Consider the following 57,671-nt stretch of genomic DNA (forward strand, 5'->3'; position numbering starts at 1 on the left):
AGTTTCTTTACGCAAGTGAATACCTTCACGAATGCGCTTTGACGCATTTTCAACGCTGACTTTCATCGGCATTGGAAAGTCGTTTTTATCCGTTAAAGGCGTTGTGACAAACCCTGGAAAGACCATCGAAACGTCAATGCCATTTTGTTTCATTGGTAACGCGAGGCTTCTCGCCAAATAATTAATGGCTGCTTTTGAGGCACCATAAGCTTCTGCTCTTGGCAGTGCCACCTCACTCGCGATGGAGCCCACGATAACAAGCTGGTCACCCTCAATCATTTGAGATTGAGACGCTTCAATGCAATTCACAACACCCATTACATTGACGTTTAATACTCGTTGAAACAGCTTTGCGTCTATTTTTCCCTCATCAATGTACTCACAGCTGCCAGCGTTCATTATCCAAATAGAAGGTTTGGGGATAAGATCGGACAACGCAGCTTTTGCTTGTTCAAGATCCGTAACATCGAATTGCAACGTTTGAATGTTGTTAGAAAAGGCTTCTAATTCAGCGAGACTTTGATGATTTCGACCACAAGCCCAGACGTTAAAACCACTAGATGCGTAATCTTTGGCAAGCTGACGCCCTATTCCAGATGTCGCCCCAGTTAACAACACCACTTGCTGACTCATTGCCCTAGCCCAGCCTTTATTTTTCTAACAACAGCACCTAGCACGGGAATCTGCTCATAAAGCATGGAACCGAGGTCAAAATAGTCTCGATGATAAACCACTTTGTTGTCTTCAAAAGAAATCTGGCTAACCCCATCCACCTCGACTGGATTTGAACGATTAAGCTTTGGGTGCCTTAGCAACATAGTCCAAACGATAAAACCAGTACTGCCCGCTTGATGATGGTTGTGAATCTGAAATTCACATTGATCCACATTTTCAAACAGGTTTTCAAAATAATCGTAAAGCGCTTCATTGCCCTCTAAACGATGCGCCGGATCTTCGAACACGACGTTTGGGTGGTATAGCTCTCTTACCGATGCCAAATTATGTTTATTTAACGAACGGTAAAAATCCGCCACTTGACCAATATCCATCTTTACCCCACCAATGAAACCAGTTTCGTTGTACAAAATATTTTTCTGTACACACTTAATATAGCTGCAAAAGTTGTACAAATATATTTTTGTATCACTTTATACAATCAGGGTTGTTTACGATGAAAAAATGAGAATGGATCACAAACAAAAAAGGTCCAGTAAGAACTGGACCTTTTCGTTATATATTCAATAGCTTCTAGAGCCTTTAGTCATTGAACTTTAACTTTGGCGTAATGCGTCAATGCGCTGATCTAGTGGTGGGTGGCTCATCATCAATTGTGAGATAGAGCTCTTACCATTAATACCAAATGCCATCATTGAACCTTCTAATTTTGATTCATGACTCACTTTTAACCGTTCCAATGCGGCTATCATCTTATGTTTTCCGACAAGTTGCGCTGCCCCCGCATCCGCGTAAAACTCTCGACGGCGGCTATACCACATTGTGATAAAGCTTGCCAAAAAGCCAAACACCAAATCCAACACCATAGAGACAACAAAATACGTCATGGTGCTCGACCCGCCTTCTCCTTCCTCGTCATTATTCGAAGACACGATATTGGCAATAAAACGGGATAAGAAGATAACAAACGTATTCACTACACCTTGCATCAGAGTCATGGTGACCATGTCACCGTTTGCAATATGGCTGACTTCATGCGCTAAAACCGCTTCTGCTTCATCACGAGTCATACTATGAAGGAGCCCTGTTGAAACGGCGACGAGCGAATCATTACGCTTTGCGCCAGTAGCAAACGCATTGATGTCTGAGGAATCATAAATCGCAACTTGAGGCATACCAATACCCGCTTGTTGCGATTGGCGTTGAACCGTTTCCAACAACCAATGCTCAGTTTCATTACGTGGACTCTCAATGATCTGACCACCCACTGAACGCAGGGCAATTTTTTTAGACATAAGCAGTGAAATAAAGGAACCACCAAAGCCAAATATGGCTGCCATGACAAGCAGACCAGACAAGCTACCGGGTGCAACTCCAGTGACAGCATAAACAATGTTCAATACAATACTCAGCACCAATATTACCGCTAAATTGGTTGCCAAGAACAACATGACTCGCTTCATTTGTTTTCTCCAATAGGAAGCTTAATTTTTCTAACTCTTCGGTTAGTCATACCGTATGACATTATGGTTATGTTTGAGAACCAACCCAACTCACCATCCCACCTCAGAATATAACCCTATACATATAGTCTTAAATTTTAAAAACAAGGTTAAGAGCAAAATTGCAACATTTAGTGTCTAAAAGGGTTCATATGTGAATAACCGATTATCTTCTGAAACATCAAGTTGTTAAAGCACATTTTCAGCTCTCTTGAACAGTATTAGACCATAGTCTTATTGCTGTAAGATGCCACAAGTTCTAAAGTGTTGGGGTCGGAAAAGCGGTTCCCAAAATACATAATATCCACGGAGAATGGAAACATGAATGACAACGGAAATTTTCAGATGGCTATTGATATGCTTTGCTGCCACTTAGGCTTGACTGAAGATGAAGCAAGAGAGCAATTAGGTTTGAAATCTGATACTCAGCTTCAACAGCAAATTACTGATACTCAGCAAGCGTTAATGGGTCTATCTGCTGAAAAGTAGTAATGTATTTTAAAAGAAACGGCTGCGAAATTCGCAGCCGTTTTTTTATTCAATTAAAGGTGATATATCAATGTACTTACCTATGTTTCTTCGCTTAGGTCTAGGAATATAGGGGATTTCTCCGAGCTTTGGTGCTGGTAGTTTGTCTTCCAGCATCTTAATGATGTCAGCGTAATGCTCAGTGCCTGGGTTAATGCGATTGGCAACCCAACCCACCAACTCTAAGCCATCATGCTTGATGACTTCTGCGGTAAGCATGGCATGGCTTAAACAGCCAAGCTTGATACCAACAACCAAAACAACGGGCAGCTTTTCCTGCTGAACCCAAGTAGACAAGCAATCGGAATCCGATACGGGTACACGCCACCCGCCCGCCCCTTCGACCAAAACAACCTCAGCATTTTCTTTATGCTGATTCAGTTTCTGGCTCAGAACACAATAATCAATCTCTATGTTGTCGTGCTTAGCCGCAATATGTGGCGACGCGGGTATATACATTGCGAAAGGATTCACATCGTCATAATCAACACTAACGCTGCAGGCTTCCTGTAAATGCAATGCATCCGAGTTTCTTTTTCCATGTTCGGTAATGTCACAACCAGAAGCGATAGGCTTATAACCGATCGTTGATAATCCTTTCTCATTTAAAGCTTGGAGAATGGCTTTGGAAGCAACCGTTTTTCCCACTTCGGTGTCCGTACCGGCGATAAAAAATGCATTCAGCATGCTGAAATCTCTCCTAAACAAACTTGATACGTTGCAGGTAATTGACCTTGAAGGGCATAGGCGTGTCGGTATGCTTTATCTACACGAATCAGTTTAGATTTAGTGACCAACTCAGCGGAGCGACCTTCTACATGGCTCGCACCTATCCCCTTTAAGTCTTTCATCAGCTCCAGAGCGGAGCGGTATCTCAAAGTGATAGGAAAGGAGTCTATTTGATGAGTACTGCATCCCGCTTGCGCTAACGCAAGTTTTACTTGTTTGCTTGCCAGGAATTCATTGACGTGTTGATATGCATCAACTTTAGACCAGGCGTTCTTTAACTCAAACAACGAACCCTCTAATAAAGTAGAAAAATATGCTTTGCCTCCTCGATTTAACACGCGATGGATTTCTCGAAATGGCAAAGACAAATCATTACACCATTGAAGCGCGAGACTTGAAAAAACGAACTCAAAGCTGGCATCCGCAAACGGCAATGCATCTGCATCCACAAGCTCACATTCAACATCCAATTGTTCACAACGCGATGCGGTCACTCGCAGCATAGCGTCAGACAGATCGGCGGCGATAACTTTTGCTCCTCGCAACGCAAGAAGCTTGGCAAAATACCCCGTCCCGCACCCTAAATCCAGAACCCTCGCTCCGGTAAGATCCAATGGCATTCTTTCTAGAAGATGCCGACCAACCTGACGTTGAAACTCAGCATGTTGATCGTATGTACCAGCAGCACGACTAAACGATTCCGAAATCGCCTTTTTGTCGGCTTGAGAATGAGAGATGAATACTGCTTGCTCTGTCATGTTCGACTCGCTACTACCTGTTTCACTTTACTTGCCATTTCTACTACATCTTTTTTACTGTGATTTGCCGTTAACGTAATTCGAAGTCTTGCTTGCCCGTTAGGAACCGTGGGTGGACGAATTGCCGTTAACCAATAACCCTGTTTTCTAAGCGAATCAGCACATTCAACAGCAGTATTAGAATCACCACAAATCAAAGGCTTGATAGGTGTCTCGGTATGAATAAAGCCAGGAACCTCGGAAAGCACCTCGTCATAAGCGACGGATAGTTCATCCAATTTATCTCTCCGCCATTGCTGTTTTCGCATCATATCGATAGAGTGTATTAAGGCATGCGCTTGAGAAGGTGGCATGGCTGTCGAGTAGACGTGATGCCGTGCAAACTGGGTCAGGTAATCCCCTAACTCGTGATCACACAATACGGCTGCACCCGATAGACCGGCTCCTTTGCCAAACGTCACTACCAAAACATCGGGTTGAACGCCAGCGGCATGACAACTTCCTTGCCCTTCAGCGCCCAAAACTCCGATACCATGAGCATCATCCACCATCAAAGCGTTGTTAGAAGCCGACGCAATCTGGCTCAGTTGAGTAAGTGGAGACGTGTCACCATCCATGCTGAATACGCCTTCCGTCACTATTAATGCGTTCTCTTTGTTCACTAATAAACGTTTGAGATCACCTACATCATTGTGTCTAAAGCGCTTCATTAACGCAGGGCTGTGCATCCCTGCTTCAATCAACGATGCGTGGTTCAACTTGTCTTGAAACAACCAATCGCCTTTCTCAAGCAAAGAATACAAAACGGCTTGGTTGGCACTGAATCCAGAGCTAAACAGTATGGCTCTATCAAAGTTTAACCAACAGCACAATGATTCTTCTAAACAACGATGAGCACGAGAATGCCCCGTCACAAGTGGCGATGCTGCACTCCCCGCACCATAGTGATCCAAGCCGTCTTGCCACGCTTTAATCAGCGATTTATCGGTGGCTAAGCCTAGGTAGTCGTTACTGGAAAAATTGACGTAAGTGTGACCGCCAAGCTGAAACCGAACACGGTTACCACCCGATAACGTCGAGAGGCGGCGAGTTAAGCCATTCTCCTCTCTTTGTTTTAGCTGGTTTCGTATTCTTTGCCTAAACGCTTGCATCATAGAATAAATCGTCTTTAGCGGGCCGAGCAGCAACACGCTCAACAACTCTGTCTAATAATTCATTCTCTTCGATTTCATCGGGTTTCTGACTAACGGTCTGGCTATTGATACCCAATTTCTTAAACAACATCATGTCTTTGTCTTCAGAAGGGTTAGGTGTAGTGAGAAGCTTGCACCCGTAAAAGACAGAATTGGCTCCCGCCATAAAGCAAAGTGCTTGCATCTGTTCGTTCATATTTTCACGACCAGCCGATAAGCGAACAGCGGACTTTGGCATCATAATACGGGCAATCGCAATGAGGCGAATGAAGTCAAATGGATCAACGTCGTCCACACTTTCTAGTGGCGTTCCTTTCACTTTAACCAACATGTTGATCGGAACGCTTTCAGGGTGAACAGGCAAGTTCGCTAATTCTACGAACAAACCCGCTCGATCATTGACGCTTTCCCCCATACCGATGATACCGCCTGAGCAGATCTTCATGCCTGCATCACGAACGTGAGAAAGCGTATCTAAGCGATCTTGGTAGGTACGCGTCGTAATAATATTGCCGTAAAACTCTGGAGACGTATCGAGATTGTGGTTGTAATAATCCAGCCCTGCGGTTGCCAGCTCGCCTGCTTGATCGGGCGTTAGCATCCCCAGTGTCATACAGGTTTCCAGACCCATGTCTTTCACGCCTTTGATCATTTCTGTCAGATGAGGCATGTCACGATCTTTTGGGTTTTTCCATGCCGCCCCCATACAGAACCGTGTAGAACCTGCATTTTTTGCTTTCTTCGCCGCATCCAATACTCGCTCAACCTCCATCAAACGCTCTTTTTCAACGTCCGTTGTGTATCGAGCACTCTGTGGGCAGTATTTACAATCTTCAGGGCACGCACCTGTTTTTATGGAGAGCAATGTACTGACTTGGACATGGTTGTGCTGTTGGTAATGTCTATGAACCACCTGGGCATCAAACAGCAGGTCCATAAAAGGCTTATCCATAAGGGCTCTGACTTCAGCATGAGTCCAGTTATGACGAACTTCCACGTGCGTATCCTTAATTTTGATTATTGTTAATTGCTACTTGGCTAGTGTACTGACAACCGATAGACTGTCAACATTGCAAAATCACCCATGGTTTACAATTGGTTATTTATTAACCAAAAGGAGCTAAAGAGAACATCATGGATTTAACCTTCGACCGAGAGCACATCTGGCATCCCTACACTTCAACCCTTACACCTCTGACCTGCTATCCCGTGGTATCAGCCTGTGGAGTTAAGATTTACTTAGAAAATGGTCGCGAGCTTATTGATGGGATGTCTTCGTGGTGGTCGGCTATTCATGGGTACAACCACCCTACTCTGAATGAAGCCGCTAAATCGCAAATTGATAAGATGTCTCATGTTATGTTTGGTGGTATGACTCATGAGCCCGCAATAAACCTTTGTAAAAAATTACTGAATCTAGCCCCAAGCAACATGGAGCATGTGTTCTTGGCGGATTCGGGATCGGTTGCGGTCGAGGTGAGCCTAAAAATGGCGTTGCAATACTGGCACGCCAAAGGTCAAAATCGACCCAAGTTTCTGACCCTTCGAAATGGTTACCATGGCGACACCTTTGCTGCGATGTCAGTCACCGATCCCGATAACTCCATGCACAGCTTATATAAAGGGTTCTTGCCTGAGCATTTGTTCGCCGACAACCCAAAAACAGGCTTTTTTGAACCTTGGGACGCCACAGATATCAATGACTTTGAACGGCAACTCAAAACTCATCACAAAGATATTGCAGCGGTTATCCTTGAACCGATAGTGCAAGGAGCGGGAGGAATGAATATTTATCACCCTCGGTTCTTATCGGAGGTGCGTAAACTTTGCGACCAATATGATGTGCTCCTGATTCTAGATGAAATCGCCACGGGGTTTGGCCGGACAGGGAAAATGTTTGCCTGTGAACACGCCGATGTTCTTCCGGATATTCTATGCGTCGGTAAAGCCCTAACAGGGGGCTACATGACCTTGTCTGCCACCCTTACCTCTAAACACGTCGCAGATACAGTTTGTGGTGGGGAAGCCGGTTGCTTTATGCATGGTCCAACCTTTATGGCGAACCCACTCGCTTGTGCGGTTGCAGACGCAAGTTTAGGGCTGCTAGAAGACGGGAGCTGGTCGCGACAGGTTTCGGCGATTGAAGCCCTGTTTTCCGAAAAACTGCCCACTTTAAAACATCACACACGCGTCAAAAATGTTCGATGGTTGGGTGCCATAGGCGTCGTTGAAACTCACGAGAATGTGGACATGGAATCGATTCAAAAACATTTTGTTGACCACGATGTTTGGATCCGCCCTTTTATGAACAGAATCTACCTAATGCCTCCGTACATTAGTGAACCAGAACATATAGAAAAACTGATAGGCGCTATTGCAAGCGCGCTCGATATTGATGCTTGCTTTCAATAATTTGAAAAATAGCCGCGACTCTGAATGATAAGTACAAAAAAGCTGACACAAAGTCAGCTTTTTCACTTTTATACTAGGGTCTTGCTAACTCGCCAATCAACCGATGTGCGTTGCGCCGTTCATGTACTTTTGAAGCACAGTAGGGATGGCAATACGACCATCTGATTGTTGGTTGTTTTCCAAAATAGCAACCATGGTACGACCGACTGCCAAACCTGAACCATTCAATGTATGCACAAGTTCCGGTTTTTTCTCGCCTTTACGACGGAAGCGCGCTTGCATGCGACGCGCTTGGAAATCAGCAGTATTCGAACATGATGAAATCTCGCGGTACGTTTCTTGAGCCGGAACCCACACTTCTAAATCGTAAGTTTTACGAGCACCAAAACCCATGTCTCCTGTACATAGAATCACTTTACGATATGGAAGCTCAAGCAGCTGAAGTACTTTTTCTGCGTGACCTGTCAGCTCTTCTAACGCTGTCATTGAATCTTCTGGCTTGGTGATTTGAACCAACTCAACTTTGTCAAATTGGTGCATACGAATGAGACCACGAGTATCTCTGCCGTAAGAACCGGCTTCTGAACGGAAACACGGCGTGTGCGCCGTCATCTTAATAGGCAAGTCTGCTTCATCTGTAATGGTATCGCGAACCATGTTTGTGACAGGTACTTCTGCCGTAGGGATAAGAGACAATTTGCGAGGCTCTTCATCGTTGACTTTTTCAGTTAACGGTTCGGTATGAAATAGATCTTCACCAAACTTAGGAAGCTGACCAGTACCATATAGGCTGTCGGCGTTCACAAGGTATGGGACGTACATTTCAGAGTAACCATGCTCATCGGTATGAAGATCAAGCATGAATTGCGCAATGGCGCGGTGAAGGCGAGCAAACTGCCCCTTCATCACAATAAAACGTGCACCCGTGATTTTGGTCGCACTCGCGAAGTCTAGACCGCCACTCAACTCACCGAGGTCAACGTGATCTTTTACTTCAAAATCGTAAGTTTTTGGTTCACCCCAGCGAGAAATTTCTACGTTGTCGTTTTCATCTTTCCCATCAGGCACAGAATCATCTGGCAAGTTAGGCACTGAAAGCGTGATGTCTTCCAGTTTAGATTGAACGTCAGCCAGCTCAACTTTCTTAGCATCCAACTCACTACCAAGGTTACCGATCTGTTTTTTAATCTCTTCGGCACCTTCTTTGTCGCCAGCCGCCATTTTCTGACCGATTTGTTTGGAGATGGAATTGCGTGAGGATTGTAAATTTTCGACTTCTACTTGAATGGACTTGCGTTGCTCTTCAAGTTGACGGATTGTTTCTACGTCCAGCTTGAAGCCGCGACGTGCTAATTTTGCAGCTGTTTCATCCAGCTCAGTTCGAAGTAATTTAGAATCCAGCATTGCTAATCCTATGCCTTTTGGTTTGTTTTGAAGACGTAGCAGGCTGTCCTGCTACTGAGAAAATTATCTCGCTAAAGATATCCAAAAAGCGCTACTTTTCATAGCGCTTTTGTGGGCTTTTTGCGTCCAAAGAGGAGAGATAATCTAACTTTTCGCCGATTTTGGTCTCTAAGCCTCGATTTGTTGGAAAATAGTAACGAGTCTCTGCCATTTCAGGAGGGAAATACTGCTCACCTGCCGCGTAAGCACCCGGCTCATTATGTGCGTAACGGTACTCCTCTCCATAACCGAGATCTTTCATCAGACTGGTCGGCGCATTGCGAAGATGGGGTGGGACTTCGTATTCAGGGTGGTTTTGTGCATCTCGCAGAGCTTGTTTCCAAGCGTTATATACCGCGTTGCTTTTAGGCGCACAGGCTAAATACACAATGGCCTGTGCAATGGCTCGCTCACCTTCGGCAGGTCCTACTCTAGAAAAGCAGTCCCAAGCAGATAACGCAACTTGCATTGCTCTTGGGTCGGCATTGCCGATGTCTTCAGAGGCTATGGCAAGTAATCGACGCGCCACATACAGGGGATCGCAGCCTGCATTGATCATCCGTGCTGCCCAATATAATGCGGCATCAGGATTAGAGCCCCGAATGGATTTATGAAGCGCTGAGATCAGGTCATACCAAATATCACCTTTATTATCGAAACGAGCAACCTTTTCCCCTGCCACTTCCGCGAGTAATGGCAAGGTAATTTGCTTTATGTCATCCCTCTCTGTTGCCATATCAAATAACAGCTCAAGATAGTTAAGTGACATTCTGGCATCGCCGTTAACCAGCTCTGATAAACGGTCTAACACGCCCTCTTCGAACTCTGCGGATTCTTTACCTAGCCCTCGTTCTTCATCTGCCAGCGCTTGCTTGAGAACATTAAGAATGTCCTCTTCCTTTAGCGAGGATAATTTGTAAACTCGCGCCCTTGAAAGAAGCGCGTTATTCAGTTCAAAGGAAGGGTTTTCGGTTGTCGCACCGATGAAAGTAACAGTGCCATCTTCAATATGAGGCAAAAATGCATCTTGCTGGCTCTTATTAAAGCGGTGGACTTCATCGACAAACAGAATGGTTTTTCTGCCTGCGACTTTGTTGTCACGGGCTTTCTCAATGGCAATACGGATATCTTTAACGCCAGAGGTCACGGCCGAAACGCGTTCAACTTCCGCATTCGCATAATTAGCTGCGACTTCAGCGAGCGTCGTTTTGCCTGTACCTGGTGGCCCCCATAGGATCATCGAGTGTAAGTGCCCTGCCTCCAAAGCACGACGTAGAGGCTTGCCCTCACCCAAAATATGTTGCTGACCAATGTATTGCTCAACAGTTTCTGGTCGCATACGTGCGGCTAAAGGGCGAAAGTCCTCGTCACCAGAAAAGTCGAGCGAATAGTTACTCATTAATTGCCACGCTCATCATAGACTTCCACACCTTTTGGGGGAGTAAAAGTGAAGCGTTCCTGGGCTGGCGTTTTTATCGTGATCGTATTAAAGGTAAACTGGCTTATTTGCCCATCTTGTTCGACAACCGAAAAGCCTTCTATTTTGCCTTTAGCCGTTACATCGATAATAAATTGCCCTTGCGTGGCATTTTCTGATACTGGCTCAAGCGTAAAGCGGTTATCTTTTTGAGAGACGTGGTAATTATCCCAATCACTTTGTCTATTTCGAGTAAGCAGCACAAATGGGGTTTGCCCTATTGCCTGTTTTTGATTGTAAATGCTCACCTGCTCCAAGAAAGGTTCGTAATACCAAACCACGTCACCATCAGAAATCAATTCAGTTTCATCAGGCTCAATTGTTGACCACCGAAACATACTTGGACGTGCAATGTCTGCTGTACCAGAAACCCGTTGGATCACTTCGCCATCAGGCGCTGTCACAATTTGTGAAAATGAAGCGCTGAATCCTTCTGTTTTACTCAATCGTTCGCTTAGTTCAGATTTAGGTGATGCCGATACCGACATCGATACACTAACCGTCAATAAAATAAGCCATTTCTTCATTTAAAATCTCTTTTGACTGATACCAATAATGAATTGGACAACGTTTTTTTATTTCTGTTTCGTTAATCTTTAATGGGCGGTGGGGCAAGTACCTCTCGGTTGCCATTATGACCAGGAGCGCTCACAATGCCTTGCGCTTCAAGTTGTTCCACAATCCTAGCTGCGCGGTTGTAACCAATCTTGAATCGACGCTGCACCCCCGACACCGAACCACGTCTACTTTCAACCACATGTTCCACCACTTGATCAAACAACGGGTCGACATCTTCATCCGACTCCATGGCTTCACCTGGCAGCAATGTATCTGCCGTCTGCTCACCGTTGGTTATCTCATCAATATACTCCGGTTTACCTCGAGCTTTCCAATCATTCACAACGGCATGAACATCGTCATCGGAAGCAAACGCCCCGTGAACACGAATCGTGTGACTCGACCCCGGAGGAAGGTAAAGCATATCACCCATTCCAAGCAGTGATTCAGCACCACCTTGATCAAGAATGGTTCTTGAGTCCGTTTTCGTTGATACAGTAAAGGCTACACGCGTGGGTATGTTCGCTTTGATTAAGCCGGTGATCACATCAACAGATGGACGCTGAGTGGCTAAAATTAAATGCACACCTGCGGCACGTGCTTTCTGTGCTAGCCGAGCAATCAGTTCTTCAACTTTTTTCCCCACCACCATCATGAGATCCGCAAATTCATCCACAATAACCACGATGTAAGGAAGCTTCTCTAGTAGTGGTGGCAGTTCATCCATGCTGTCACCCGGCTGCCAAAGGGGATCATGGATTGGGTGTCCTGCCTCCGCCGCCATTTTTAGCTTTTCGTTGAACCCTTTGATATTTCTAACACCAAGAGCAGACATGAGCTTGTAACGACGCTCCATTTCCCCCACACACCAGCGCAAAGCATTCGACGCATCTTTCATGTCTGTGACCACTTCCGAAAGCAGGTGCGGAATGCCCTCATAGATCGAAAGCTCCAACATTTTCGGGTCTATCATGATAAATCGAACATCTTCTGGCTTCGATTTATAGAGCATACTTAAAATCATGACATTCACGCCAACAGACTTACCTGAACCTGTTGTACCGGCAACGAGTACATGCGGCATTTTCGCTAAGTCGGCGACAACGGCTTCCCCAGCAATATCCTGACCAAGTACCACTGTTGTTGGAGAAGTGGCATTTTCAAACTGTGGGCTGTTAATCACATCAGACAAATAGACTGTCTGGCGGCTCATATTCGGTAATTCCAATCCAACATAGGGTTTGCCCGGAATCACTTCAACCACGCGTACAGCCATAGCGGAAAGAGAGCGCGCTAAATCCATAGACAAACTGGATATACGGCTTACTTTTACGCCCGGAGCCAAATCCAACTCGAAACGAGTAATAACTGGACCTGGGAAAATATCAACAACCTTTGCCGTAATCTTGTAGTCGGATAGCTTCGATTCAACCAAACGAGCAATCTCTTCCAGAGCGGCTCTATCGATATGATTCTCGCGCTTCTCAGGGTGATACAACAACTCAAGCGTCGGCATGGGAGAAGTAGGCTTGGGTAATGTTTGCTCTTTTTGAACAAGGAATGGGTTTTGGCTTGCAGCAACAGTTTGCTGCGCTTCTGCGACCAGTGATTGAAATGCAGCGATATCAGGGTCACCGTCCATTACTTCTTCAACATCGTCATTAGGAACGGGCTCTAACTCATTCAATTTATCACTAGAATGAAAGGATGCTTCCATTGACGAACGACTTTCTTCCTGTTCAATACGGTTGGATTCGGTGTCAAACTCAGAAATGATTGGGGTACTCTCTTCGATTTCAATATTGTCGAAGTTGATGGTGTCATGTACATCTCGCTCAATCTCTTCGACTTCGGCTGTGTTTTCACTGACATGAATATCGCTTATTGCAACTGCATCAGCACCCTCAGCGTAATCGTTCGCCTGCTCTGCTTGATAAGTCAGTTCTTCGATGGTTGCATTAGGAGAAAGGGTCCGCCCTTCATTTTGTTCATGCACACCCTTCTCGGAGCCAGCAACTGTAGCCATCTGCTCATTGACCGGAAGATCATATGATCCCCCTCTGTGAACCGATTGTGGAAGGTGAATATTGTACCTTGATTCAACGTAACCATCTCCATCGTCCAGCGGTGAGAAAGTCGGTTCACTGTTGTCGACGGGATCTTGGCGCTGACTTTCGGTGTCCAACGTAGGCAATATGGGTTCTGGATGATCGAAATCTTTACGTTCTGGATCTTGTAATGTTGGTTTAATGTGTTCTTCTTTAGATCCACGTAGCAAGTTTATTAGCCAAGCACAGCATGAAATAAACGAGCGACCTATCCATTCCACGATAGATAACCAAGAAATCCCCGTTAGAAGAGTAAAGCCAGCACCCCACAGAAATAGTAAAACCAGCGTTGTGCCAAGAAAGTTAAATGCAGGTAACGCTAGATTAGTGATCACATCACCAATCACACCACCAGATGAGAAATACCAAATATCATCAAAGTTAATATCAGCAAGACCACAACTCGTGATAATAACGATAGTCAGACCAAGGAGACGTGTCCCCCACAACATAAAGTCGATTGGCTCATCTTCTGCCCTTTTGCGAAAGAACACCCAAGTCATCACAGAAATAGCAATTGGAAGGGGATAGGCAATAGAGCCAAAAACAAAGAAAAGACTGTCTGCTACCCAAGCGCCGAATTGACCACCTAGATTTTTTACTTCCCCTCCCCATGCGGTTTGTGACCATGAAGGATCAGCTGGGTCAAAGGAAAGCAAAGCAATAGAAATTAGAATTGCTGTAAGACAACCTAATATGAAGCAGCAATCGCGAAGTCGTTGTAGCCCATTTAATCGATGAGGCAAGGTCTCTTCTTGGGACTTTATGATGGTTTCAACCTTTTCTTTGTTCTCTCTGAACATATACCAACTTTATACTTATTGATTTCAAAAACGCACCGAGCGGCAATAGCCGCTCGGTTTGTTAGATGATTTAACCACATCAAGCCATAAAACCCAATCTCTGTTCGGCTCGCAAACCCGATAAACGGGCAATTTACCAAACAAAATAAGGACAATGGATTAACGTAACTTCTGAAGTTGAATCCAGATCTCAATCGAATTCGCCACTACTCAACAGAAATTACGCTTGCACCTATCGAGTTTTAATAACCAACTGATTGGTCTGCTTAACTTCTTCCATAACCACATATGTGCGGGTATCGTTAACGCCGGGTAAACGCAGAAGCGTGTCACCTAACAATTTACGGTAGGCACTCATGTCTGATACACGGGTTTTTAAAAGATAGTCAAAATCGCCTGAAACTAAGTGACATTCTTGAATGTCATCCAGTTTTTGTACCGCATGATTAAATTGTTCGAACACGTCTGGCGCGCCTCGATTTAACGTAATCTCAACAAATACCAATAGTGATGCATCTAGATACTGAGGATTCAGCAAAGCTGTGTATCCAGTAATGTATCCTTGTCTCTCCAATCGACGCACACGTTCTAGACATGGCGTTGGAGACAACCCCACTCTCTTTGATAACTCAACATTCGAAATACGACCATCTTTCTGAAGTTCGTTAAGAATGTTTCTGTCAATACGATCTAATTCCTTGGACGGCTTCTTGTAGTTATCCACCATTTTTTATCCCACCTTATTACTTCCTTGCAAAAAAATATACTACAACTTTTTAATATTCAGTATCAAATTTTTCAAACACAACTCTATACTAGACATTAATTCGACGGAATTACCCTACACATAGATAATACAACCAAAAATATTGAGGAGTCAGGATGATTATTGGCATACCAAAGGAAATCAAGAACCACGAATACAGAGTGGGAATGATTCCATCTAGTGTGAGAGAACTTATCTCTCACGGTCACCAAGTCATTGTCGAAACGAATGCCGGTAGTGGTATCGGTTTTTCCGATCAAGACTATATTGCCGTAGGTGCATCCATTCTTCCTACTGCTGCTGACGTTTTCGCGAAAGCAGACATGATTGTTAAGGTTAAAGAACCTCAAGCCGTCGAGCGCGCTATGCTGCGTGAGGGGCAAATATTGTTCACATATTTACACCTAGCACCAGATTTTCCACAAACCGAAGAGCTTATCAAGAGCAAAGCTGTCTGCATAGCGTATGAGACTGTAACAGATAATATGGGTCGTCTGCCACTTTTAGCACCAATGTCTGAAGTTGCGGGCCGTATGTCGATTCAGGCAGGCGCTCAAACTCTTGAAAAATCAAAGGGTGGACGCGGTTTACTTTTAGGCGGCGTACCCGGTGTGGAACCAGCAAAAGTCGTGATCGTTGGCGGTGGCGTAGTCGGTTCAAATGCGGCTCGTATGGCGGTAGGTTTGCGTGCAGACGTTACCATTTTGGACCGCAGCATTGACACCCTTCGCGCTCTAGATGAAGAGTTCCAAGGTCGCGCGAAAGTCGTTTATTCTACTGAAGACGCACTTGAAAAGCATGTACTTGAAGCGGATCTCGTGATTGGTGCGGTACTTATTCCGGGTGCAGCAGCACCTAAGTTGATTACGAAAGACCACATCAAACGTATGAAGCCAGGGGCAGCGGTAGTGGATGTGGCCATCGACCAAGGCGGTTGTTTTGAAACATCAAAAGCAACGACACATGCTGAACCAACCTACATCGTTGATGACGTTGTTCACTACTGTGTTGCCAACATGCCTGGTGCCGTAGCGCGAACGTCTACTTTTGCACTAAATAATGCAACATTACCTTATATTATAAAACTGGCGAACAATGGTTACGCGAAAGCACTTCTTGCAGACAAAGGTTTACTTGAAGGGTTGAACGTTATTCACGGTAAAGTCACGTGTAAAGAAGTTGCTGCAAGCTTTGATCTAGAATACATTGAAGCAAAACAAGCAATTGCAATGTTCAACTGAGAACGGTAACTCAACGGCTTTTAAGGGATAAGACTCGCTTACGCGGGTCTTTTTTCGCCTGTATTAATATGTTTCTTGGTGTATCTTCTTCTGAGCAAAACTCACTCACATCTACTGAATACCCGTTTTCTTCGAGGTATAACGCTCGGTCTAAAACCAACCAAAGTTCAAGTGGCCTTTGGAAAACTTGTTGAATCAGACTTAATCTTTCCATCTGCCAAAACCTCTCTTCACCACGCTTATTCCAAAACTTAAAATCTATGGCTCCAAGTTCGAGATTTTTTTTCTTTGCAGCCCATAAACAAAACGCCTCAAAGCCATCCGACAACATCGATTTCTTTATGCTAGGAATGGCTGTATAGGCATTATGACCTTTCTGCGCTTTTAGAAATGAGTCCAACCCAAGCCGAAAACTCATTTCTTCAAATCGATGGCGATGAACTCGCTCACCTCCTGTTACGGTCGCTTGAAGAGGAATTCTTAATTCCATTTTGGTGAGATGCAGATCGCGCTCAATACCTTCCGAAGAAAGAGGAAGGTAACGGTCTGACTGAATAAGGTGGTAGCAGCACGGAGAGATCGAAAGCTCACCTAAACCCACTTCACACCCGCGCTTGATAAGGTTCACATGCAAATCTCCACAGGCATGCAGCGCAACAGCGTGCTGAGTAGGCTTCATTATTCGAGAAGCACTTTTTTCTAGGGCATCGCCTTGGACAAAGCGCATAACCAATCCCTTTTTGTCTGCTAGGGCTTGCCCACTATCACACAACGCTTTCTGCCACTCAAAACTGATGACTGGTGCCTTTGAGCTTGATGTAAGTAACTGCCCTAAAAAGCCTTTACCAGAACACCATTCAAGCCATTCTTCTCCACAGTTGCCTTTAAGGCAAGCATCGCTCATTAGCCGTATCTGGTTTAGCTTTCTTCCCGGTATACCAACTTCAGCCCCCTTCGGGAGTTGTGTGAGTTGAGATGCTGGCAGCCTATTTAGCCTTGAAAGCTTATCTAAGTGAACAACGTCAGGGATAAATGCCGAAATTTCTTGTACCAAGCGAGGAGTATCCGCTTTCAGTTTAATAATTTCTGCTTCAGAAAGAGTATTTAGCCAAGGAGTAAGATTAGGGTACTTTAAATCCCACGGGAAATCAGAGCAATCACTCAGGTGAAATGGTTGAAATCGCCACTCACTATCGTGAGAAGCCAATAATGCACTGATCTTTTGGAAAGTTTGATTCATGATTCCCCCAAGAATCGGGCGATTGTAGGGGGAATCAAAAAAAAGTTAAAGTGGTTTATCTAACAGGCAGCTCGATGTCTTTAAACATCTCTTCAATTTCCAAGTTACTTTTTAGAGAAATGGCTTGTTCGACAACTGGACGAGTCAAATGCGGAGCAAAACGCTCCATGAAGTCATACATGTAAGAACGCAAGAAAGTACCTCGACGGAAACCAATGCTAGTCGTACTCGCACCAAAAATATGGCTCGCGTCAATAGCAACTAAATCTGAGTCAAGCGCTTTGTCAACAGCCATTGAAGCGATGACACCGACACCAATCCCCATGCGAACATAAGTTTTAATCACATCAGCATCTGTCGCAGTAAACACAATGCGAGGTGTGAGACCTGCATTGTTGAACGCCGTATCCAGTTCAGATCGTCCTGTAAACCCAAATACATAGGTAACCAAAGAATACGTAGACAAATCTTCAATGGTGACATGGTCTTTTTTAGCTAGAGGATGACCTTTCGTGACTACAATTGAACGATTCCAATGATAACACGGGAGCATAATGGCATCTTGATACAAGTGCAGCGCCTCAGTCGCAATAGCAAAATTTGCAGTTCCTTTAGCAACCGCTTCCGACATCTGAGAAGGCGTTCCTTGGTGCATATGAAGAGAAACTTTTGGATAACGAGCCGTAAAACCCTTAATGACATCGGGTAAAGCATAACGTGCTTGAGTATGAGTCGTTGAAATATTCAGCGTCCCCATTTCCGGGTGAGTGTGCTCCCCAGCAACAGCTTTGATACTCTCAACCCTTGCCAATATTTCGCTTGAAATACGCACTATATCTTCACCTGCATCAGTAACCTGCGTGAGGTGCTTACCGCTTCGCTCAAATATTTGGATGCCAAGCTCATCTTCTAGCAAACGAACCTGTTTACTAATACCCGGCTGTGAGGTAAACAAGCTTTCTGCCGTCGCTGAAACGTTCAAGTTGTGATTAACAACTTCAACAATGTACTTCAGTTGCTGTAATTTCATTGCTACCCCATATTCCGTCACTCTAAATTCATATACATAAATAACCTCGCATGATTTTAATGTTGAAGTTACTTATGTATATAAGTAATAGTTATAACGCCTTCAGCTAAAAAAAGACAGCAAAAACGCAGATACTTATGTGCGGAGTTTGACTATCAACTATAGTATTAGGTAGGTTTTGCTATAGACCCCGCATAAATTGGGGCGATTTTGATTTTTTCATTAATTTTCCTCGAGGTAAGGATAATAATGAAGTTTGTTGTTATCTCGGGTATAGAAACGTCACAATATCGTGTATCCTCGGGAGTTAACTTTTTGTACGGAACGCAGACTTAAGTTTATGAATATTGGTTTAATAATCGCGCTTGTTGCTATTTTGTTGGTTCTCGTAATTGGTTACAACATAATGCTTCAGTACCGCATGAAAGTAGAGACTGCAAAAAAACAAGAGTCCACGCGGCATCTCGCAGTTATTGATGCGACAGAAGACCTTATTGGGAATGCCCATCATCTCCCATACAGTAAGGAGCTTTTGGTGTGTTTGAACACGCGAATTTTTGACGCGCTTGAAGCTATGTTTGAATTAGATCCCAAAAACAAGCAGCTGAAGTCTCGTGTCGCCAACATGCAATCTCAAATCCAGCAATTAAAAGATAACTATCAAGGTGGTGAAACGGCTTCGTTTAAAGTACCTAGCAGTGACAAGCAAGCCATTATTATGCTGAAGCTTGTAAAACGGTTGCGTGAAACCATTCGAAGTGAGCACAATAAAGGTCGCTTTGAGACTCAGGCTTATGTAGCGGAAAATTCTCGTTTAGAGCAAATCCAGGTTCGCATCAACATCGAAAACGTGATTAAACGGGCGAATGACTCAGTATTGAGAGGGCAAGCTGGTACAGCCAAACAGCTTTTGAAAAAAGGCTTAGATGCGCTCGCATCTAAAAACGATTCGTACTCTAACAAAGCCAAAGAAAAACTTCAGGCGATGCTGGATGATATGGATCAGAAAAGGCAAAGCAAAGAAGCGGAACATGTTAAGGAGCGAGACAAGAAAGAACGTAACGACGACATGGATGCCCTCTTCGGCGAAAAGAAAAAGTGGTAGATGTCCCAAAGACTTGTTTAAATCAGGGGTCGCGATACGCGACCTTTTTTATAATGATGCTACATAATGATTGAAAAAGAAAATATCCAAAAACTCCTTGCCCCTGTCCAATCCTTTCTCCAATGCGAAACACCTCAAGAGTGGGTAGAGGAAGCTAAAAAGCCAAAAAATTTACCAACTGTACTGTTGGACCACTTAATGTGTGAACTTAAAGCCGGTCAGTCAGCGATGTATTTGATTCGGAAATATGCGGTAGATAAAGACAGTGCTCATACTCTTTTAGACTGGTTTAAACCTTATGAGGACTTTGCTTATCGCAAAATAGGCACCATCGAAACACTTCAAGGTAAGAGTAATATATCGAAAGCAATCAAGGCAAAAGCAGACTCACCATACAGCCAAGATCTCATTGATAAAATGGTATTGTTGATAAAAGAAGAACTTCATCACTTCTATCAAGTTCTTGAGATTATGTCAGAACGTGGGATCGCATATCGGAATGAATCGGCTAGCCGCTATGCTAAAGGGCTACTTTCACATATGAAAACTCATGAACCGGAAACGTTGATCGATAAATTGATAATAGGTGCCTACATAGAGGCTCGTTCATGTGAACGATTTGCTAAATTGGCACCACATATGGAAGACGATATCAGCAAGTTTTACGTATCGCTACTACGCTCAGAAGCCCGACACTATCAAGACTACTTATCATTAGCAGAGCAGATAGCGGAAAAAGATATTACAGACAGAGTGATATTTTTTGGCAAAGTAGAAGCCGAATTAATTACAACACCCGATAAAGAGTTTAAGTTTCATAGCGGCATCCCCAATCTCACATAAGCAAGAAGCCCGCCGAATCAGCGGGCTTCTTACTTTTCAACATCAGTATAAACTACTGATTTCGGACTGAGTCTCATATATCCGAATAAGTCTCTCGTTTGAAAACCAAGTGACTGTCTTTGAATCTCGAACCTCAAAGTTGCTTGAATATCACCTTATGCCAAAGATTGATTGATCTCGGCAAGAACGCTCGCTGGGTCAAGCGCTTGAGTAATTGGTCTACCAATAACTAAGTAATCCGATCCTGCGTCAATAGCGTCAACAGGCGTCATTATTCTCTTTTGGTCACCAATGGCGGCACCAGCAGGGCGAATACCAGGGGTCACCAGTTTAAAGTCTTTACCTAACTCAGATTTCAACATTGCGGACTCTTGAGCTGAGCACACCACACCATCTAAACCCGCATTTTTAGTGAGATTAGCCAAGCGAATAACTTGCTCCTGAGGGGTAACATTCAAACCGATTCCTGCCAGATCGGATTGCTCCATACTCGTAAGGACAGTCACACCAATCAGCAATGGACGATTCTTACCGTAAGGCTCCAAGATTTCTCGTGAGGCTATCATCATACGTTCTCCGCCCGCAGCATGGACGTTAACCATCCATACACCCAATTCAGCCGCTGCCCGTACCGCCTTTGAACAAGTGTTTGGGATATCATGGAACTTCAAATCTAGAAATACTGAAAAGCCTCTCTGATGAAGCTCACGAACAAAATTAGGACCAAACAGAGTAAACATCTCTTTGCCGACTTTTAAACGGCACGTACTTGGGTCAATTTTATCAACAAACGCGAATGCATCAGCTTGTTTGTCATAATCAAGTGCTACGATGACTTTCTGGTCGATCACTTTTCTCTCCTACTTATATTTAGTCTGCAAGCAGACAATAAACCATCACTTTCACTCTATGGTCTTCAATTCCGCTATTCACCGTCCAAACCGCGAATCGGTTTAATGGTACCCCAACCTTTGCAAGATGGACAATGCCAATACAAAGAGCGGGTAGAAAAGCCACACTTCCTGCATCGATGATGGGGCTTCACCTTAAGCTGCTCACCAACCATTCCTTGTAATGTTGTTAAGCTGTCTTTTGCCCTTCCATCCTCAGCTTCCTCAAGATGATAATCCATCAATCGATAAAAGCCTTTCATTGTTGGGTTCTTAACAAGCTGCCTCGTTAGTAACGTTTGTGCCGCTGCAACACCGTCATGGTTTGCCACAAGCTGGGCAAGCATAAGCTCTGCAGATACACCGGCTTTTCTCTCAATACAACGTTGCAAAAATGCCAATAATTCGCTTTCTCTATCCAACTTTTGGTAGCACTCAGCAAGCGTAGGCAGAACTTGTCCTACAAAATCGATATCTTGATCGATAACCTGTTCTAGATAGTGGACCGTATTTATATAATCTTCTTGAGCTAGGTATATTTTGCCGAGTGTGATACTCGCCCTAACACAATGCGAGTCTTCTGTGAGTGCTTTCTTGAGGAGGCTAATGGATTTCTTGATATTCCCTCCCCCTTGCTCCTGCATAGCCAATTCACAATAGTAGTGAGCGATATCTTTTTTTATTCGTTTCTTACCCAGCTTAACCAATGCTGAAGCATATTCGATGGCTTTACTCCACTCCCTAGTCTGTTGGAATATGATAACCAATTGATGAAGGGCTGCTTCTCGGTGATCGGGTTCATCCAACAGTTGCATAAATATCTTTTCAGCACGATCAAGAAGGCCTGAAACCATGAAATCCTTCGCAAGCTGCTGTAAAGCGATATTTTTTTGGTCAATGGTCAAACTTGGACGAGAAATGAGATTTTGGTGGATTCGAATAGCTCGATCGACTTCACCGCGCGATCGAAATAGGTTTCCTAAAGCTAAGTGTGTATCAATCGTTTCATCATCGACCTGAAGAAGCTCAATAAAATGGTCTACCGCTTTATCAGATTGATCCGAAAGTAAGAGGTTTAATCCCGTCACGTACTGTCGGGAAATTTGATTAGATTGTTTCTGCTTGTTGAAATTCGCACTACGGTTACCCATGTACCAACCATAGGCAGCGGCAATCGGTAACAACAAGAAGAGAAGTTCAAGCATTCAAGGTTGCCTTAGGCGTTACTTTGTTGCTTCTCTATCGATGGTTGTTTGTTAAGTTGTTTCCTCAACTTACGAATGGTGAGTTTGTACTTTAATTGCAAACTACCAAAGATAAGAGTCGACAGACTAAATCCTAAAACAAACACCAAGCCTAAGAGCAATGAGAGATGAAATTCGCCTTTAGCAAGCAAGTAATTAAATGATACAACCTGCTGATTTTGAGCACCTAATGCTAAGGCGATCAATACAAGAGCAATCACCAAGATTATTTTTATAATTTTCATACATCACTACTCCGGAATAAGCTTAAGGGTTAGATTATGCAGTAAATTGAATTCTCAAACCATCCAGAATCGATGGAATATGAGTAAATTAATTATAAAAAAGCGGCATACGAGATGCATGCCGCTTTTCTATAACACCAAAAGGTGATTAGCCGTGGATATTTACGCGTTCACGTAATTCTTTACCCGGCTTAAAGTGAGGGACATATTTGCCTTCCAGCTCAACTTTTTCACCAGTTTTAGGATTACGCCCCATTCTTGGCTCTCGATAGTGCAGTGAGAAACTACCGAAACCACGGATTTCAATACGATCTCCGCTCTCTAGGGTTGACACCATATGTTCAAGTATATCCTTGACGGCATCTTCTACTTCTTTTGCAGAAAGATGTGTTTGCTGCGCGCAGAGTCTTTCAATTAGTTCAGACTTAGTCATAGTTCCCCTCATTTCAATGGAATCAAAAAGGCACTTATCGAAAAAAAGGGAGCCTAATGGCTCCCCTTAAGCGATGTCTTATTCGCCTTTAGCAGCCTTGAATGCATCAGCCATAGCATTACCGAATCCGCCATCTTCAGGCTTATTCAGTGAAGCCATTGCTTCTTGCTCTTCAGCTTCATCTTTAGCTTTGATAGATAGGTTGATTACGCGGTTCTTACGGTCTACACCTGTGAACTTAGCTTCAACGCTGTCACCAACACTTAAGATTAGAGACGCATCTTCAATACGGTCACGAGACACTTCAGAAGCACGGATGTAACCTTCAACGCCCTCTACAAGTTCAATTGTAGCACCTTTTGCGTCAACTGCAGTTACAGTACCATTTACTAGAGTACCTTTCTTGTTGTCAGCAACGTATGCATTGAACGGGTCATTTTCCATTTGCTTAACGCCAAGAGAAATACGCTCGCGCTCTGCATCTACTGCTAAAACAACTGCAGAGATTTCATCGCCTTTCTTGTATTCACGTACCGCTTCTTCACCTGGAACGTTCCAAGAGATATCAGATAGGTGAACAAGACCATCGATGCCGCCTTCTAGACCGATGAAGATACCAAAGTCAGTGATAGATTTGATCTTACCAGTAACTTTATCGCCTTTAGCTTGAGCTTCAGCGAATGACTGCCATGGATTAGCTTTACATTGCTTAAGACCTAGAGAAATACGACGACGTTCTTCGTCGATCTCAAGAACCATAACCTCAACTTCGTCGCCAACATTAACAACTTTAGATGGGTGGATGTTCTTGTTAGTCCAATCCATTTCAGAAACGTGAACTAGACCTTCAACGCCTTCTTCGATTTCAACGAAGCAACCGTAATCAGTTAGATTAGTCACACGACCAGAAAGCTTGTGACCTTCTGGGTAACGCTTAGCAATTGCTACCCATGGATCTTCGCCTAGTTGCTTAAGACCTAGTGATACACGAGTGCGGTCACGATCAAACTTAAGAACTTTAACTAGGATTTCATCACCAACGTTCACGATCTCAGATGGGTGTTTAACACGTTTCCAAGCCATGTCTGTGATGTGTAGAAGACCGTCAACACCACCAAGATCAACGAATGCACCGTAGTCAGTAAGGTTCTTAACGATACCTTTAACTTCAGTACCTTCTTGAAGAGTCTCAAGAAGCTCGTCACGCTCAACGCTGTTTTCAGATTCGATAACCGCACGACGAGAAACAACAACGTTGTTACGTTTCTGGTCAAGCTTGATTACTTTGAACTCTAGCTCTTTGTTTTCTAGGTGAGCAGTGTCGCGGATAGGACGTACGTCGACCAATGAACCAGGTAGGAAAGCACGGATACCGTTTAGTTCAACAGTGAAACCGCCTTTAACTTTGCCATTGATAATACCAACAACAGTTTCAGCTTCTTCGTATGCTTTTTCAAGTACGATCCAAGCTTCGTGACGCTTCGCTTTCTCACGAGAAAGTTGAGTTTCACCGAAACCATCTTCAACAGCGTCTAGCGCAACATCTACTTCAGTACCTACTTCAACTTCAAGTTCGCCAGCTGCGTTCTTGAATTGCTCAGCAGGGATAGCAGACTCAGACTTAAGACCAGCATCAACAAGAACGAAACCATTCTCGATAGCTACTACAGTACCTTTAACAATGGTACCTTGTTGGAATTCAGTCTCATTTAGAAACTCTTCAAAGAGTTGAGCAAAAGATTCAGTCATTATTTGATCTTCAATAATTAAACGTCCACGGGTATCCTACCTCATGGGGTTGATAAAAATGCCAGTCATCATCCTTGCGACCAACAGTCTTATTGCCTTGATATCGTCATCAAGACAATTTAGATTCAATAAATTCAAGTGCTTGCCCCACCACTTTATCAATAGAAAGCGATGTAGAATCAAGCACTAACGCATCTTCCGCAGGACGCAATGGTGCAACCGCTCGATTACGATCACGGTCGTCTCTGTCTTGGATCTCGCGCAAAAGGTCATCAAATTTAACATCATGCCCCTTTTCTTGCAACTGCTTGTAGCGGCGATTCGCCCTTTCTTCCGCACTTGCGTCTAAAAAGATCTTGGCAATAGCAGACGGAAATACAACTGTGCCTAAATCTCGACCATCACCAACCAAACCAGGTTCTGCCGCGAAAGAACGTTGACGACGCAGCAAAGCTTCTCTGACACGAGGTAAAGCGGCAATTTTTGATGCGGCATCCCCTGTAGTTTCTTTACGAAGTTCTCTTGAAACATCTTCGCCTTCTAGGATGACTTTAACCAGATCACCCTCCGCAATAAACTGCACGTCTAAATGGGTAGCAATAGGAACCAAAGCCTCTTCCGAGCTCGTATCAACACCGTGATGGATCGCTGCGAGAGCCAGTACCCGATATATTGCTCCAGAGTCCAACAAATGAAAGCCTAGTTTTTCCGCCAACAACATACAAAGAGTGCCTTTACCAGCACCGCTTGGACCGTCAACTGTAATGACTGGAGGTTGATGGGACATGTTTTTCTCCGTTTTCGTTTGTAGCAAACACTGTTGTAGAGCATTCACTTTTATCGGCGCGCTATTATACCGAAAGCTATGGTGAATAAAACACAAAAAAGTCCGCTATATTTGGTGTCGGTGTTATACAACTTTCTGTTTACTCAAGAAATTGTAATATCACTGACACCAAACGGACTTCTCTTCTAAACATAAGACCTTGCTAAATTATAGCTCAAAGAATAGGCCTTTGACCTTTCGATACCCACTTCATGATCACGTTATCGACAATGTCTGCACTTGCACCTGTAAGCTTGTCAGATAATTTTCTCTTTTGAACATATTGGATCGCTAAGACTGTCTTATCTTTACACGCTTGCATGACCAAATCGTCGGATGTAGAGATTTCATCTACCAGTCCAAGGTCTTTTGCTTGAGTACCAAACCAATGCTCACCCGTCGCCACTTTCTCTAATTCAAGAGACGGTCTGCGCTCACGAATAAAGTTTTTAAACAAACCATGAGTTTCTTCTAGCTCTTCTTTAAATTTCTCACGAGCTTTATCTGTATTCTCACCAAACATGGTCAAGGTACGTTTATATTCACCAGCAGTCAGCTGCTCATAATCAATATCATGTTTTTTAAGCAACTTATTGAAGTTAGGCAGCTGTGCGATAACACCAATTGATCCCACAACAGCAAATGGTGCAGAAATGATTTTGTCTGCTACACACGCCATCATATACCCGCCACTTGCCGCAACTTTATCGACAGAAATAGTGAGCGGTAGATTCGCTGCTTTTAGTCGGTCGAGCTGAGAAGACGCCAAACCGTAGGCATGCACCATGCCGCCACCAGACTCGAGCTTCACCAACACTTCATCGCCTTCTTGTGCCACTGCGATAATGGCACTGATTTCTTCACGAAGCGCTGTTACTTCTTTCGCGTCAATTGAACCGTTAAAATCGAGTACAAACAAATGCGGTTTTCGATTGGCTTCTAACTCACCCCCCTTTGCCGCTTTTTTAACTTCTTTTTCCCGCGCTTTATCCTTTTCTTTTTGTGTTTTCTTATCCGCTTTATGTTTTGCTTTTAAATAAGCGTCGTCATGCAAATAATGTTCTAACTGTTCAACACTGTGCTCGTATCGTTCAGTAAGGTTGGTCACTTCAAGCTCACCTTTTGAGCCAGCCTGCTTTCCGCTTACTGATTTTACAACCACCAACAAAACCACGGCTGCAGCCAGTAATGTGATGATCTTAGCTAAAAATAATCCGTAATCTAACAAAAATTCCAATGTGATATCCCCAAAAGAATGAATTGGTGTATTGTAACGATCTTGTCACGATTACCAATAGTTAAAACTGAAATACCTTGATGACCTATCCAATGCTTATGAGTCGACAAGGTGGTTAAAGATTCATTAAACAAGGTGAAAATGTGGATTATTCAATCTCAGAGAAAGCCCTAGAAGGAAAAGTAATTTTAGTGACCGGTGCAGGCGCTGGCATAGGGAAGCAAGCCGCATTAAGTTATGCGCAGCATGGTGCTACCGTCATATTACTTGGTCGAACCGTCGCTAAGCTAGAAGAAACATATGATGAAATTGAAGCTTTAGGTGCCCCTCAACCCGCCATTATTCCCCTTGATATGAAAGGCGCTAGCAAACAAAATTATATTGATATGGTCGAAACCATTGAAAGTCAGTTCGGGCGTTTAGATGGGGTTCTACACAATGCCAGTATATTGGGAGTAATCAGTCCATTTGACCAAATTGGTGAAGATACGTATGACGATATTATGCAGGTCAACGTGAAAGCTCAGTTTCTAATGACTCAAGCGGTATTGCCTCTGCTTAAAAAATCTCAGGATGCTCGACTTGTCTTCACCTCTTCAACGGTTGGTCATAATGGACGCGCCTTCTGGGGGACTTACGCCATGTCCAAATTTGCGACTGAAGGAATGATGCAAGTCTTAGCTGATGAGTTAGAAGAAACAAATGTGCGAGTCAATGCTATAAACCCAGGTGCCACTCGAACAGGAATGCGAGCTAAGGCCTACCCAGCCGAAGATACCGAGCGGCTAAAAACACCTTTAGACATTATGCCTTTGTATCTATATTTGATGGCACCAGAAGGTAAAGCGGTAAATGGGCAATGCATCGATGCCCAGCCGAAGAAATAAAGAAAATTTTATAGACAAATTGATACATTCAAAAAGTTCTTAAGTAAAAACCCGGCGACGCCGGGTTTTGTTAAAGAATATCTCTTAGCCTATCTTGAGTGACTTGCACTAATACATCAGGCTGGAATTTAGAAATAAACTTGTTACATCCTACCTTTTCAACCATGGCCTCATTGAAACTTCCGCTCAATGAGGTATTGAGGGTGATGTACAAATCTTTCATTCTAGGATCACTTCTTACTTCATGTGTGAGTTTGTAGCCATCCATCTCAGGCATTTCAGCATCGGTGATCATGAGAAGAAGCTCTCTTGACACATCTTTTCCTTCATCACACCATGACTTTAGAAGAGTCAGTGCTTCTAAGCCGTCGTTACATTCTAAAATCTCCAACCCAAGTTGGCTCAATGTACCTTTTACTTGATTTCTAGCGGTCGACGAATCATCCACAATAAGGATTTTCCTACCTGCCATTTGATGAGATAAATCTTCGTCTAGCACACCTTCCGAAATAGACACATCATAATCAACGATTTCAGCCAGTACCTTTTCAACATCAATAATTTCAACAATACGTTCTTGTTCGTTTTCTACGATATTAGTGATCGCTGTTAAGTAGTTAGCTCGACCTGCTGTTTTTGGTGGGGGCTGAATTTCAGTCCATGCGGTATTAATAATGTTTCTAACCTGACCAACCAAAAAACCTTGAATCGTTCGATTATACTCAGTGATGATCAGGTTTTGCTCTTCTTCATCTTGCATTGGTCTAAAACCAATCGCAGCACGAAGGTCGATGACCGGAAGAGACTCTCCCCGTAATGAAGCAACCCCCGTAATGTAGTGATGAGCGCCAGGTAATTTTGTGAGTGGAGGTAGTTTTAAAACTTCACGGACCTTAAAAACGTTTACAGCAAAAATTTGTGAGCTATTGAGTTGGAACAGTAACAATTCCAAGCGGTTTTCACCAACTAGCTGCGTTCTTTGATCAACGCTACTTAATACTCCAGACATAAGGTTTCTCACTCATTAATCAATAATTACAGAGTACAGCATCAATTACATCTGCGCCATATTATGAACCAACAAATCCAGCTCAATTTTGACCGGATTCGTTTAGCCTTCAACCACTTTCATTAATAGTTGCCCATCGTACATAGCTTGTTTAATCAAGGCTGCACCTGGCATTGTTGCTTCAGTATAGAAACGACTCTCCTCCAATTGTAGATCTTGATGATAAACTGGCAAGGTCTGAGTCTCGATACATTCTTGAATCACGGGATACAAAATCGACCTTGCTTGGTTAATCACACCACCAATTAACACTTTCTCGGGGTTAAATAAGTTGATGACAATAGCAATAGCTGCCCCAAGATAACGCCCTAGCTGCTGTATTTCCTCAATAGCCAACGTGTCACCGGACTCCGCCGCTTCACAAATACTTTCAACGGTGACGTTATCATGAGGAATGGAAGTATGGTCACCTTTTTCAATTCGCGCGGTCACGACTTCTCTCAGCGCTTTTGAGCTTGCTAGAGTTTCAAGGCAACCTGTATTACCACAATGACACCGCTTACCATTCGGATCGATTTGAATATGCCCAAGCTCTCCGATATTGCCATGACGTCCTTGTAAAACTCGACCATCAAGTATGATGCCGGCACCGAGGCCATGGTGAATTGAAATGAGCACGGAATTATCTGCGCTTTGAGAGTTACCAAAGAGTTTTTCAGCGAGCGCCCAAGCACGAGTATCGTTCGCAATAAACACAGGTAGCCCTGTCGCTTTATAGATTTCAGGTCCTAATGCCAAGTTGTTCACGTTGTAGTGTGGCATTTGTAATACCACACCTTTGTCTGAATCGACTAAACCTGGGAGAGTAAGGGCAATGCTCGTCACCCTATCTAATTTGTCAGAGTAGCCTTGGAAAAATTCTTCAATTTCATGGAGAAGCCTTTCCAATACCTCTTCTTGTTCTATTTCCTCGATGGTGATTTTTGTATCAACCAACACAGAGCCGCCATGTTCATGTAACGCTATCGTTAAATAACCGCGTCCTAATCGCATGGACAGAAACTGCCAGCCTTCATTATCGGTTTGAAGACCAACAGCGGGGCGACCGCGGCTTGTGGCTTCTTGAACCGTCGTTTCGTGAATAAGATGAGCATCGATGAGCTCTCTAGTAATTTTAGTAATACTGGCTGGTGCCAGCTCGCTGGTTTTGGATAAGTCTATACGAGAAATAGGACCCTTAAGGTCTATCAATTTATATACACGGCCAGCATTGACCTGTTTGATATGATCAATATGGCCTGGTTGAGCCATGTACATAGAAAACTCCGACGATTGTAAACCTACTAATTTTTTTACTTTGAAAAGTAATTGTGAAGCAGCTTGATCCATCGTCGTGACTCCCATCACGTATCTATCAGATCTTTTTATACAAGTTTGAATTTAGGCATTTTTTAAAGCTTAGAAAAGTGACCATGTCGATATTTTTTTGTGAACGAAAATATCTTTCAATCACTACACTTAGCAAAACGTAAGGAAAATTCGCGATAGAACGGAGAATGATATGACCAAATTACTCAGACGAACAAAAATTGTTGTTACCTTGGGTCCCTCCACAGACAAAGACAATAATTTGGAAGAGATAATCGAAGCTGGCGCTAATGTTGTAAGAATGAATTTTTCTCATGGAAGTTCCGAAGATCACATACGCCGAGCACAAAAAGTCCGGCAAATCGCAGCAAGACTTGGAACACACGTTGCTATTTTAGGTGACTTACAAGGTCCCAAAATTCGAGTCTCAACGTTCAAAGACAATAAGGTTAACTTAGAGGTTGGTGCAAAATTCGTTTTAGATGCTGATCTACCACTAGGAGAAGGGTCAGTCGAATCTGTTGGCGTCGACTACAAAGATCTGCCCAAAGACGTCTCCAAAGGCGATGTTCTACTTTTGGATGATGGTCGCGTTCAGTTGAAGGTCATGTCGGTAGAAAACGCCAGAGTTCACACGACTGTTCTTGTTGGTGGTCCTCTTTCAAATAACAAGGGGATAAACAAAAAAGGGGGCGGGCTATCTGCAGAAGCGCTTACAGATAAAGACAAAGCCGATATTCTTACTGCAGCCAAAATAAAAGTCGATTACCTTGCTGTCTCCTTCCCTCGCAATGGTGAAGATATGAGGTATGCACGAAGGCTCGCTACTGACGCCGGACTAAGTGCTAAATTGGTGGCCAAAGTTGAACGTGCAGAATCCGTTGCAGACGAAGAAAGCATGGATGACATCATTACCGCGTCGGACGCTGTAATGGTTGCTAGGGGCGATCTAGGTGTCGAAATAGGTGACCCAGAACTGGTAGGCGTACAAAAACAACTCATACTTCGGGCTCGAAGGCTCAATCGAACGGTGATCACTGCAACCCAAATGATGGAATCCATGATTGATAACCCTCTCCCCACCCGAGCAGAAGTGATGGATGTCGCCAATGCGGTGCTTGATGGAACGGATGCCGTAATGCTCTCAGGGGAAACCGCCGCGGGTAAATATCCAGTCGAAACCGTTAAATATATGGCTGAAGTGTGTATCGGTGCGGAGAAAATGCCTTCACTCAATGTATCTGGACACCGTTTGGAAACAAAATTTGAGTCGGCATCTGAAACTATCTCAATGGCAACCATGTATGCCGCAAACCACCTCGACGGTGTAAAAGCAATGATCAGTCTCACGGAATCGGGTAAAACTGTGCTCATGATGTCTCGCTTAAGCTCAGGGCTCCCCATCTTCGCTCTATCCCGCAGAGAAGATACTCTTAATCGATGCGCCTTATATCGTGGTGTCACTCCGGTTTACTTTGGTAGCGATGGTGCATCTGGCTTGGATACGGCCTACTCCGCTCTGGAAACTTTAAAAGAAAAAGGGCTATTGGATGTTGGTGATACCGTCATCATTACGCAAGGTGACGTAATGGACCTTATTGGCTCAACCAACTGCATGAGAATCATTGACGTACGATAAAAAATCAACCTCAAGAGAACGATGATTAAACCAAAGTGGGCATTGGGATACTGGCTTAGAAAGAGCAAGTTGGAGAAGTCAGCTAACCTGCCCTTTCTTCTTACTTTGCGGTATTTCCCTGAACAATTACGCAGGGCATGGGTTCAGGTTCGCTTTGGCCTTCAGATATGTATTAATAAAATTATTGCCCGCTTTTAAGCCGATCTCATAATCTGCGAGAAGTGCTTCACGGTCACTGAGTAGTGAGGTGGATTCCAGCGGCGACTCAGGATGGATTTGAAGAATGAAACAGTCATCAGGAGGCGAAGTAAGAAATTGTTGTGTCAACGAATAAGTCTGGTAGTGCACCATCAACATATCCGCTAACCCCGAGTCAAAGGCTTCACCAAGCATATGACTCAAACGATATACATCTCCCGCCCCAAATAGCCATCGTCCACCATTCAAAAGCCTTGTTCGAGAAAGTAATTTGTTTTGCTGAGCGGATTGATTGAATTTTTCAATGAAAAAATCAGACCAGTCGCTCTTCCATTCTTGCACCTTGCTGTCCCACTGGCTTTGCAAAGCATCTACAGACTGCCGAAGCCATATAGGCATACCCTCACTCACCGTAATGGGCACATTATCTTTTGGCATGTCTTGTTCAAACGGTTCGGTTCTGATAACAACGATACAGCGACTTCCCGTACGCCATGCTTCCTGAACAGGAATGGACGCAGACACTCCTCCATCAAGGTACCTAATACCATCTATTATCACCTCACCCTTATACAGCCTAGGTATCGCACATGTCGCTTTGAGTACATTGACCCAATTATCTTCAAGCATGGGAAGATAATGATCCTGCAAATGAACGGCATCCGTTACCGAAGCAAACGCATTTTTCCCTACTAATTGAGTTCTGCCTAGATCGACATCGAGTTTGTACGGGTAATGATTTACTTTGTCCAGCGCCCAATCAATATCAAGCGTTTGCTTGTTGCGGATATAACCAAACAGACTAAAAAATTCTGGCTGAGTAGTCAGGTCTAGCAGAAAAGAGCGACCAAGCCCAGCCTGCCTACAGATATAGGCACATAAATTCAATGCACCAGCTGAAGTGCCATAATAAGTATTGAAGGGATCAAAATCGGAAAGGAGAAATGCATCTAAAACACCGGCCGTAAATATTCCTCGCTGCCCACCGCCTTGGGCAACCAGCGCCGTTTTACCACCCAAGTACTTACGTAAACGCTGAATGTTAACATTAGTGGTAGAGTTGGTTACTGCCCCTGTATTGCTCATATAGGTAAGAGTTTTAAGCCGTTGTAATAGCGATAACCGCAAACACCACAAGAACAGTAAATACAACGATTGTTGTTCCAAGAGCAAATTTAAAATCAAAGTCCATACATCACCTCCAGATCCCAATCCAATATTAACAAGTTAATAACATTGGAAACACATCCATTCAAGAACTCTCGCTATTCCCGTTTTAAGTATGCCGCCAGTATCACATTTGAACTCTTTTATCACATTTCAATAAATTCAGGACACAAACATAGTATTTGCTGTTTTTTCCATCAAATGAACTTTTTCCATTCAAAGGTAAATATATTGACCAATAAATAAATAGAAGACTTATTAATATTAAAATAGACATTTATTCAGAATAATTCACCTTTTTATTGACATTTAATCAAATAAAAGATGGTCGTTCATCATTTTGACACACAATAGAAACTATTGCTTTACCACTAATTAATGGATAGTCTCAACTATACGAATAGCGAAATATTCCAGAAAAAGCACACACACATCGTAAAAATCAGAATCAATCACTAAGTTAAAACACCAAGATAGAGCTTATACCTAATTTATTACCAATCTGCACACGATTCGCATGGTTCATATGACTCCAGTGCAATAACAAAATATAAAAAGGGAAGCGTTTTGTGGCGAAAATTTCGAACTTAGTAAAGTCGTTAGGAGTTATATAATGAAACGAGAACAGTGGGGATCCCGTGCGGGCTTTATTTTAGCCGCAGTGGGTTCTGCAATCGGGTTAGGGAACATTTGGCGCTTTCCTTATATGGCCTATGAGAACGGTGGCGGCGCATTTTTTATTCCATACCTTTTTGCCATGATCACCGCCGGTATTCCATTCATGATCCTAGAGTTCAGCATGGGTCAAAAATATCGCGGCTCTGCACCGAAAACACTTGCAAAAATACATTCAAAATTTGAATGGCTTGGTTGGTTTCAAGTAGGCGTAGCCGCCGTGATTGCGGTGTACTATATTGCGGTTATTGGCTGGGCGATCTCTTATTTTGGCATGTCGTTCACTCAGGAATGGGGAGAAGACACAAACGCATTTTTCTTCAGTGAATATTTGCAGTTAGGTGACAATTCACCAACAAATCTGGGCAATATCCAATGGAAAATCGCCATTGCTATGCTTATTGCTTGGGGCGTTACATACGCGGCAATCGTTGGTGGCGTAAAAGCAGGGATCGAACGCGCATCTAGGATCATGATGCCCGTTTTATTTATTATGGTTATTGCACTTATCGGACGTATGGTGTTCCTTCCAGGCGCTCTGGATGGTGTGAATTACATGTTTGAACCCGATTTCAGCAAGATTTGGGATGTAAAAGTGTGGGCCGCTGCATACGGTCAGATCTTTTTCACCTTAAGTATTGGCTTCGCCATTATGCTCGCGTATTCAAGCTACCTGCCTGAAAAGTCAGACATTACAAACAACGCATTCATGACCGTTTTGATTAACTGTGGGTTCTCTATTCTTGCCGGTATCATGATATTTTCTGTACTGGGATACATGGCTCAGGAACAAGGTAAACAGCTAACTGAAGTCGTGTCGGCAGGCGTTGGTCTGGCTTTCGTAACGCTTCCAGCCGCCATTAACTTACTTCCAGCCCCTTATATTCTTGGTCCGCTGTTCTTCTTTGCCCTTGTGGTTGCGGGTTTGAGCTCTCACATTTCCATTATGGAAGCCGTAACATCAGCCATTATGGACAAATTAAACTGGAGCCGTAAGAAGGCAGCCAATATTGTTATCGGTCTCGGACTTGTTGTTTCGATGGCATTTGCAACCAATGGTGGGTTATTGCTACTTGATTTGGTTGATCATTTCGCGAATAACGTTGGCATCATGCTAGGAGGCTTGATTGAAATCTTGTTGATGGCTTGGCTGTTGAATAAAGTTAGCGATATACGTGAGTACGTGAATTCGACATCAGATTTCTCAATCGGTCAGTGGTTCGACATATGCCTGCGTTTCATCACTCCGGTAATTTTGGCCATCATTTTGGTTACCAAGCTGAACGCGCTATTCACTGAAGGCTACGGTGGCTATGACCTGACGCTAGGTTGGGTTCTCATTGCCGCATTATTTGTATTCGGTCTGGTTATTAACGTAACCAGCAGTAAGGAGAGCAACACATGACAACAAGTGCAATCATCATGATGGTTTTAGGGTTAGGCATTACTTGGGGTGGCGCTGCCATCTGCATTAAGCGTGCAATGAATAAGCAAGACTAAACCTTCTCTACCCAGATAAATGCAAACTCCCCAAATAAATGCAAATACCGGCTGAATTAGCCGGTATTTTTTAATTTTTAATCCGTTCAAAACGCATAACGGATACCTAACGAGCCATCTATACCCAGATTCAAGCCTTTATGCACATTCAACCCAGGTGCTATCTGAGCATAGGCATCCCAGTCTTTAGCAAAATCCCAATCCAGCCCCACGGGCAGTCTTGGACCAAAGCTTTCTTTCCATCCAATCCAACCGCCCACACCAAAGTACCAAGTAAAAGGGACATCGGTAGCGTCAAAGCGACCTTTCTTTAATAAATAATCAGCCGATACGCCATGATTACCGATCGCAAAATTGTAGGTGTCTTGATATTGCGCAACCGCACTTACACCTTGATCGATTGCTATACCAAATTTCCACTCTCCATTTGATAGCGGTTCAGCCATTGCCGCCTGAGAGACGCCCATCATTAGCATGAGTGCGGTTAACGAAGAGGTAATTCGCTTCATTTCCAATCCTTCTAAATTTTCACTGTGTGGATTGTGCGTAAATCTCTCGAAAGGGTAAATAGGAAAGAAGTAAGGTTTCTGTCAAAACATTAAACTCAAGAGCTCATAGATAGAAAGGTACTCGAATACTCACAGCTTTTTTATAGCAGATCTCGCCACCGTTATATGCACTTGAAAAACAAAAAAGACCAGCATGGCTGATCTTTTTCTCTTTCTACGTTTGAGCGAAGAATTAGTCTTGCTCGACTGACTTATGTCCCTCTTGAAGATGCACAACATCAACTAAATCATCACAAGACACTTGGAATGCTTGACCAAACCCCTTAACAAATAACCCTTTAATTGGCATCAGTTTAAAGAGCTTAAAATCTTGGAGCTGACTAAGACCATCAATGATATCGCCAAAACGATCTCTCATTTGATCAATAACTTCTCCCCATAATGCCTCTTCTCTCGCAACCACTGATGCAGTAGCATCAAATGTTAAACGTTTACGGGCAAATAACTGCTTAGATGAATCTTCATCCTCAATCATCATGATCGAAACGTGAGGGTTTTGCCCTAGGTTTCTTGCATGACGAGCAATCTCAGAAATCAAAACGAAAAACCCGTTCTCATTCTGAACAAAAGGAGCATAGCTAGCATTGGGGCGGTTTTCGCTATCAACCGTTGCTAACTGAAGTGTTTTGCGCGCTTCACGAAACTCTCTAATTTCAGGTCCCAACCGCGTTTGCAAACGCTCTTGCTTAACCACTTGATCCATCATTTTCTCCTACCACTCATCTCTCAACCCAACACGCCATTTTGAATTGTTATTTGTAGGCGAAACCCACTTATATTACGTAGCATGTTAGTACAAAAATTAAACGTATTGCTTTTTAAGCGCATTGAATTTCTCTAGCTGATCCGGAAGCAATTCTCTATTTTCGTCTCGCCCGAGGTAAATTTTAAAAATGCTGTCACCTTGCTCCGTAAAGAATCCAAAATAATGGCTTTCTTTACCACGAAATGGCTTGCTGACAAGCGCAATGCTTTTGACAAGATCCAGTTTCAAATGACCATGCATTTCACCTTTGTCTCCCATGAGGTTGTAGTAGCCTCGCGCCATTTTTCCTTTCGGAAATGGCGCTTTCACCTCAAATATCGACCCCATTGAATGAACAATAGTGGTTACGGTCCCCCAACCTACAAGCCCTTCAAGAAGCTCTTGTGCAAATTCGCCCCCAATCATTGTCGCCATACCTTCAGGTAGCGAGCGAACAACGTCATGCTCAGAAACGCCCAACGCCTCAGCGATAGACGCCGGTAACAACGCTGAATCTTGTTCTAGGCTTTGCGCAACTTTCTGTTTTAGTTCTTCTCTTTCCATACGTATTTCCAATTTAAAGCTAAGCCGAACGGCTGCTCTGTCGTTGTGCGGCAACGCTTTTTAATGGCATCTTGCTCGCATGACAAACCCAAAAGAGCCCGTTACCGCCAAGGTCAGATATTCCCCATCGACGTCAACTCGTTCTTTCTCTTGCCAGTTTTCCAACAGCGGGTTGAGACGGCTCATGGCCTCTAGCGTGTGCTGAATGCTTTTTTGAAAGCCATTTTTAATGAATATAGGATAGATGCACTCAATCCAGCTCCGTCCAACATTTGAAGTGCCATCGTCACTTTTACTGATACGATTTGTGCCTCAAAAGGCTTAGATCACTATGTTCGCGATATAGTAATTTTCCCATTATGATAATGCAATTGATAACTAATGTCATTCGTATCAATATGTCACAGCGGATATTTCCTTGAAAAGAAAATGGTATACGACGATACAAACTTAAACCAAATCGTAGAATATTTAACATCATAGATAAGACTCGCCCACTTTCATCAATCATGACACTTACGCTAGCGTCTCCACATCTACTACACACCCCCTTACCGCCAAAAACGTTTTATTCGTATGAGTTCGCTGGTCGCTGAATTGGTTAAAGGGCTGAGTGCGTCCTTACAGCTTATTGCAATCGACGCAAACACGTGGATAAAAGAAAAAGGCGGACTTGTCCTTAGGATTCATGAAAGGCGCCATATTAAGGGCAACTCTTGCGGTGATATTATTTACGAAGGCAGTATTACATATAAGGTGGCTAGAAAGCGTACCGACGATAGCAAGCCTTCTAGTAGGGATCGCCGTCGGTGCGCTGAGTGGGGCTGGGATTGGTCATCTATAACTTCACTGCCAACGATCAAACGTTACACGGTCGCTCGCTGTGGTCAATAAGCTCTCTCGTTGGTGAAACTTGATCAGAAATTGGCTTAGGCAGCGCGGTTCTAACGATTGCTACCTATTGCCTATAGAGGAGAAGCTATGCTGGTAAGCGCTACATTATATTGCTAAGGGAATCTGAAAACACACATATTGGGGGCAATGTTCAGTCATTGAAACGAAGGCGCCTCATAAAGCCCGCTAACCATGCATGAATCTCGTATTTTTATCGCAAAAAAAGATTTCGGAAATTTCTGGTTGTTACTTGAGCAACGTCGTCTAACGACACATTTTTTAATTGGGCAATATATTGAGCAACCTCGACAACATAAGCTGGTTGGTTCTCTTTTCCTCGATGAGGAACAGGGGCTAAATAAGGTGAATCGGTTTCGATTAACAGCCTATCCAGTGGCAGTGCTTTCACGACTTCTTTCAATTCTGTCGCAGCGCGAAATGTGACGATACCTGAAATCGAAATATAAAACCCCAACTCCATCGCCGCTTCAGCAAAGGGGAGATCCTCTGTAAAACAGTGGATAACGCCACCGCATTTTTGAGCGTCTCCCTCTCTGAGATGTTTCAAGGTATCTTCACGTGCATTTCTTGTGTGAATAATAAGCGGTTTATCGACCTCAACAGCCAATGCGATTTGTTGCTCAAATCGTTTCAGCTGTAGCGCTTTCGTCTCTGGCTTATAATGATAATCCAACCCCGTTTCACCGATAGCAATCACCCTTGGATGACGGGCGTAGTCATAGAGCTTATCGAAACAAAATGCACTTTCTACATCTAAAGGATGTACACCACATGAGGCCGATACATTGGTAAAGGGCTCAATCATTTCCATCATTTTAGGAAAGCTTTCAAGGGTAACACCCACAGAAAGCAAGTGTTCAATCTTGGCTTTCTCGGCTTTCGCTACAACGTCAGCCACTCCGCTATGCAGCTCTTCATAATTCAATTTATCTAGATGGCAATGTGAATCAACAAACATTTTTCTTCTCGTGTAAATCTAAAAACCAGTCCGCGACAAGCAGCTCGGCATTTAACCCTGGAAACAATTTCAATCGATGAATAAGCTGGTTAAGTTGTCGAGTTTTTTTATAAGCAAGATCATAGCTAACCCATTTGGTAATGGGCTCTGAGTAGGTGCTTGGTTCTTGAGTAAAAAAGTCTTTCTGGACATGAACGAGCAGAAAGCTCAACCAACCAAGGCGTTCTATCGGCTGATCCTTAATCGTGGACCAAAAGTTATGGTAAGAAGGAATGGCTGAAGATAGCTGAAGTGATAAGCTATTCAATAAAGCATCAAACTGCTTTTCTTGACCATCACGAGTGAACGCCAATGCGGCTAATGGAGCGCCATGGCTCAGTTGAAGTGCCAACTCGCTAACGGGCAGTTCGGCGTGTTGATGAAGCCAAGACATCGCATCATCAAATTCCGGTATTGCGACATCCCATTGCTGGCAACGGCTGACAATAGTAGGAAGTAGTTTGTGCCTATCTGTCGACATCAGTAAAAAAACGCAATTTTCCGCAGGGGACTCCAATGTTTTTAATAAGGCATTGGACGCAGATTCATTCATTGCTTCCGCAGGCCTAATAATAATAAGACGTTTTCCACCAAGCTGGGAAGATTCGAGTGCCCACCGATTGGCTTGGCGAATTTGATCGACAACAATCGATTTACCTTCTTTTTCAGGCACGATTTTGTGTATATCTGGGTGACTACCTGACTTGGACAAATCACAACTGTGGCAAAATCCACACGCTTCGTCCGTTGCGTTACTGCAGACCAACGCTCGCGCAAACTTATCAGCTAGCTGTTCCACACCTAGCCCCTCTGGAGCTTGGCACAACAAAGCGCCCGTCACACGGTCATTACTTAGCAATGACCGCCAATGATCCCATGTGAGCTGTAACCAAGGGTACATGGTATTCATTACTGCTCCAGTGACTCTAGCCAGTCTTGTAAGGCTTGATTTAGGCTTTGCGTCACATCCTCCATCGCTTGCTCAGCGTTAACCATCACAACACTAGGATCAGACTCTGCGATTTCAAGATACCGTTGACGTGTACGCTCAAAAAAACTGATGTCCATTTTTTCAATGCGGTCTAGTTCCCCTCTACCTCGTGCACGCTCTAATCCAACGCGTGGGTCGATATCAAGATATAAGGTCAAATCTGGCTTAAAGTCACCCAAAGACACTTTTCTCAGTGTTTCCATCGTGTCACGTGCGATCTCGCGTCCACCACCTTGATAAGCTTGTGAAGACATATCATGTCTATCACCCACCACCCACGCTCCCGATTTTAAGGCCGGTTTGATCACCGTTTCAACGAGTTGAACTCGAGCAGCGTACATGAGCAACAATTCCGATATATCCTGAAGCTCTTCACCTTCGTGCTCTTCTTTCACCAGCGAACGCATCTTTTCGGCTAATGCCGTGCCGCCCGGCTCTCGAGTGTTGACAATATTCTGCACACCAAAATGCGTGAGTTTTTCTTTTACAGTCTGAATTGCCGTGCTTTTGCCTGCGCCTTCAAGACCCTCGATTACAATAAACTTCGCTGGATTCATTTTTTACTTCTTAATACTTTCAAATATTGTCTTACTGCTCGATTATGATCAGCTAAATTCTTGCTGAACACATGCCCACCATAACCGCTGGCTACAAAATACAGGTAACGACTCTTTTCCGGATTCAGTGCCGCTTCAATGGAAGCTGAACCTGCCATTGCGATAGGTGTTGGGGGAAGTCCCTTAATCACATAGGTATTATACGGTGTTGGTGTGCGCAAATCCTTTTTGCGAATGTTACCATCATAGCTTTCTCCCATACCATAGATCACCGTTGGGTCGGTTTGAAGGCGCATGCCTTTATTTAAACGGTTTATAAATACCGATGATATCCGCTTTCTTTCCTCATCGAGCGCCGTTTCTTTCTCTATAATCGACGCTAAGATCAGGGCTTCATATGCCGATTTAAGTGGTAACTCTTCTTGCTTCCGTTCCCATGCATTGTCTAACACGGTATTCAAATTTCGATGAGCACGTTTGAGAATCTCGAGATCGGAAGTTCCAGCGGTATAGTAATACGTCTCTGCAAGGAATAACCCTTCCAGTTTTTGATTATCTATACCGAGTGCTTTAGCGATTTCCAGTTCTGACTTTCCACGAGTAAGGCGACGAAGATATTCCGTATTATCGAGAATTGCGCGCCACTCTTTAAAGGTTGTCCCTTCAACAAAAGTAATTGCAAATTGATGCTCTTTACCTTCTCCTAAATAAACAAGCGCTTCACTTAGTGTCATTCCCGTCTTCAAGAAAAATGTTCCCGCTTTCACTTGGACAAGCTCGGGATATACATGACGAACAAGCTTTGAGAAAGAGCTGGTATTGACCCAACCCGCATTTTCAAGCTGTGTTAACACGCCTTGAAAACTGGTGCCCGACTTGATAGTCAGTAACTCTGGCTGAGAATTAGTGACAGGCTGATTAACATACTGTTGGACCTGCTGATTAACGTAAAACCCTACAGCAGCCAAAATCACCGCGCAGAGAGCCAGAAAAATCGCAATTTTTTTTATCACGTTACAAATATCTCCTGGAAAGTTTTGGTTAGAGAACCAATTTTAAAGTGAGATTTATCAATACGAGTTATAGGGCAAACTTGCAGCAATGCGTTAGTCATAAAGACTTCCTTCGCATTCAATAGTTCTTCCATAGAAAATGCGCGCTCAATAAGCGTCATTTTCTTCGCTATCGCTTCTTCAATGACTTGTTGACGCATAATGCCTGCCACACCAGAAAAATTAAGCTTCGGTGTACACAGTCGAAACTCCGGATCCACCCAAAATAAGTTAGCGACACTGGTTTCTACAACATTACCTTCAAAATCACAGACGATCGCATCACTCCAGCCATTTTGTTCTATTTCAGCTTTGACCAGTACTTGCTCCAATCGATTGTTGTGCTTAAGGCCGGCAAGCATAGGCTGATGACCTAACCTAGTTTCACAAATGCCTAACGACACCCCTTGGGTAATCCAGTCGTTGTAGTGTCTTGGGTAATCGAACGCTGAAATGGTTACGGTGGGCGCAGATGCACCAGCAATACCGTACCCTCTTCCTCCCGTACCTCGGCTTATATGAATCTTCAACCCCGCTTTTTCTTCATCCAATGCCACTTTATTGCACCAAGCATAAACTTCTTCCCAATTCGGCGCGGGAATTCTGAGGATGGTTAAACAAGATGCAAGACGCTCTTTATGATAATTCCAAGCTTGAATTTGTTTTTTGCAGGTGAGAAGAGTCGAAAAGCAACCGTCTCCGTATTGAAAACTTCGATCAAAAACTGAAAGTAATTCTTGGGGTCGTCCGTTAACGAGAATCATAGCGGCTCCATATAAACAAAAGCGGCTCAATGCTAAGCATCAAGCCGCTTTAAAACAAGCTTAACTATACAACTCTATCAATTCTTTTAGAATCGCATCAGATCTTTTTGAAGATCAATGAACCATTAGTACCACCAAAGCCAAACGAGTTACACAATGCGTACTCTATATCGACTTTACGAGAGGTATGAGGAACGAGGTCAATGCCTTCCGTACCTTCGTCTGGGTCATCAAGGTTTATAGTAGGAGGCACTTCTTGATCGACTAATGCCATCGCAGTAATGATCGCTTCAACAGAGCCCGCAGCCCCAAGTAAATGACCGATCATAGATTTAGTTGATGAAACCAGCACTTGCGCCGATCCTGCTTCACCTAAAGCACGCTTAATGCCTTTAATTTCAGCGATGTCACCTGCAGGTGTGGATGTACCATGAGCGTTGACATAACCGATTTGCTCACCCGTTACGCCCGCATCACGCATCGCGGCTTCCATAGCCAGTGCTCCGCCAGAGCCATCTTCACTTGGTGAAGTCATGTGGTAAGCGTCACCACTCATGCCAAAGCCGACAAGCTCACAATAGATTTTCGCACCGCGCGCTTTAGCGTGTTCGTACTCTTCAAGAACCATCATTCCCGCGCCGTCGCCTAGAACAAAACCATCTCGGTCTTTATCCCAAGGTCGAGAAGCACGTTGAGGCTCTTCGTTACGGGTAGATAGTGCTTTTGCTGCACCGAAACCACCAATGCCAAGTTGTGTGGATGCCTTTTCTGCACCGCCTGCTACCATCGCATCCGCGTCACCGTATGCAATCATACGTGCCGCATGTCCGATGTTGTGTAAGCCAGTTGTACAGGCTGTAGAAATAGCGATGTTTGGACCACGAAGACCTCTCATAATAGAAAGGTGCCCAGCAATCATATTAACGATTGTCGATGGTACGAAAAATGGGCTAATTTTGCGTGGACCTTTTTCGCGTAACGCAGTATGACCGGCTTCAATTAAGCCGAGACCACCGATACCAGAACCAATAGCCGCACCAATGCGAGGGCCGTTTTCTTCGGTTATCGTTAGGCCTGAATCATCAAGCGCTTGAATACCCGCAGCAATACCATACTGGATGAATAGATCCATCTTGCGGGCGTCTTTTTTAGACATGTACTCTTCACAGTTAAAGTCTTTGACTAAACCTGCAAAGCGAGTTGTGAATTCGGAAGTATCAAAGTGTTCGATATCAACGATACCACTCTGACCTGCTAACAGGGCTTTCCATGCTGATTCTACAGTGTTGCCTACCGGTGACAACATACCCATGCCAGTGACAACTACACGACGCTTGGACACGATATAACTCTCCGGAGTTGAAATTGATTAAGTGAAAGGATAGAAGATAGTCGATAAAAACTCAGGCGGTCAAGGATGACCGCCTGGAAGTGCAAATTACTGAGCGCTGTTCACGTAGTCAATTGCAGCTTGAACAGTTGTGATTTTCTCAGCTTCTTCGTCTGGAATCTCAGTGTCGAACTCTTCCTCTAGAGCCATAACCAGCTCTACAGTGTCCAGAGAATCAGCACCTAGATCGTCTACGAATGAAGCTTCATTCTTAACTTCTGCTTCGTCTACACCTAGCTGTTCAACAATGATTTTCTTTACGCGTTCTTCGATGTTGCTCATTTTTCTTTTCCTTTACAGACTTCGCTTTATGCGATGTTTTCCGTAGTTTATTCAAACTTTTAAAAGTTGCAAGGGTGACCTTGCTGGTCAAACCACAATTTGCGCGATTTTTCCCGAAATTCGGTACATTTTTGACCTAAATCATGCATAAATTAATTACGCAAGACTTAAACCATGTACATACCACCGTTTACATGCAGGGTCTCACCTGTAATGTAAGCCGCTTCTGGTGATGCTAAAAACACAACCGCAGAGGCAATTTCACGTGGGTCACCAAGGCGACCAGCTGGTACAGACGCTAGTGTAGCAGCACGTTGGTCATCATTCAGCGCTTTTGTCATATCAGTTTCGATAAAACCTGGCGCAACTGTGTTCACTGTCACACCACGAGACGCAACTTCGCGTGCCATTGACTTGGTAAAGCCAATTACACCCGCTTTAGCAGCCGCGTAGTTTGTTTGACCAGCGTTGCCCATAGTACCAACAACAGAACCAACATTGATGATACGACCGTTACGTTTCTTCATCATACCGCGAAGAACCGCCTTAGATAAGCGGAAGATCGAAGTTAAGTTGGTATCCATGATATCGGTCCACTCTTCATCTTTCATTCGCATTAGTAGGTTATCACGAGTAATGCCTGCGTTGTTAACTAGAATGTCCAGAGCACCAAATTCATCATTAATGGTATTTAAAACAGACTCGATAGATTCAGCATCTGTCACATTCAACGCAAGGCCTTTCCCATTCGCACCAAGGTACTCGCTGATTGCTGCTGCACCGCTTTCACTTGTTGCCGTACCCACTACTGTGGCACCACGTTCAACCAAAAGTTCAGCAATTGCACGACCAATTCCACGGCTTGCACCTGTAACCAGTGCAATTTTGCCTTCAAGATTCATCATGTTGTTTATTCCTTAGTTCTTCTAATAACTTTTTATTTGCCGCTTTCAGTAAAATGCTACTTAGCTGCTTCAAGCGTTGCCGAGTCATTTACAGCTGCACCGATAAGTGTTTTCACAATTCGTTTTGTTAAACCAGTCAGTACTTTACCCGGACCCAATTCGTAAAGTTTTTCGATACCTTGTTCGCTCATCTTTTCAACGCCTTCCGTCCAACGAACGGGGCTATGAAGCTGTCGGACAAGCGCATCTTTAATTTTTTCAGGATCGGTTTCAGCAATGACATCAACATTATTGATCACTGGAATGCTCGGTGCGTTGAATTCAATAGACTCCAGTGCTTTAGCTAATTTGTCTGCCGCAGGCTGCATTAGCGCACAGTGTGAAGGAACAGAGACTGGAAGAGGCAAAGCACGTTTAGCTCCGGCTTCTTTACACAACGTAGCGGCACGCTCTACAGCTTCTTTATTACCAGCGATAACCACCTGACCAGGAGAGTTATAATTCACAGGTGAGACAACGTCCCCCTGAGCGGCGTCTTCGCACGCTTTTGCGATAGCATCATCGGCTAATCCAATAATCGCATACATTGCACCAGTACCAGCAGGCACAGCTTCCTGCATTAAACGGCCACGAAGCTCAACTAACTTGATGGCTTCTTTAAAATCAATCACGCCAGCACATACCAAAGCGGAATATTCGCCAAGGCTATGTCCCGCAGATACTTCTGGAGTAGAAAGACCTTGCTCTTGCCATACTCGCCAGATAGCGACAGAAGAGGCTAGCAAAGCAGGTTGAGTGCGGAATGTCTCATTTAAATCTTCTACTGGACCATCTTGAACCAGCGCCCAAAGATCGTAGCCAAGCGCTTCAGAAGCTTCAGCAAACGTATTTTTTACTACTTCATGTTGCTCGCACAATTCGGCTAGCATACCAACGGCTTGAGAGCCTTGACCAGGGAATACAACAGCGAACTTGCTCATCGTAACGTTCCTTTAAAGCTAAGCACCCATCTGAGAATGCAATAAAAACAAAAAACAGATCAACGTTTCATGCATTGATCTGGCAGAAATCATCAGAATCGGACTAAAGCCGAACCCCAAGTAAAGCCGCCACCGAATGCTTCGAGTAATAGTGTATGGCCACGCTTGATGCGTCCATCACGTACCGCTTCATCTAATGCTGTCGGAATTGTAGCCGCAGAGGTATTGCCATGGCGATCCAACGTAACAACAACTTGATCCATCGACATAGACAATTTCTTAGCCGTCGCGGTGATAATCCTTAGATTCGCTTGGTGAGGTACCAGCCAATCCAGCTCATTTTTTCCCATTTTATTGGCTTCAAGTGTGTCTTTTACCAATCGGGAGAGCTGAGTAACGGCGACTTTAAAGACTTCGTTACCTGCCATGTGCAGCCATTTATCTGACTCTGCATTTTCGCGGCTCGCCATTGGCAAATTCAGTAAATCACCAAAACGACCATCAGAATGCAGGTGTGTAGAAAGAATGCCAGGCTCTTCACTTGCACTTACGACAACGGCACCAGCACCATCACCAAATAAGATGACAGTTGAGCGGTCAGTTGGATCGCAAGTTTTAGAAAGCGTGTCGGAGCCAACGACCAGTACGTTTTTACACATACCACTCTTAATATGTTGGTCAGCAACTGATAAGGCATAAACAAACCCAGAGCATGCTGCCGCTATATCAAACGCAGGACAACCGCCAATATCGAGCTGAGCTTGAAGCTGGCATGCAGATGAAGGGAAAGCGTGGCTTCCACTGGTTGTCGCAACGATAATTAAATCAATGTCTCTGCGATCAATACCCGCCATTTCAATAGCATTAACAGAAGCGTGGTAAGCCATGTCGGCAACCGTTTCGTTCTCCGCGGCGATACGGCGCTCTTTAATGCCTGTCCGAGTTACGATCCACTCATCGCTTGTATCTACCATTTTCTCAAGGTCAGCGTTTGTACGCACTTGAGACGGCAGGTAGCTGCCTGTTCCTAAAATTTTGCTATACATGAAGACTAATAATGCCTCTCGAGTAAAACCGCTTCCAAACGATCGCTAATCCGGCTGGGAACCTGTCGCTTGACCTCGTGTACCGCTTCGCCAATCGCATTGACGACAGCCGATACATCAGCACTTCCATGACTTTTAATGACAATGCCGCGCAATCCTAACAAACTTGCGCCATTATACTGGTCGGGGTTCAGGTTTTTGAGCTCATCTAAGAGACCACCGAACAGTTTTCTTGCAATCCAGGCTTTCACCCCTGAACCCGCAAGTTGGCTTTTTAGTTTATTGAGGAATAAATGCGCAACCCCTTCTGTTGTTTTAAGGCAAACATTGCCGACAAAACCATCACAAACAATAACATCAGCTGAATCGTGCAATAACTGATCCCCTTCTACATAACCGATGTAATTGACTTCATCGGTCTCTAATAGAAGCTCTGCGCATCGCTTCACCAAATCGTTGCCTTTTATGTCTTCTTCGCCAATATTCAAAATGGCTACAGTAGGCTTACGTCCTAGATGTTGTTCAGCAAGAGCGCTGCCCATCACGGCAAACTGGAACAAAGTATCGGCATCGCAGGATACGTTCGCACCCAGATCCAACATCCACGTTTTGTTTCCATTGGCTGTTGGCAGTGCAGAGACTAAGGCAGGCCGTTCTATTCCAGGCAGCAGTTTCAACCGAAATCGCGATAGCGCCATTAGAGCGCCAGTATTACCACCACTCACACAGGCATCTGCAGTACTATCTTCTACGCTATCAATACACAACTTCATTGAGCTGCCGTTACTATTTCTTAACGCTTGAGAAGGACGCTCGGTGTTGGAAATGGTGCGTTCGCTGTGTTTAATGCTTAAACGAGAATGTGGAATATACCCAATTTGGGAAAGTTGAGACGTGATCAAATCGCGATCACCAATTAAGATCACTTTTAGCTCTGGGAAATGCGACAATGCCTGCACGGCGGCAGGCACTGTTACGCGAGGACCGAAATCCCCGCCCATTGCATCGAGTGCAACGGTAATAGTTTGCAAAGGTTAACCTTACTTGTTGATAACCTTTTTGCCACGGTAGTAACCGTCAGCAGTCACGTTGTGACGTAGGTGAGTTTCACCTGAAGTTGCGTCTACAGAAAGTGCACTAGAAGTTAGTGCATCGTGTGAGCGACGCATGCCACGCATTGAACGTGATTTCTTACTCTTTTGTACGGCCATTGACCCTACTCCTATGTTATTACTTAAAAATTAACGTTTTAAGTCTTTTAAAACATCAAATGGGTTCGGTTTCTCTTTCACCACTTCTTCGGGAATTTCGCCAAACACCAAATTGTCTGAATTAACGCTACAATCCGCATCATCGTGCATTGCTACTTGAGGCAAGGATAAGATGAACTCGTCTTCAACAAGTTGTATTAAGTCGACTTCACCGTACTCGTTCAGATCTACCAAATCGTACTCTTCCGGTGCATCCTCTTCACTTTTCTCGCTATAAAAGGGAGTATAAGTGAATTGGACTTCACACTCATGTGCGAAAACTTCATTACAACGTTGACATTCTAAATCGATTTCGACGTTAGCTTTACCAGAGATAACGACTAATCGCTGTTCATCATGCCCAAAGGACAATGAGACTTTTGCGTCACGTTTTACGCCTTCGGTTGTGTCTGCCAAGCGCTTAAAAAGACTTGTTTGGATGATGCCATCGTAATCTAATCTTTTTTGAGCCGCTTTCGCTGGGTCAACCGTTCGCGGTATTTTTACCTTTTGCATAGGGCGCGAATATTATCGTTCAAATCTTCATGAGTCAAAGAAAAAGGACAAAAAAGTACGTTTTTTTCCTTATTTCTAGGATAAGCAATAAAACTTGGTTTATTCTACTCCAAACCCGTAATTAATCTCATCAAAATGAATACCACTCCTGAGCTGATTCTAGCGTCAACCTCTCCCTTTAGACGCACCCTCTTAGAAAAGCTAAGCCTCCCCTTTTCAGTCGCCTCTCCAGACTGCGAAGAAACCATTCATGAAGATGAAACCCCACAAGCGCTCGTCCTGCGGTTAGCTGAGCTCAAAGCACGATCATGTTCAATCACATCACCAGCACTCATTATTGGTTCTGATCAAGTTTGCGTCATAGATGGGAATATCGTTGGGAAACCTCATACTCGAGCAAACGCGATTAAGCAGCTTAAAGCTCAAAGTGGAAAAAGCATTACCTTTTATACAGGGATCGCGTTATACAATACGGAAAGTGGCTATTGTGACGTTGAATTGGATACGTTTGTTGTGCATTTTCGCCATTTAACTGACAGCATGATTAATAATTACTTAAATAAAGAAGAGCCCTACTTTTGTGCTGGGAGTTTTAAAAGTGAAGGGCTTGGTATTGCTCTGTTTGAAAAGCTGGAAGGCAAAGATCCCAATACTCTGGTCGGGTTACCATTAATAACGTTAATCACCATGTTAGAAAAACAAGGTATTCACGCTATTTAATTTTTCCTGATAACTATCAAAATGGGTGGCTTTCTCATAAAGACCGCATTTATTTGCATGCGGTCTCCTAATTCATGTCTTTACGCATTTTTCAAACCTGACACCGTGGACATGGTCAGCTCACGGTAAGCAGGATGCTAACTAGTCAGCTTTCTCAGCCCTTTCAGTACGTTTTCCAATTTATCATCCATTGGTGCTGAAATATCGACTTTTTCGCCCGAACTAGGGTGCTCAAATTTAATATTGGCTGCATGTAAGAACAATCTATCTAAACCGACTTTGGACGTATAGGCATCAAATCTAGGATCACCATAGCGATCATCCCAGCCAATAGGATGTCCAGTATACTGCGTATGGACTCGAATTTGATGAGTTCTCCCAGTTATTGGGCTGGCTTGTATCAGCGTGGCTTGCTCAAATTTCTCTATCACTTTGAATCGAGTTTCTGAAGGCTTACCTTTCGGGTTGATTCTTACAATGCTGTTGACTTCATTCTTAAGTAGAGGAGCGTTAACCACTTTGCAGCTATTCTTCCACTGCCCCATCACCAAAGCAAAGTAATATTTTTGTACCGTTTTCTCGCGAAACTGAGCTTGTAAGTGCCTCAATGCCGAACGCTTCTTCGCCACCAACAAAATACCAGACGTGTCACGATCGATACGATGGACAAGTTCTAAAAACCGCGCATCAGGTCGGAGCGCTCGTAACGCTTCTATCGCACCAAACTTAAGACCACTCCCACCATGTACTGCAATGCCAGAGGGCTTATTAAGAATCAACATATGATCATCTTCAAAGATAATGTGCTGTTCTAGCTCTGCCACTTTGTTTAACTTAGTACTTATAGGAGCAGATTCAGGTTCTGCTGCTATTTTTACTGGGGGTATACGTATGATATCCCCAGGCTGAAGCTTGTACTCTGCTTTGATTCTTTTTTTATTCACACGCACTTCGCCCTTACGCAAAATACGATAAATCATGCTTTTAGGGATATTTTTAAGTTGATTGCGCAAAAAGTTATCAATTCTTTGCCCAGCCATATCTTCATCAATATCGACAAACTGTACGGTTGTTTTGATTTCGTTCATGTCGCGCATTCTAACATTTTCGCTCTACTTCACCAGACAAAATGCACGCTAAGCCCAACGAAAACGAGAGTTTCCATAAAAGTTCAAAACTTTTTATTTCTGTCGGTGAAAAAAGTTGTGAATAACTAGTGGGTGAATAATTGTACAAGGTTAGATCAATTACCAATTAAGCCATTAATAACAGTCAATTACAAAAACAACCGGCATTTCATCTCTCATTTTTTCAACACATTACTAGAAAGCTGATTGCCCACTTTTCTCAGCACTGCTATAGTTCATTGCTGCAATGGTCAAATTGATTACATTTCGTACTCATACCAACAAATAAGTCGACGTAAAGTCAGTTGCGCAGATATTTTTCCATTTTGAGCTTGAATAACGTCTTTACCGGCAAATCCGGAAACCACTTTTTCTGCTTAATTGGATATTTTCATATCGCAATAATGAAACGTCTCTTATTTCACTTGGTCGCAGAATCCATGAGCAATCAGCTACAAGAGTAGATCGCTTCTCAATCTTTATGCAGCAATGGGCGTCAGACATAGAGACAGAAGCATCACTTGTCGTTCTACTCTCTTTATTTATGTTGAGTTATGACTGCCAAAACAGGTAGGTCACACGTTTTTTAGGATTGTGTGGCAACTGAAGTGTCCTAGAGCATCCCTTCCAGCCGTGAGGTTGCAACGATAAACCACGGGATCAGACACCATAAGAAAAGTGCGAAACGACAAGTTGAATAATCAAAACAAAGAAAAAGACAACGAGATTTTTTTAAAATGAAAAGAATGTTAATCAACGCAACTCAAAAAGAAGAGTTGCGTGTCGCCTTGGTCGATGGACAGCGACTTTTTGATTTAGATATCGAAAGTCCAGGTCACGAATCCAAAAAAGCAAACATATACAAAGGACGTATCACTCGAATTGAACCAAGCCTAGAGGCTGCATTTGTAGACTATGGTGCTGAGAGACACGGTTTCCTTCCACTCAAAGAAATTGCCAAAGATTACTTCCCTGATGGTTATACCTACCAAGGTCGTCCTAGCATCAAGGAGGTGCTTCAGGAAGGTCAAGAAGTTATTGTTCAAGTAGAGAAAGAAGAACGAGGCAGCAAAGGCGCTGCACTGACTACTTTTATCTCTCTTGCAGGTAGTTACCTTGTTCTTATGCCTAATAACCCTCGTGCTGGCGGTATTTCTCGTCGTATCGAAGGTGATGAACGCACTCAACTAAAAGCAGCACTGAGCACTCTAGAGTTACCTCAAGGTATGGGGCTTATCGTCCGTACCGCAGGTGTAGGAAAGAGTGCAGAAGAGCTGGAATGGGACTTAAACGTCCTGCTTAACCACTGGAACGCCATCAAAGAAGCGTCGGATGCCAACGCGGCTCCTTTCCTAATCCATCAGGAAAGTAACGTGATTGTTCGCGCTATACGTGACTACTTACGCCGCGACATCGGTGAAATACTTATTGATAGCAACACCATTTATGAGCGCGCCAAACAACACATTCAATTGGTTCGACCAGACTTTATCAACAGGGTGAAGAAATACGACGGTGATGTGCCCCTATTTAGCCATTACCAGATCGAAAGCCAGATAGAATCGGCTTTCCAACGTGAAGTTCGCCTTCCTTCTGGTGGCTCTATTGTCATCGACCCAACTGAAGCACTCACATCCATCGATATCAACTCTGCACGCGCCACCAAAGGTGGTGATATCGAAGAAACGGCTCTCAACACCAACCTAGAAGCTGCCGACGAAATTGCTCGCCAACTGCGTTTACGTGACCTAGGTGGTTTGGTTGTTATCGATTTTATCGATATGACACCCGTACGCCACCAACGCGAAGTTGAAAACCGACTACGTGAGGCTGTACGCTTAGATCGTGCTCGCGTTCAAATCGGTCGCATATCTCGATTTGGTTTGTTAGAGATGTCTCGTCAACGTTTGAGCCCTTCTCTTGCAGAAGCAAGCCACCACATTTGCCCTCGCTGTACGGGTACAGGTGTTGTGCGTGATAATGAATCACTTGCTCTCTCTGTTCTTCGTTTAATCGAAGAGGAAGCACTCAAAGACAACACATCGCAAGTATTGGCGGTTGTGCCTGTTGCTATTGCCTCTTACCTTCTTAATGAGAAGCGCCGTTCTGTCAACCATATTGAAAAACTTCAAGAAGTGAAAATTACGGTCGTTCCTAATTCTGATATGGAAACACCGCACTTTGAAGTCATCCGTATTCGCGATGGCGAAGAGCAAGACCTTCTTTCTTACCTTATTCCTAAGAAATTAGAAGCAATGAAAGAAGCAGAAGCTAAAGAGGTTGCAGAACCGGATATCAAGCCTAAGAAACTGGAAGAACCAGCACTCAAAGGTTTTGCCGCGCCAGCCCAGTCTGCGCCTGCTCCAAAGCCAACAGCGACTGCACATCAAAAGCCAGCAGCTAAGAAAGACAAAGAAAACCAACCAAGTTTCTTCGGTCGAGTCTTGAAAGCGCTAGGCAGCTTCCTATTTGGTTCTGGTGAAAAAGTCCAGAAAGAAGAAAAACCTAAAGAAGAAGAGAAAAACGACAATCGCCGTGGCGGAAATCGTCAGCGTCGAGATCGTAAAGATCAACGTGATAACCGTCGCCGCAATTCACGCGACAATAAAACTCGTAATCGTCACCGTGATAGAGACCGTGAGCAAGAAGTTGAAGTATCTGAAAACGATACGAAAAAGTCCGCTGATTCACGTAAGCAGAGTCGTAAACCTCGTCAAGACAAACGCGTTAAAGACGAAAGTAAAAACGATAAACTAGCGAAACAAGGTCAAGAACTGGCTGCAGAGGCTCAAGCCGCTGCTAATCCAGAGAAAAAAGAAAGAAAAGCCGAGCAAGTGAAAGAGCGTCGCCAACGTCGACAGCTTAAGAAAAATGTTCGAGTGAAAGATCAAAACCAAAAAATGGAAGCTGCTGAAGAAGCGAATACAGAGCAACAACTAAAGAAATCTGCTGCTGTAGAAGCTAAAAAGCCTGAAGCAAAGGAGGAGGAAGAGGAAACCAAACAGCGTCGTAATCGCCGTTCACCTCGTCATCTTCGTGCAAGTGGTCAGCGTCGCCGTCGTGGTCGTGATCGCCGACCAAATCCATTCCGTTTACGTAAAGGTGGTGTCGCATCACCTGAAATGGCTATGGGTAAAGTCATGCCTCGCTACGATTTGGCAAAACCCAAGCGTCGTAATGAAGAAGTTGTCGAAAATCGTGTTGAAACTCACGCTCCTGCACATGGTGGCTACTCATTCCCAGAGATGGCAATGGGCAAAGTCATCATCCGTCGTGAAGAAGCCGTTGTCACAGAAACTCAACCCATTGTTGAAGTGGCAGTAAAGCCGATTGTATCAGCAACGACTGATAACAGTGCTCAAGCAGTTGAAGCACCTAAAATGGAACCGCGTGAGACCGAAGTAGTTGCAACACAAGTATCTGCGGATCTGGCCCCAACTCAGGTGATTAATGCTCAGGATACTGAAGCTCTTGCAGCCGAAGATCTTGAAGCTAAAGTTCAGGCAACCACTCCAGCACCAGCACCAGCACCAGCACCAGCACCAGCACCAGCACCAGCAACACATGAAACAGCTGAAGTACAACCTGCACAACAAACTGTGGCTAAGGAAGCCGTTGAACCTATTAAGGTAAACGTTTCTCATCAGGTGAAATCACACGTTTCTGCGCCAACGGCGAAAGCACCTGGCAGTGATGAGCTAAAAGAAATCCAAGTTGTCGCGGCTCCTCTAAAAACAGAGCGATTCCAGCCAATCGGTGCGGGCAGTATCGCAGCTAAAAACCAAGCGTCTGCTGGTATGGCTAAAACTGGCAACTACTAGCTTAGTGCTACACTAAAAGCAGGTCGCATTAGCGACCTGCTTTTTTGTATCTCCAAGCAAACACTTTTTCCAAAAAAGCGAAAAGCAGACTGACCGTACCAATCTGTCACTATTATTCATTGAAGCGATATTCATTGAAGCGACACCCATTGAAACAGTAAGAATGTAAGCGTTCATAATGAGTGCTTATTGATTAATTAAGTATCAATATTGAACTTCATCACGCTTTTCGGTAGGATTCGCCGACTCAACAGTCGATTATTGAGCTGCTCTTTTAAACAACCTGTTACTCAGCCCCAATAGTCGAAATTACGTATTATCAAGCTAATTGACTGAGCTAACATGTTCGAATTTCCGCAATTTTCAAAGCACTCTGTAAAAAATGATGTGCTTTCTGGCTTAACCGTTGCTCTTGCATTGGTTCCTGAAGCCGTCGCATTCGCTTTCGTAGCAGGCGTAGACCCAATGGTTGGTCTGTATGCTGCATTTATCGTAGGTTTAATCACATCGGTTTTTGGTGGCCGCCCAGGTATGATCTCTGGAGCTACAGGTGCCATGGCTGTTGTGATGACAAGTTTAGTTATCACTTACGGTGTTCAATACTTATTTGCTGCCATATTACTCGCGGGTATCTTACAGATCGCCGCAGGTATATGTAAACTCGGCAAATTTATCCGTATGGTGCCACATCCAGTAATGATAGGCTTCGTTAACGGTTTGGCCATTGTCATTTTCTTAGCACAGCTAGGACAGTTCAAAGCCCCTGATCTTAAAGGTGTTCTGACTTGGCTGCCAGGTGACCAAATGCTACTCATGCTCGGTTTGGTCGCATTAACCATGTCTATCATCCACTTTCTACCCAAGTTCACCACCGCTGTTCCTTCTTCTCTTGTCGCGATTGTTACTGTGACTGGCTTAGTGGTGGGTTTGGATTTAGAAACACGTACTGTGGTTGATTTCCTAAGAACAATGTCGGGTGATGAAGCCGCAACATTGGCTGGCTCGCTGCCGACTTTCTCTATTCCAAGTGTCCCAGTTTCTTTTGAAACGCTTCAAATCATTTTGCCTTACGCGATTATTTTGGCAGCCATTGGTTTGATTGAATCTCTACTAACACTCACCGTTCTTGATGAAATGACGAATACTCGTGGTCAATCTAACCGCGAATGTGTTGGTCAAGGTATGGCAAATGTGACCTGCTCAATGTTCGGAGCAATGGGTGGCTGTGCGATGATTGGACAATCGATGATCAACGTCAATTCAGGAGGTCGTGGTCGACTTTCAGGCATCGTTGCTGCGTTAGCATTGCTCTTCTTCATCTTATTCGCATCTAACTTAATCGAAATGATCCCATTAGCGGCACTGGTTGGTGTGATGTTCATGGTGGTTATCGGCACGTTTGAATGGGCAACGTTCAAACTTGCACGTCGTGTACCCAAACAAGATTTCTTTGTTATCGTATTGGTCACGGTGGTGACAGTGCTCACCGACCTTGCCGTAGCCGTTGCGGTTGGTGTCATTGCATCAGCACTGATGTTTGCTTGGGAACACGCTAAACATATTTATGCGACAAGCAAGATTAATGATGAGGGTTCAAAGGAATACCACGTTAATGGCCCTATATTCTTTGGCTCAGCTGCAAACTTCTTAGAATTGTTTGATGCCGTAAACGATCCAGAAGACGTTATTGTTGATTTCGCAAGTTCACGGGTTGCCGATCACTCAGCCATCGAAGCTATCGAAACGTTAGCCGAGCGATATTCCGCGGCGGGCAAAACCCTTCACTTGCGCCATTTAAGCCAAGACTGTCGAGCGCTGTTGGATAAGGCCGGCAGCCTGGTTGAAATTAATGTAAAAGAAGATCCAAGCTACAAAGTGGCAACCGATATTCTGGCATAGTCACCTCTCGCTAGATGGGTACTGACATAATGAAGCCGACGCGTTAGCGTCGGTTTTCGTTTATGGCGGCTTAAAGCATGCGTTTGGGAAAATGACTTTAAGGGAAATAGCGATAATGCCCTGTTATTTTGTAATCAAATAACATGTCATCCATTTTCGGTCCCCAGCCAATATTGTGAACAATCAGAGGTCGTTTCCCATCATCTGATTTCTGTTCAACAACGATGCCTATGTGGGGGAGGTTTCCGGGTAACATCCATGTGACCATATCTCCGGGAAGGTAATTATCGCCGTCAGTGGATACCGTTAAACTTTTCCCGTGACGCTTGAAGAAGACTTGGAGGTTCGGCACCCGACGATGATCAATATTTTTATCTGGTCGTGATAGCCCCCAAATCCGCTTTGAGGGATACTCATCGAAATGGACCTTCATGTCTTCATGCACTTGCTTTTGAAGATCAACGCCCAACGTTCTATAACTTCGGATGATCACGTCCGTACAAACACCTTTGTTTGCCGCCACATCACCATTTGGATAAGGAATGCTGACATAACTGCCATCGTACATCACAAAGTGTTCTGTTCTCTCCATCGCGGCTTCAACTAAACCATGAGGAGACGTGACGGCAGTATAGGCTACCGAACTGACACTCAAAAGAGAGATTAAAGCGCTAAATTTAAGCTTACTCATCATTATCGAACTGCTGTGAACGTTCATTTTTAAAGATTACATCAGCTCATGAGTACTTTGTAACAACGAAAAGCAAAATGAGAGTCAAAGCTTACAATTTTATTTATCAGTTACACACCCTACTCTAGCAGCTGTTTTAGTAACGCATCACTGGCATCTTCGATTAAATCAATGACCATTTCAAAGCCATTCTCACCACCGTAATAGGGATCCGGTATTTCATCATACTGACTATCGCTAAAACTTAAAAATAGCTTTAATTTATGCTGATGCTCTGGTGGGCACAGTTGTTGAAGATCCGAAAGGTTTGTGTGGTCAGCGGCCAGTATCAAATCAAAACGCTCAAAATCATCTAATCGAATTTTTCTTGAGGTCATCCCTTTAAAAGAATAGCCTCTTCTCTCTCCGGCTT

The 57,671-nt window shown here is 43.9% G+C and carries 58 protein-coding genes (2 of these 58 cut by a window edge); 13 read left to right on the plus strand and 45 right to left on the minus strand.

Features of this window, described 5'->3' with window-relative positions; translation table 11 throughout:
- From HC752_RS13285 to htpX, 3 genes are all read right to left on the minus strand, one after another.
- Positions 1 to 633, minus strand: partial view of an SDR family NAD(P)-dependent oxidoreductase gene (locus HC752_RS13285; RefSeq protein ID WP_190335656.1) — the 5' portion only. It extends 102 nt beyond the left edge of the window; 633 of the gene's 735 nt are visible here — the first part of the coding sequence; it begins with the start codon at positions 631 to 633; its stop codon lies beyond the left edge, outside the window.
- Positions 630 to 1,049 (minus strand): nuclear transport factor 2 family protein, encoded by a 420-nt coding sequence (locus tag HC752_RS13290; RefSeq protein ID WP_190335776.1) that lies wholly within the window; start codon positions 1,047 to 1,049, stop codon positions 630 to 632. The genes HC752_RS13285 and HC752_RS13290 overlap by 4 nt, the downstream gene beginning before the upstream one ends.
- A 222-nt stretch (positions 1,050 to 1,271) precedes the next feature.
- The gene (gene htpX, locus HC752_RS13295; protein WP_190335657.1) at positions 1,272 to 2,138 is read right to left on the minus strand and encodes a protease HtpX; all 867 of its coding nucleotides are present in this window, start codon (positions 2,136 to 2,138) and stop codon (positions 1,272 to 1,274) included.
- 360 nt (positions 2,139 to 2,498) lie between these two features.
- On the opposite strand from htpX, the gene HC752_RS13300 reads away from it, so the two are divergent.
- Positions 2,499 to 2,666 carry a hypothetical protein gene (locus HC752_RS13300; RefSeq protein WP_190335658.1) on the plus strand — a complete coding sequence of 56 codons (168 nt, stop codon included), beginning with the start codon at positions 2,499 to 2,501 and terminating at the stop codon, positions 2,664 to 2,666.
- 45 nt (positions 2,667 to 2,711) lie between these two features.
- Here HC752_RS13300 and bioD read toward each other — a convergent pair whose 3' ends face one another.
- From bioD to bioB, 4 genes are read right to left on the minus strand one after another with little or no spacing between them, the layout of a single operon-like run.
- The gene (gene bioD / locus HC752_RS13305) at positions 2,712 to 3,392 is read right to left on the minus strand and encodes a dethiobiotin synthase (RefSeq protein WP_190335659.1); all 681 of its coding nucleotides are present in this window, start codon (positions 3,390 to 3,392) and stop codon (positions 2,712 to 2,714) included.
- Positions 3,386 to 4,192, minus strand: coding sequence for a malonyl-ACP O-methyltransferase BioC (gene bioC, locus HC752_RS13310; RefSeq protein ID WP_190335660.1), 807 nt, complete (start codon positions 4,190 to 4,192; stop codon positions 3,386 to 3,388). Before bioC ends, bioD begins: the two co-directional genes overlap by 7 nt.
- Entirely contained in the window at positions 4,189 to 5,343 is a 1,155-nt protein-coding gene (gene bioF / locus HC752_RS13315; RefSeq protein WP_190335777.1) for an 8-amino-7-oxononanoate synthase, read from the minus strand. The genes bioC and bioF overlap by 4 nt, the downstream gene beginning before the upstream one ends.
- Positions 5,330 to 6,382 (minus strand): biotin synthase BioB, encoded by a 1,053-nt coding sequence (bioB, locus tag HC752_RS13320; protein ID WP_190335661.1) that lies wholly within the window; start codon positions 6,380 to 6,382, stop codon positions 5,330 to 5,332. Before bioB ends, bioF begins: the two co-directional genes overlap by 14 nt.
- 137 nt (positions 6,383 to 6,519) lie before the next feature.
- Between bioB and bioA the strand changes: the two genes are divergently transcribed.
- Entirely contained in the window at positions 6,520 to 7,797 is a 1,278-nt protein-coding gene (gene bioA, locus HC752_RS13325; RefSeq protein ID WP_190335662.1) for an adenosylmethionine--8-amino-7-oxononanoate transaminase, read from the plus strand.
- 96 nt (positions 7,798 to 7,893) lie between these two features.
- On the opposite strand, the gene serS is transcribed toward bioA, so the two are convergent.
- The 5 genes from serS to lrp form a co-directional block, all read right to left on the minus strand.
- Complete coding sequence (gene serS / locus HC752_RS13330; RefSeq protein WP_190335663.1) at positions 7,894 to 9,201, minus strand: serine--tRNA ligase; 1,308 nt, start codon at positions 9,199 to 9,201, stop codon at positions 7,894 to 7,896.
- Positions 9,202 to 9,292: 91 nt separating this feature from the next.
- A complete protein-coding gene (locus HC752_RS13335; protein ID WP_190335664.1) occupies positions 9,293 to 10,639 on the minus strand; it encodes a replication-associated recombination protein A in 1,347 nt (448 codons plus the stop codon).
- The gene (gene lolA, locus HC752_RS13340; protein ID WP_190335665.1) at positions 10,639 to 11,244 is read right to left on the minus strand and encodes an outer membrane lipoprotein chaperone LolA; all 606 of its coding nucleotides are present in this window, start codon (positions 11,242 to 11,244) and stop codon (positions 10,639 to 10,641) included. Before lolA ends, HC752_RS13335 begins: the two co-directional genes overlap by 1 nt.
- A 62-nt stretch (positions 11,245 to 11,306) precedes the next feature.
- Positions 11,307 to 14,186, minus strand: a complete 2,880-nt coding sequence (locus HC752_RS13345) for a DNA translocase FtsK (protein ID WP_190335666.1) — start codon at positions 14,184 to 14,186, stop codon at positions 11,307 to 11,309.
- Between the two features lie 232 nt (positions 14,187 to 14,418).
- Positions 14,419 to 14,913 carry a leucine-responsive transcriptional regulator Lrp gene (gene lrp / locus HC752_RS13350; protein WP_004406045.1) on the minus strand — a complete coding sequence of 165 codons (495 nt, stop codon included), beginning with the start codon at positions 14,911 to 14,913 and terminating at the stop codon, positions 14,419 to 14,421.
- Between the two features lie 155 nt (positions 14,914 to 15,068).
- Between lrp and ald the strand changes: the two genes are divergently transcribed.
- Complete coding sequence (gene ald, locus HC752_RS13355) at positions 15,069 to 16,193, plus strand: alanine dehydrogenase (RefSeq protein WP_190335667.1); 1,125 nt, start codon at positions 15,069 to 15,071, stop codon at positions 16,191 to 16,193.
- Between the two features lie 10 nt (positions 16,194 to 16,203).
- Here the strand turns inward: ald and HC752_RS13360 are convergent, their stop codons facing one another.
- Together HC752_RS13360 and cysB are read right to left on the minus strand one after the other, a co-directional pair.
- A complete protein-coding gene (locus HC752_RS13360) occupies positions 16,204 to 17,433 on the minus strand; it encodes a methyltransferase (RefSeq protein WP_190335668.1) in 1,230 nt (409 codons plus the stop codon).
- Between the two features lie 55 nt (positions 17,434 to 17,488).
- Positions 17,489 to 18,463, minus strand: a complete 975-nt coding sequence (gene cysB / locus HC752_RS13365) for an HTH-type transcriptional regulator CysB (protein WP_190335669.1) — start codon at positions 18,461 to 18,463, stop codon at positions 17,489 to 17,491.
- 340 nt (positions 18,464 to 18,803) lie between these two features.
- Between cysB and HC752_RS13370 the strand changes: the two genes are divergently transcribed.
- Together HC752_RS13370 and miaE are read left to right on the plus strand one after the other, a co-directional pair.
- Positions 18,804 to 19,568: a DNA repair protein gene (locus tag HC752_RS13370; RefSeq protein ID WP_190335670.1), complete on the plus strand. Its 765-nt coding sequence runs from the start codon at positions 18,804 to 18,806 to the stop codon at positions 19,566 to 19,568.
- A gap of 66 nt (positions 19,569 to 19,634) precedes the next feature.
- Positions 19,635 to 20,411: a tRNA isopentenyl-2-thiomethyl-A-37 hydroxylase MiaE gene (miaE, locus tag HC752_RS13375; protein WP_190335671.1), complete on the plus strand. Its 777-nt coding sequence runs from the start codon at positions 19,635 to 19,637 to the stop codon at positions 20,409 to 20,411.
- A 155-nt stretch (positions 20,412 to 20,566) separates the two neighbouring features.
- Here the strand turns inward: miaE and pyrF are convergent, their stop codons facing one another.
- From pyrF to sohB, 7 genes are all read right to left on the minus strand, one after another.
- Positions 20,567 to 21,262, minus strand: coding sequence for an orotidine-5'-phosphate decarboxylase (gene pyrF, locus HC752_RS13380; RefSeq protein ID WP_190335672.1), 696 nt, complete (start codon positions 21,260 to 21,262; stop codon positions 20,567 to 20,569).
- A 74-nt stretch (positions 21,263 to 21,336) separates the two neighbouring features.
- Positions 21,337 to 22,506 (minus strand): lipopolysaccharide assembly protein LapB, encoded by a 1,170-nt coding sequence (gene lapB / locus HC752_RS13385; protein WP_190335673.1) that lies wholly within the window; start codon positions 22,504 to 22,506, stop codon positions 21,337 to 21,339.
- Positions 22,507 to 22,517: 11 nt separating this feature from the next.
- Entirely contained in the window at positions 22,518 to 22,790 is a 273-nt protein-coding gene (locus tag HC752_RS13390) for a lipopolysaccharide assembly protein LapA domain-containing protein (protein ID WP_190335674.1), read from the minus strand.
- A gap of 148 nt (positions 22,791 to 22,938) precedes the next feature.
- Positions 22,939 to 23,235, minus strand: a complete 297-nt coding sequence (gene ihfB, locus HC752_RS13395) for an integration host factor subunit beta (RefSeq protein WP_190335675.1) — start codon at positions 23,233 to 23,235, stop codon at positions 22,939 to 22,941.
- A 66-nt stretch (positions 23,236 to 23,301) separates the two neighbouring features.
- Complete coding sequence (gene rpsA, locus HC752_RS13400) at positions 23,302 to 24,972, minus strand: 30S ribosomal protein S1 (protein ID WP_190335676.1); 1,671 nt, start codon at positions 24,970 to 24,972, stop codon at positions 23,302 to 23,304.
- A gap of 109 nt (positions 24,973 to 25,081) precedes the next feature.
- Positions 25,082 to 25,759: a (d)CMP kinase gene (gene cmk / locus HC752_RS13405; protein ID WP_190335677.1), complete on the minus strand. Its 678-nt coding sequence runs from the start codon at positions 25,757 to 25,759 to the stop codon at positions 25,082 to 25,084.
- A 214-nt stretch (positions 25,760 to 25,973) separates the two neighbouring features.
- Positions 25,974 to 27,035: a protease SohB gene (gene sohB / locus HC752_RS13410; RefSeq protein WP_190335678.1), complete on the minus strand. Its 1,062-nt coding sequence runs from the start codon at positions 27,033 to 27,035 to the stop codon at positions 25,974 to 25,976.
- A 143-nt stretch (positions 27,036 to 27,178) separates the two neighbouring features.
- Between sohB and HC752_RS13415 the strand changes: the two genes are divergently transcribed.
- A complete protein-coding gene (locus HC752_RS13415; protein ID WP_190335679.1) occupies positions 27,179 to 27,922 on the plus strand; it encodes a YciK family oxidoreductase in 744 nt (247 codons plus the stop codon).
- A gap of 70 nt (positions 27,923 to 27,992) precedes the next feature.
- Here HC752_RS13415 and HC752_RS13420 read toward each other — a convergent pair whose 3' ends face one another.
- Together HC752_RS13420 and mlc are read right to left on the minus strand one after the other, a co-directional pair.
- Positions 27,993 to 28,931 carry a chemotaxis protein CheV gene (locus tag HC752_RS13420; RefSeq protein WP_190335680.1) on the minus strand — a complete coding sequence of 313 codons (939 nt, stop codon included), beginning with the start codon at positions 28,929 to 28,931 and terminating at the stop codon, positions 27,993 to 27,995.
- Between the two features lie 102 nt (positions 28,932 to 29,033).
- Entirely contained in the window at positions 29,034 to 30,248 is a 1,215-nt protein-coding gene (mlc, locus tag HC752_RS13425; RefSeq protein ID WP_190335681.1) for a sugar metabolism global transcriptional regulator Mlc, read from the minus strand.
- Between the two features lie 244 nt (positions 30,249 to 30,492).
- On the opposite strand from mlc, the gene pyk reads away from it, so the two are divergent.
- The gene (gene pyk / locus HC752_RS13430; RefSeq protein ID WP_190335682.1) at positions 30,493 to 31,938 is read left to right on the plus strand and encodes a pyruvate kinase; all 1,446 of its coding nucleotides are present in this window, start codon (positions 30,493 to 30,495) and stop codon (positions 31,936 to 31,938) included.
- Between the two features lie 126 nt (positions 31,939 to 32,064).
- Here pyk and HC752_RS13435 read toward each other — a convergent pair whose 3' ends face one another.
- Complete coding sequence (locus tag HC752_RS13435) at positions 32,065 to 33,222, minus strand: patatin-like phospholipase family protein (RefSeq protein WP_190335683.1); 1,158 nt, start codon at positions 33,220 to 33,222, stop codon at positions 32,065 to 32,067.
- Positions 33,223 to 33,235: 13 nt separating this feature from the next.
- Positions 33,236 to 33,328, minus strand: a complete 93-nt coding sequence (cydH, locus tag HC752_RS25460; protein ID WP_190335684.1) for a cytochrome bd-I oxidase subunit CydH — start codon at positions 33,326 to 33,328, stop codon at positions 33,236 to 33,238.
- Between the two features lie 588 nt (positions 33,329 to 33,916).
- On the opposite strand from cydH, the gene HC752_RS13445 reads away from it, so the two are divergent.
- Both HC752_RS13445 and HC752_RS13450 read left to right on the plus strand, forming a co-directional pair.
- Positions 33,917 to 35,383 (plus strand): sodium-dependent transporter, encoded by a 1,467-nt coding sequence (locus HC752_RS13445; protein ID WP_190335685.1) that lies wholly within the window; start codon positions 33,917 to 33,919, stop codon positions 35,381 to 35,383.
- Positions 35,380 to 35,478, plus strand: a complete 99-nt coding sequence (locus tag HC752_RS13450) for a MetS family NSS transporter small subunit (protein WP_104399330.1) — start codon at positions 35,380 to 35,382, stop codon at positions 35,476 to 35,478. The genes HC752_RS13445 and HC752_RS13450 overlap by 4 nt, the downstream gene beginning before the upstream one ends.
- A gap of 86 nt (positions 35,479 to 35,564) precedes the next feature.
- On the opposite strand, the gene HC752_RS13455 is transcribed toward HC752_RS13450, so the two are convergent.
- The 4 genes from HC752_RS13455 to HC752_RS25135 form a co-directional block, all read right to left on the minus strand.
- Positions 35,565 to 35,987, minus strand: a complete 423-nt coding sequence (locus tag HC752_RS13455) for a hypothetical protein (protein WP_190335686.1) — start codon at positions 35,985 to 35,987, stop codon at positions 35,565 to 35,567.
- A 232-nt stretch (positions 35,988 to 36,219) separates the two neighbouring features.
- On the minus strand, positions 36,220 to 36,750 hold the full coding sequence (hutZ, locus tag HC752_RS13460) for a heme utilization protein HutZ (protein WP_190335778.1): 531 nt from the start codon (positions 36,748 to 36,750) through the stop codon (positions 36,220 to 36,222).
- A 99-nt stretch (positions 36,751 to 36,849) separates the two neighbouring features.
- The gene (hutX, locus tag HC752_RS13465) at positions 36,850 to 37,356 is read right to left on the minus strand and encodes a heme utilization cystosolic carrier protein HutX (RefSeq protein WP_190335687.1); all 507 of its coding nucleotides are present in this window, start codon (positions 37,354 to 37,356) and stop codon (positions 36,850 to 36,852) included.
- Positions 37,357 to 37,416: 60 nt separating this feature from the next.
- Positions 37,417 to 37,542 (minus strand): hypothetical protein, encoded by a 126-nt coding sequence (locus tag HC752_RS25135; RefSeq protein ID WP_274602130.1) that lies wholly within the window; start codon positions 37,540 to 37,542, stop codon positions 37,417 to 37,419.
- Between the two features lie 390 nt (positions 37,543 to 37,932).
- Here HC752_RS25135 and HC752_RS13470 point away from each other — a divergent pair, with 390 nt between their 5' ends.
- Positions 37,933 to 38,250 (plus strand): hypothetical protein, encoded by a 318-nt coding sequence (locus HC752_RS13470; protein WP_190335688.1) that lies wholly within the window; start codon positions 37,933 to 37,935, stop codon positions 38,248 to 38,250.
- Positions 38,251 to 38,461: 211 nt separating this feature from the next.
- Here the strand turns inward: HC752_RS13470 and HC752_RS13475 are convergent, their stop codons facing one another.
- The 13 genes from HC752_RS13475 to yceD all read right to left on the minus strand — a co-directional run bounded on the left by HC752_RS13475 (position 38,462) and on the right by yceD (position 49,001).
- Positions 38,462 to 39,229 (minus strand): TatD family hydrolase, encoded by a 768-nt coding sequence (locus HC752_RS13475; protein WP_190335689.1) that lies wholly within the window; start codon positions 39,227 to 39,229, stop codon positions 38,462 to 38,464.
- Complete coding sequence (gene holB, locus HC752_RS13480; RefSeq protein WP_190335690.1) at positions 39,219 to 40,178, minus strand: DNA polymerase III subunit delta'; 960 nt, start codon at positions 40,176 to 40,178, stop codon at positions 39,219 to 39,221. Before holB ends, HC752_RS13475 begins: the two co-directional genes overlap by 11 nt.
- On the minus strand, positions 40,178 to 40,816 hold the full coding sequence (tmk, locus tag HC752_RS13485; protein ID WP_190335691.1) for a dTMP kinase: 639 nt from the start codon (positions 40,814 to 40,816) through the stop codon (positions 40,178 to 40,180). The genes holB and tmk overlap by 1 nt, the downstream gene beginning before the upstream one ends.
- A complete protein-coding gene (gene mltG, locus HC752_RS13490; protein ID WP_190335692.1) occupies positions 40,813 to 41,829 on the minus strand; it encodes an endolytic transglycosylase MltG in 1,017 nt (338 codons plus the stop codon). The genes tmk and mltG overlap by 4 nt, the downstream gene beginning before the upstream one ends.
- Positions 41,826 to 42,632 (minus strand): aminodeoxychorismate lyase, encoded by an 807-nt coding sequence (gene pabC / locus HC752_RS13495; protein WP_190335693.1) that lies wholly within the window; start codon positions 42,630 to 42,632, stop codon positions 41,826 to 41,828. The genes mltG and pabC overlap by 4 nt, the downstream gene beginning before the upstream one ends.
- 97 nt (positions 42,633 to 42,729) lie before the next feature.
- The gene (gene fabF, locus HC752_RS13500; protein WP_190335694.1) at positions 42,730 to 43,974 is read right to left on the minus strand and encodes a beta-ketoacyl-ACP synthase II; all 1,245 of its coding nucleotides are present in this window, start codon (positions 43,972 to 43,974) and stop codon (positions 42,730 to 42,732) included.
- 96 nt (positions 43,975 to 44,070) lie between these two features.
- Positions 44,071 to 44,304 carry an acyl carrier protein gene (gene acpP, locus HC752_RS13505; protein WP_004406112.1) on the minus strand — a complete coding sequence of 78 codons (234 nt, stop codon included), beginning with the start codon at positions 44,302 to 44,304 and terminating at the stop codon, positions 44,071 to 44,073.
- A gap of 167 nt (positions 44,305 to 44,471) precedes the next feature.
- Positions 44,472 to 45,206 carry a 3-oxoacyl-ACP reductase FabG gene (fabG, locus tag HC752_RS13510; RefSeq protein ID WP_190335779.1) on the minus strand — a complete coding sequence of 245 codons (735 nt, stop codon included), beginning with the start codon at positions 45,204 to 45,206 and terminating at the stop codon, positions 44,472 to 44,474.
- Positions 45,207 to 45,265: 59 nt separating this feature from the next.
- Entirely contained in the window at positions 45,266 to 46,189 is a 924-nt protein-coding gene (gene fabD, locus HC752_RS13515; RefSeq protein ID WP_190335695.1) for an ACP S-malonyltransferase, read from the minus strand.
- A 92-nt stretch (positions 46,190 to 46,281) separates the two neighbouring features.
- A complete protein-coding gene (locus tag HC752_RS13520) occupies positions 46,282 to 47,235 on the minus strand; it encodes a beta-ketoacyl-ACP synthase III (RefSeq protein WP_190335696.1) in 954 nt (317 codons plus the stop codon).
- A 5-nt stretch (positions 47,236 to 47,240) separates the two neighbouring features.
- On the minus strand, positions 47,241 to 48,266 hold the full coding sequence (gene plsX, locus HC752_RS13525) for a phosphate acyltransferase PlsX (protein ID WP_190335697.1): 1,026 nt from the start codon (positions 48,264 to 48,266) through the stop codon (positions 47,241 to 47,243).
- Positions 48,267 to 48,275: 9 nt separating this feature from the next.
- A complete protein-coding gene (gene rpmF / locus HC752_RS13530) occupies positions 48,276 to 48,446 on the minus strand; it encodes a 50S ribosomal protein L32 (protein WP_004406120.1) in 171 nt (56 codons plus the stop codon).
- A gap of 30 nt (positions 48,447 to 48,476) precedes the next feature.
- Entirely contained in the window at positions 48,477 to 49,001 is a 525-nt protein-coding gene (gene yceD / locus HC752_RS13535; protein ID WP_190335698.1) for a 23S rRNA accumulation protein YceD, read from the minus strand.
- Between the two features lie 135 nt (positions 49,002 to 49,136).
- Here yceD and HC752_RS13540 point away from each other — a divergent pair, with 135 nt between their 5' ends.
- Positions 49,137 to 49,721, plus strand: coding sequence for a Maf family protein (locus HC752_RS13540; RefSeq protein WP_190335699.1), 585 nt, complete (start codon positions 49,137 to 49,139; stop codon positions 49,719 to 49,721).
- Positions 49,722 to 49,858: 137 nt separating this feature from the next.
- Here HC752_RS13540 and rluC read toward each other — a convergent pair whose 3' ends face one another.
- Positions 49,859 to 50,809, minus strand: a complete 951-nt coding sequence (rluC, locus tag HC752_RS13545) for a 23S rRNA pseudouridine(955/2504/2580) synthase RluC (RefSeq protein WP_190335700.1) — start codon at positions 50,807 to 50,809, stop codon at positions 49,859 to 49,861.
- A 776-nt stretch (positions 50,810 to 51,585) separates the two neighbouring features.
- On the opposite strand from rluC, the gene rne reads away from it, so the two are divergent.
- Together rne and HC752_RS13555 are read left to right on the plus strand one after the other, a co-directional pair.
- Positions 51,586 to 54,669: a ribonuclease E gene (gene rne / locus HC752_RS13550; RefSeq protein WP_190335701.1), complete on the plus strand. Its 3,084-nt coding sequence runs from the start codon at positions 51,586 to 51,588 to the stop codon at positions 54,667 to 54,669.
- Positions 54,670 to 55,011: 342 nt separating this feature from the next.
- A complete protein-coding gene (locus HC752_RS13555; RefSeq protein ID WP_190335702.1) occupies positions 55,012 to 56,568 on the plus strand; it encodes a SulP family inorganic anion transporter in 1,557 nt (518 codons plus the stop codon).
- Between the two features lie 97 nt (positions 56,569 to 56,665).
- Here the strand turns inward: HC752_RS13555 and HC752_RS13560 are convergent, their stop codons facing one another.
- Together HC752_RS13560 and HC752_RS13565 are read right to left on the minus strand one after the other, a co-directional pair.
- On the minus strand, positions 56,666 to 57,262 hold the full coding sequence (locus HC752_RS13560) for a DUF1287 domain-containing protein (protein WP_202987898.1): 597 nt from the start codon (positions 57,260 to 57,262) through the stop codon (positions 56,666 to 56,668).
- Positions 57,263 to 57,378: 116 nt separating this feature from the next.
- On the minus strand, positions 57,379 to 57,671 hold the 3' portion of the coding sequence (locus HC752_RS13565) for a low molecular weight phosphotyrosine protein phosphatase (RefSeq protein WP_190335781.1). Its footprint extends 163 nt past the window's final position; only the last 293 of its 456 coding nucleotides appear in the window; its start codon lies off the right edge, out of view; it ends in the stop codon at positions 57,379 to 57,381.

Origin of the sequence: Vibrio sp. S9_S30, assembly GCF_014694455.1 — a bacterium.
Lineage (GTDB): Bacteria > Pseudomonadota > Gammaproteobacteria > Enterobacterales > Vibrionaceae > Vibrio.

Coding starts and splice junctions, on each gene's coding strand:
- HC752_RS13290 (WP_190335776.1), bottom strand. CDS start 1,049: ATGGATATTGGTCAAGTGGCGGATTTTTACCGTTCGTTAAATAAACAT.
- htpX (WP_190335657.1), bottom strand. CDS start 2,138: ATGAAGCGAGTCATGTTGTTCTTGGCAACCAATTTAGCGGTAATATTG.
- HC752_RS13300 (WP_190335658.1), top strand. CDS start 2,499: ATGAATGACAACGGAAATTTTCAGATGGCTATTGATATGCTTTGCTGC.
- bioD (WP_190335659.1), bottom strand. CDS start 3,392: ATGCTGAATGCATTTTTTATCGCCGGTACGGACACCGAAGTGGGAAAA.
- bioC (WP_190335660.1), bottom strand. CDS start 4,192: ATGACAGAGCAAGCAGTATTCATCTCTCATTCTCAAGCCGACAAAAAG.
- bioF (WP_190335777.1), bottom strand. CDS start 5,343: ATGCAAGCGTTTAGGCAAAGAATACGAAACCAGCTAAAACAAAGAGAG.
- bioA (WP_190335662.1), top strand. CDS start 6,520: ATGGATTTAACCTTCGACCGAGAGCACATCTGGCATCCCTACACTTCA.
- serS (WP_190335663.1), bottom strand. CDS start 9,201: ATGCTGGATTCTAAATTACTTCGAACTGAGCTGGATGAAACAGCTGCA.
- HC752_RS13335 (WP_190335664.1), bottom strand. CDS start 10,639: ATGAGTAACTATTCGCTCGACTTTTCTGGTGACGAGGACTTTCGCCCT.
- lolA (WP_190335665.1), bottom strand. CDS start 11,244: ATGAAGAAATGGCTTATTTTATTGACGGTTAGTGTATCGATGTCGGTA.
- HC752_RS13345 (WP_190335666.1), bottom strand. CDS start 14,186: ATGTTCAGAGAGAACAAAGAAAAGGTTGAAACCATCATAAAGTCCCAA.
- lrp (WP_004406045.1), bottom strand. CDS start 14,913: ATGGTGGATAACTACAAGAAGCCGTCCAAGGAATTAGATCGTATTGAC.
- ald (WP_190335667.1), top strand. CDS start 15,069: ATGATTATTGGCATACCAAAGGAAATCAAGAACCACGAATACAGAGTG.
- HC752_RS13360 (WP_190335668.1), bottom strand. CDS start 17,433: ATGAATCAAACTTTCCAAAAGATCAGTGCATTATTGGCTTCTCACGAT.
- cysB (WP_190335669.1), bottom strand. CDS start 18,463: ATGAAATTACAGCAACTGAAGTACATTGTTGAAGTTGTTAATCACAAC.
- HC752_RS13370 (WP_190335670.1), top strand. CDS start 18,804: ATGAATATTGGTTTAATAATCGCGCTTGTTGCTATTTTGTTGGTTCTC.
- miaE (WP_190335671.1), top strand. CDS start 19,635: ATGATTGAAAAAGAAAATATCCAAAAACTCCTTGCCCCTGTCCAATCC.
- lapB (WP_190335673.1), bottom strand. CDS start 22,506: ATGCTTGAACTTCTCTTCTTGTTGTTACCGATTGCCGCTGCCTATGGT.
- HC752_RS13390 (WP_190335674.1), bottom strand. CDS start 22,790: ATGAAAATTATAAAAATAATCTTGGTGATTGCTCTTGTATTGATCGCC.
- ihfB (WP_190335675.1), bottom strand. CDS start 23,235: ATGAGGGGAACTATGACTAAGTCTGAACTAATTGAAAGACTCTGCGCG.
- rpsA (WP_190335676.1), bottom strand. CDS start 24,972: ATGACTGAATCTTTTGCTCAACTCTTTGAAGAGTTTCTAAATGAGACT.
- cmk (WP_190335677.1), bottom strand. CDS start 25,759: ATGTCCCATCAACCTCCAGTCATTACAGTTGACGGTCCAAGCGGTGCT.
- HC752_RS13420 (WP_190335680.1), bottom strand. CDS start 28,931: ATGTCTGGAGTATTAAGTAGCGTTGATCAAAGAACGCAGCTAGTTGGT.
- mlc (WP_190335681.1), bottom strand. CDS start 30,248: ATGTACATGGCTCAACCAGGCCATATTGATCATATCAAACAGGTCAAT.
- pyk (WP_190335682.1), top strand. CDS start 30,493: ATGACCAAATTACTCAGACGAACAAAAATTGTTGTTACCTTGGGTCCC.
- HC752_RS13435 (WP_190335683.1), bottom strand. CDS start 33,222: ATGAGCAATACAGGGGCAGTAACCAACTCTACCACTAATGTTAACATT.
- cydH (WP_190335684.1), bottom strand. CDS start 33,328: ATGGACTTTGATTTTAAATTTGCTCTTGGAACAACAATCGTTGTATTT.
- HC752_RS13445 (WP_190335685.1), top strand. CDS start 33,917: ATGAAACGAGAACAGTGGGGATCCCGTGCGGGCTTTATTTTAGCCGCA.
- HC752_RS13450 (WP_104399330.1), top strand. CDS start 35,380: ATGACAACAAGTGCAATCATCATGATGGTTTTAGGGTTAGGCATTACT.
- HC752_RS13455 (WP_190335686.1), bottom strand. CDS start 35,987: ATGAAGCGAATTACCTCTTCGTTAACCGCACTCATGCTAATGATGGGC.
- hutZ (WP_190335778.1), bottom strand. CDS start 36,750: ATGGATCAAGTGGTTAAGCAAGAGCGTTTGCAAACGCGGTTGGGACCT.
- hutX (WP_190335687.1), bottom strand. CDS start 37,356: ATGGAAAGAGAAGAACTAAAACAGAAAGTTGCGCAAAGCCTAGAACAA.
- HC752_RS25135 (WP_274602130.1), bottom strand. CDS start 37,542: ATGAGCCGTCTCAACCCGCTGTTGGAAAACTGGCAAGAGAAAGAACGA.
- HC752_RS13470 (WP_190335688.1), top strand. CDS start 37,933: ATGAGTTCGCTGGTCGCTGAATTGGTTAAAGGGCTGAGTGCGTCCTTA.
- HC752_RS13475 (WP_190335689.1), bottom strand. CDS start 39,229: ATGTTTGTTGATTCACATTGCCATCTAGATAAATTGAATTATGAAGAG.
- holB (WP_190335690.1), bottom strand. CDS start 40,178: ATGAATACCATGTACCCTTGGTTACAGCTCACATGGGATCATTGGCGG.
- tmk (WP_190335691.1), bottom strand. CDS start 40,816: ATGAATCCAGCGAAGTTTATTGTAATCGAGGGTCTTGAAGGCGCAGGC.
- pabC (WP_190335693.1), bottom strand. CDS start 42,632: ATGATTCTCGTTAACGGACGACCCCAAGAATTACTTTCAGTTTTTGAT.
- acpP (WP_004406112.1), bottom strand. CDS start 44,304: ATGAGCAACATCGAAGAACGCGTAAAGAAAATCATTGTTGAACAGCTA.
- fabG (WP_190335779.1), bottom strand. CDS start 45,206: ATGAATCTTGAAGGCAAAATTGCACTGGTTACAGGTGCAAGCCGTGGA.
- fabD (WP_190335695.1), bottom strand. CDS start 46,189: ATGAGCAAGTTCGCTGTTGTATTCCCTGGTCAAGGCTCTCAAGCCGTT.
- HC752_RS13520 (WP_190335696.1), bottom strand. CDS start 47,235: ATGTATAGCAAAATTTTAGGAACAGGCAGCTACCTGCCGTCTCAAGTG.
- rpmF (WP_004406120.1), bottom strand. CDS start 48,446: ATGGCCGTACAAAAGAGTAAGAAATCACGTTCAATGCGTGGCATGCGT.
- yceD (WP_190335698.1), bottom strand. CDS start 49,001: ATGCAAAAGGTAAAAATACCGCGAACGGTTGACCCAGCGAAAGCGGCT.
- HC752_RS13540 (WP_190335699.1), top strand. CDS start 49,137: ATGAATACCACTCCTGAGCTGATTCTAGCGTCAACCTCTCCCTTTAGA.
- rluC (WP_190335700.1), bottom strand. CDS start 50,809: ATGAACGAAATCAAAACAACCGTACAGTTTGTCGATATTGATGAAGAT.
- rne (WP_190335701.1), top strand. CDS start 51,586: ATGAAAAGAATGTTAATCAACGCAACTCAAAAAGAAGAGTTGCGTGTC.
- HC752_RS13555 (WP_190335702.1), top strand. CDS start 55,012: ATGTTCGAATTTCCGCAATTTTCAAAGCACTCTGTAAAAAATGATGTG.
- HC752_RS13560 (WP_202987898.1), bottom strand. CDS start 57,262: ATGATGAGTAAGCTTAAATTTAGCGCTTTAATCTCTCTTTTGAGTGTC.